The sequence below is a fragment of the Hylemonella sp. W303a genome, from assembly GCF_046452315.1.
GTDB lineage: Bacteria > Pseudomonadota > Gammaproteobacteria > Burkholderiales > Burkholderiaceae_C > Hylemonella.
In genome coordinates this window covers 57,672-113,946 of sequence record NZ_JBKFDG010000003.1, presented here as the reverse complement: position 1 = coordinate 113,946, position 56,275 = coordinate 57,672, and the positions used below count along the sequence as shown (strand labels likewise).

Genomic DNA, 56,275 nt, shown 5'->3' with positions numbered 1-56,275 from the left:
TCTGCAAGGTCTTGCGCTCGGCTTCGAGGGCGCGGAACTGGGCGGCGTCCAGGTAGGGCTGCGGCTTCTTGCGGGTTTCCAGACGGGCCAGCACGCCGTCGAGGTCTTTGCGGAGCAGGTTGAGGTCTAGCATGATGGGGGTGGATTGTAGGGGGGCGCGTTCACTCACGATCAGATTGCTGGGATGCGCTTTTGGCGACCGCAGGCGCACGGGCAGGGGGCGACCACGCCTCATGTGATTTTGCTGAACGCAAAATCGAAATCGGCGGGTTCGCCCCCTGCCCGCACGCCTGCTCGATCCCGATGCTTGGCACTCGACGAATAGGCCACCAACCCTGCTGCCCTAGCGAGTTGGGCCTGGGGGCCGGGGCGCGATTTCGGGGGTGGCATCGGCCAGGTCTTGAAGGCCGTTGCGACGCTACACGAAGTGAGCGTCGCTTCGTGATCTGATTTCCGGCATCGTGTCTGAGCGAAGCGCCAACGGCGCGCAGCGAGTTATGCCGGACAGGACTTCAAGGCCTGGCCAATGCGAAGTCGGCGCAGCCGACCACCCCCGCATGAGCGCCCCGGCCCCCAGGCCCAACTCGCGTGCCGCCGCCACCCACGAAGACGGCAACACAAAAAATCAGGCCTTCAACCCCTTAGGCAAAGGAAACTTCACCGTCTCCTCCACCCCCTCCATCTTGCGCACCGACACCGCGCCCAAAGCCTTGATGCGCTCGATCACCTGCTGCACCAGGATTTCCGGCGCAGACGCACCCGCCGTCAGGCCGACACGACTTTTGCCTTCGAACCAAGCGGCCTGCAGTTCATCGGCGTTGTCCACCATGTAGGCGGCCACGCCGCGCTTGTGCGCCACCTCGCGCAGGCGATTGCTGTTGGAACTGGTCGGACTGCCCACCACCACCAGCACGTCCACCTGGCCGCTGAGCACCTTCACCGCATCCTGCCGGTTCTGGGTCGCGTAGCAGATGTCCTGCTGCTTGGGTTCACGCACCTGCGGGAAGCGCGCCTTCACCGCCGCCAGGATGCCCGCCGCATCGTCCACCGACAGCGTGGTCTGCGTCACCACCGCAAGCTTCTCGCTCTGCGCAGGCTGCACGCGTGCCACGTCGGCCTCGTCCTCCACCAAGTGGATGCCACTGTCGAGCTGCCCCATCGTGCCTTCGACCTCGGGGTGCCCCTTGTGGCCGATCATGATGAACTCGTAGCCTTCCTTGTGCAGCTTGGCCACCTCCACATGCACCTTGGTCACCAGCGGACAGGTGGCGTCGAAGATCTGGAAACCCCGCCGCTCGGCCTCACGCTGCACGGCCCGGCTGACCCCGTGAGCGGAAAACACCAGAGTGGCGCCCGGCGGCACATCGTCAAGCTCTTCGATGAAGATCGCGCCCTTGGCCTTGAGGTCGTTCACGACATAGGTGTTGTGCACGATCTCATGCCGCACGTAGATCGGCCGACCGAACTTGGCCAATGCCCGCTCCACGATTTCGATGGCTCGGTCCACGCCGGCGCAGAAACCACGGGGCTCGGCCAAAAGGATTTGCGCATTCGCGTCCATGAAAGTTCCCACGTTCATTGCACCCATCACAACACACCAATCAGTTGCACTTCGAACGTCACCGGCTGGCCCGCCAGCGGATGGTTGAAGTCGAACAGCACAGCCTGCTCACCCGTCTGCACCACCACACCGCCGAACTGCCCCTGCCGATCGGGCGTGGGGAACTGCACCACATCGCCCACGCGGTATTCCTCGTTCGGGTCCCCCAACTCGCGCAACTCCTTGCGTGACAGCCATTGCTGCATGTCTGGGTTCTTCTCGCCATACACACCGGCTGGAAGATTCAACTGCGTGTGCACGCCCTCCTCCAGCCCCATCAGCGCTTCCTCAATGGCAGGCGCAAGCTCACCGGAGCCAATGGTCAGCGTGGCGGGCTTGCCGCCGAAGGTGTTGACGACATCACCCGCCGGACCCGCCAGACGGTAATGCAACGTCAAAAAGGAGCCGGGGACAACCCGCGCGGGCGTGGCGCTCATGAAAAAACCTGCCGGTTGAAAAGTGGAAGACTGAAAAGGCGGGGACGCAAAAGGTCAAGCCCCTGGCCGCGCCCAACCCGACATTGTAGAAAGCGAACGCCCTCACAGCCTCACCCGCCCCCGAATACCCACCCCATGGTCAAAGACTTGCCGACCGAATCCCGCCCACGCGAAAAACTCCTGGCGCGCGGGCCTGGCGCTCTCTCCGACACCGAATTGCTGGCCCTGCTGCTGCGCACCGGCATCGCGGGCAAGGGCGTTCTGCAACTCGCGCAGGATTTGCTGGACGCTTTTGACGGCGTCGCCGGTCTGCTGCAAAGCGGGGGGGAGTCCTTGCAGCAGGTCAAGGGCCTGGGGCCGGCCAAGCGCGCCGAGCTGCAAGCGGTGCTGGAGCTGGCCCGCCGCGCGCTGGCGCAGCAACTGCGGGCCCGCTCGACGCTGGACACGCCCGAGGCCGTCAAGCATTACCTGCAACTGCACCTCGCGGCCAAGCCCCACGAATGCTTCGCCGTGCTCATGCTGGACAGCCAGCACCGCCTGCTCGCGTTGGAAGAGCTGTTTCGCGGCACCCTGGCGCAAACCAGCGTCTACCCCCGCGAGGTGGTGCTGCGCGCCCTGCACCACCATGCCGCGGCCGTGGTGCTGGCGCACAACCACCCCAGCGGCAGCGTGTTGCCCTCGCGCGCGGACGAACTGCTGACGCGCAGCTTGCAAAACGCCCTGGCCCTGGTGGATGTGCGCGTGCTGGACCACGTGATCGTCGCGCCCGGGCAGGCGCTGTCGATGGCGGAGCGAGGGCTGCTGTAACACCAGCGGCCTGGGTGTACCTGCAATCACGCCAGCGGCGCTGGTGTACAACCAGGGCCATGAAGGCGAAGTTCAATACCCTGGCCGACCTCAAGCAGGTCAAGAAAGCGCTGGAAACCCAGGCCCGGCAAGAAGCCGAGCGACTGGCCGAGGAAAAAAAGCGCGCGCGCCAGAGCCAAAGCGACGGCGACTTGTTCCGCCGCGCCGCCGGGGCCGTGCAGTCGCTGCCGCCCAAGCTCGCCGCCAAGCATGGCGGCACCCGGCGGGCGGAGCTGCAAACCGACAAACCTGCCCCCATCCCCTTCCAACGTCAACGCGACGAAGCCGCCGTGCTGGGTGAATCCATCAGCGACGAATTCGACGTCTCCACCTTGCTCGACACCGACGAGCACCTGAGCTACCGGGCCAGCGGCATCGGCCCTGACGTGACGCGCAAACTGCGCAAAGGCGACTGGGCCATCCAGGCCCAGGTCGATCTGCATGGCCTGCGCACCGAGGAAGCGCGCGAACAACTCGCCGCCTTCATCCGCGAGGCCCGCAAACAAGGCCTGCGCTGCGTGCGCGTGGTCCATGGCAAGGGCCTGGGCTCACCCGGCAAGACCCCCGTGCTCAAGGGCCGCGTGCAGGGCTGGCTGGCGCAGAAAAAGGACGTGCTGGCCTTCGTTCAAGCGCGACCGGCCGAGGGGGGGGCGGGGGCATTGGTGGTTTTGCTGCAAGCGGGATGATGCGCTTTGACGTTGCCCTAGACACGCACATGAAAAGGCCGCTAGCCCCAACACTTAGGCAGCGGCCTTTTTTTGATCAGCAGCGGTGCTTGCGGCCGATGCCTAGTTTCAGAATCTATAGAAATATCCAACGCCCAGGATATTGAGGGAATCGTCCTCGAGACCTGCAACATTGCCGTAGTGCGTGAACGATAGGCGCAACGCGTGGTGTGCACGGCTTTCGCCAAAGAACCAGTCGTAGCCCAGGCCAAAGAGTGCGCCAGATTTGGTTTCCGAATTGTTCTCCCTGCCTCCCAATGAACTCTTGAATTCATAAGTGGATTTCGTGGAATGCCCACCGATCCGGGCAAAAAGTCCATGCAATTGGGAATCGGCAGCCGGGCGAAGCAGCGCGGAAAAATCGACGGTTCGCCATGCCCTTTCCCAAGACTCCTTGTAAAAGCCACCAGAGTAAGAGCCCTCTACCGAGGTGTCCTGCGAGAAGCTCATCAAACCGAACTCCAACGCGATGTTCTCTGTGAACTCGACACCAACAAATGGCCGCAACGCCACGGTCCCGGCATCCTGCTCGACACTGGCACTGTAGGCGTTGTAATCATTGACATATGTATTAGCTATGTCGTCGGTTTCATCTTTAAAAGCAACTGCCCCCCCTTCAACGCCAACATAGACGGCTTGGGCAAATGCAGAGCAGGTCAGCGTCATGCTGATCATGACCCCAGTAAAAATCTTCTTCATTCTGTTCTCTATACCTGAATTAAAAGGACGGTCTGGCTCAAAGACCCAAAACGAGAGCCGGATTGCCTAACGAGCCCAACACAGCAATTTCTTCTTGACTAACGCAACGAAAAGCGCCAAGTCCTAAGGACCGAGCGCAAATATTCTATCGATCGACTATCGCTGAGACGCTGCCACGTGTGGTCTGACCGGGAAACTTCAGCCCCCATGGGACAATCCCCCCATGTTTGCATTGTTCGACGAAGCCGGAAAGTTCCTCGCCGGTCGCATCCTCTCCGAAGCCGACGCCTCGCTCCAGGTGGAACTGGACTCCGGCAAGCGGGTCAAGGTCAAGGCGGCCAATGTGCTGCTGAAGTTCGAGAAACCTGCCCCGGCCGCGTTGCTGGCCGAGGCCCAACCCCTGGCCGAGGGCATTGAACTGGACCTGGCTTGGGAATTCGCACCCGAAGACGATTTCGGTTTTGCTGAACTGGCCGCCCTCTACTTTCAAGACCCGCCCACGTTGACGCAGCAAACTGCTGCGCTGCTGCGGCTGCACGAGGCACCGCATTACTTCCGCCGCGCGGGCAAGGGACGCTACAAGAAGGCCCCGGCAGAGATCATCCAACAGGCCCTGGCCGCCATCGAAAAGAAGCGCCTGCTCTTGATCCAGATCGGCGAGTGGGCGCAGCAGCTCGCCCAGGGCTGTTGCCCCGATCCGATCCGCGAACAGCTCTACAAGATCCTCTTCAAGCCAGACAAGAACGCGCCGGAGTACAAGGCCGTGGTCGAGGCGGCGCGCGCCACGCAGAAGGCGCCGCTGGACCTGCTGCAAGCGGCGGGCGCCATCGATTCGCCCTACCAGTTCCACTGGCGGCGCTTCTTGTTCGACAACTTCCCCAAGGGCTACGGCTTCCCCGCGAACCTCGTCGCGCCCGAGATCAAGGACGAACTGCCCACGGCCAGCGTCCAGGCCTATTCCATTGACGACTCGCAAACCACTGAAATCGACGACGCGCTGTCGGTGCAAGGCCTGGGCTCGGGCACGGTGACGGTGGGCGTGCACATCGCCGCGCCAGGCTTGGCTGTGCAACGCGGCGACGCCATCGACAAGCTGGGCCGCGACCGCTTGTCCACCGTCTACATGCCGGGCTACAAGATCACCATGCTGCCCGACGAGGTGGTGCAGCGCTACACCTTGCAGGAAGGCCAAGCCTGCCCGGCCGTGTCGCTCTATGCGCGCTTCAAGGAAGACTCGCTGGAATTCGTCGACAGCGAAACCAAGCTGGAGCGCGTGCCCATCGTCCACAACCTGCGCCATGACCAACTGGATGGCGTGGTGACCGAGCAATGGCTGAGCGACCCCAGCCACACGCCCGCGACAGTCCCCGAGGCCAACTCGCATGCAGCCCTCTTGACGCCTGCATTGCGCGCGGAATTGGGCTTTTTGCACCGTTTGGCCAAGCACTTGAAGGCCGGACGCGAAGTCGTCCGTGGCAAACCTGAGACCTTCAACCGGCCGGACTACAACTTCCGGCTGCTGGGCAACACGGGCGAACCGCAAGGTCAGGAGCAAGTGCAGATCAGCGTGCGCCAGCGCGGCGCGGCACTCGACCTGATCGTCGCGGAAGCGATGATCCTGGCCAACAGCAGCTGGGGCCAGTGGCTGGCCGAGCTGGGTGTGCCCGCCATCTACCGCAGCCAGGCCAGCCTGGCGCCAGGAGTCAAGGTGCGCATGGGCGTAAAGGCCCTGCCGCACGCGGGCATCGGCGTGCCCAGCTATGCCTGGAGTACCTCGCCGCTGCGCCGCTACACGGACCTGGTGAACCAGTGGCAAATCATCGCTTGCGCCCGTCACGGCCGCACAGCCGCGCTGGCCGCGCCCTTCAAGCCCAAGGACGCGGAGCTGTTCGCCATCATCAGCGCCTTTGACGCGGCCTACACCGCCTACAACGGCTACCAGGCCACCATCGAGCGCTACTGGACGCTGAAGTACCTCGCGCAACAAGGCATCACCGAATTGGACGCCACGGTGTTCAAGGACAACCTGGCGCGCGCAGACACCCTGCCCCTGGTGCTGCCCGTGCTGGGCACGCAAGGCCTGCCCCGCGGCGCGCGGGTGCGGGTGAAACTCGGCGCGATCGACGAGGTGGCGCTAGACGTCAGCGGCACCGTGATCGCGCGGCTGGATTCCGATGCCACCGGCAGCGCCGACGACTCCACCGATGCGGTGGAAGGCGAGGACGACGACACCCTGGCCGCGGGCCCCATCGCCATCGCGGTGGACGTCAACGAGGCGCCCGCCGCGGAGGATGCGACTCCCCAGGCTGGCGGGGGCTAACACCGCCTGCCGCCAAGCCACTGCAGCGATAATCCGGCCCCGTGAATTTGCGCCTGACCTAACCCATGCGGCTGCCGACCTTTCAGCTCAATACCCTGCAATGGGCGCTGGGTGTGTCCCTGGGCCTGCACGCGGTCCTGCTGACCGTGCGTTTTGTCGCGCCCGACGCGTTTGATCGCGCCTTCCGCGACACGCCGCTGGAAGTGATTTTGGTCAACGCCCGCAGTGAAGAAGAGGACACCCGCGACGAAGACGCCAAGGCGATCGCCCAAAGCAAGCTCGCGGGCGGTGGCGAACTCGAAGCCGGGCGCGCGACCAGCCCCCTGCCTGCGACGCAAATTGATCTGCAAGGCGACACCCTGGACCAGGAAACCAACGAGCAACTCCAGCGCCTGCAGGCGCAGCAGAACCTGCTGCTGGCCCAGGTGCGGGAGCAGCTCGCGAGCCTGCCCGCGCCATCGCCCCAGAGCGAGGCGGCAGGCAGCGCCAACACCGCCCAGGAAGAAAAGCGCCGCTTGCTGCTCAAGCAGTTGGCGGAGATTGAGCGCCGCATCCAACAAGACAGCGCCCGGCCACGCAAGCATTACATCGGCCCCGCCACGCGCGAGGCGGCCTACGCCCAGTACTACGACCGCCTGCGCCGCGCCATCGAAGCCAAGGGCACGGCCAACTTCCCGAACGTGGCAGGGCGCAAGCTGTACGGCGAGCTGACCATGGCGCTCACCGTGGATGCCCAAGGTCGCATCGTCACGGCCGAGGTGGCGCAAAGTTCAGGCAACCGTGAACTGGACCGGCGCGCCCAGGCCATTGCCCAAGCGGCGTCACCGTTTGGCGCGTTCACGCCAGCCATGCGCAAGCAGGCCGACCAAATCGTGGTCGTGTCGCGCTTCCGTTTTGAGCACGATGCCACGCTGCAAACTCAGGTGAGCAACGCCCCCACGCGTTGATGGCCTCGGCGCCCAGCAGGACCCCAAGGATGCTGAAACGACTGTCGCGATGGCTGTTTCCTGGTCGCAAGCGCATGGACACGCGCGGCAACGAAGCAGATTTCGACGACAGCCGCTATGACCTGCATCCAGAAGCCAGTCCGTCCCTGCTGCACGCCCTGGACGAATTGCCCGAGGATCAGGCCGCGATGCCCGCGCCAGCGCTCGGCGCTTATGACAAGCGGACCGGCCACTCTGCTTACCGCCAACACGCCATTCATCGTCCGCCCGTTTCTGCTTCTTCTCACCGGTCACGTTCCATGCGCGGTCCCCTGTCCTCGCCCTTGCGGGCTCTCTGGCGCTGGTTGCTCCTGCTGCTGATCGCGGGGCTAGCGCTGCAGCTGTTTTTTCTTGCGCGCGTCGCTTTGATGACGCGCGTCGATCCGCAATCCACTGCGTTTGAGCGTTCCGAGCTGTTTCGCCTCTGGCAAGAAAGCCGCGTGGACCCGCCTGCGCCCGTGACAGCGAGTGGAAAGAAAGCCGTGGTGCGCAAGCCCAAGCCGCTGCGCTGGCGCCAGCAATGGGTGAACTACGAGCGGATTTCATCGCACCTCAAGCGCGCGGTGATCGCCTCCGAAGACGACGGTTTCGTGAACCACCCTGGCGTGGACTGGGTGGCCTTGCAAGAGGCCTGGACGCGCAACGCGGCGGCCCAGGCCCGCGCCGAGATGCAGGCCCAACGCTCCGCCGCACAGCGCACCACCCAGCAAGCGGTGCGGCAACCCAAGGTGGTGGGGGGCTCCACCATCACCCAGCAACTGGCGAAAAACCTGTTTCTGTCAGGCGAGCGCACCTTGCTGCGCAAGGGGCAGGAACTGGTGCTGACGCTGATGCTCGAAACCGTGCTGGACAAGCGCCGCATCTTGGAGATCTACCTGAACCATGTCGAATGGGGCGAAGGGGTGTTCGGCGCGCAAGCCGCTGCCCAGCGCTACTACGGCAAGAATGCCTGGCAGCTGGGGCCGGATGAAGCCGCCCGCTTGGCGGTGATGCTGCCGCGCCCGCGCTTCTTTGAGAAGCTGCCCAACTCCAGCTACCTCGCCGACCGCGCAGGTGTCATCGAGTCGCGGCTGTGGTTCGCGCAACTGCCGCCCTGACCCCCCGCTGCCCGCAGTTCACATGAGCACCCTCACACCCACGCCAACACCGCTGCGCATCTTGGGCATCGACCCGGGGCTGCGCACCACGGGTTTCGGCGTGATTGAGGCGCGCGGTCATCGCTTGCACTATGTCGCCAGCGGCACGATCAGCACGGCCAAGGAAGAACAGGGCAATCTGCCCGCTCGCTTGAAGGTGCTGTTCGATGGCATCCACGAGGTGGTGGCGCGCTACCAACCCGCGCAGGCGGCGGTGGAAATCGTCTTCGTGAACGTCAACCCGCAGTCCACCCTGCTGCTGGGCCAGGCGCGGGGCGCCTGCCTCACGGCCCTGGTCGCCTGCAATCTGCCGGTGGCCGAGTACACCGCGCTGCAAATGAAGCAGGCCGTGGCCGGACATGGCCGTGCCGCCAAGGCGGAGGTCCAAGCGATGGTGCAGCGCCTGCTCCAACTGCCGGGTCTTCCCGGGCCAGACGCGGCGGATGCCTTGGGGTTGGCGATCACGCAAGCCCATGCGGGGTTGACGTTGGCGCGGCTGGGCGAGGCGTCACCGCTGTTGCGCAAGACGAGTGGGCGCTATCGGGAAGGGCGAGGGCACTAGAAGCCCAAACTTCACGAGCCTGCACGCGCATTGAAGGCGGCCCAGCCGTCCGCCTCATAGAGCGCTGCGCGCTCCGAAATCGGCGGCGCGACTGGCCCACCTACAACGCGCTAGTCGCTGATGCGCGGGTGTTTGCTGGGACGCACAGCACCCGAGCAAGCCCACACGCCCCGCGCTTGAGGCGAGATCAACTCAGGCTCGCCACCATCCGACGGTCCTCCTGGGTTCGAGCAGGCCCACGGGCTGGGGTGAACCCGACGATTTCGGAGACGCGCAGCGTCTCATGAGGAGCGGTCACCCCAGCCCGTGGGCCTGCGGAGCGCAAACCAAGAAGAGCAAGAAAAGGGTGAAACATCAAGCGCGACGCGCTACGAAATCGGCGGCTCGGCTTGCCCACACACCCTGCGCTTGAGCTGAGGCACACTGAGGTTTGACACCGCCCCACGATCACCCAAGGTTCGAGCAGGCCCGCAGGCTGGGGTGAACCCGACGATTTCAGAGACGCGCAGCGTCTCATGAGGAGCGGTCGCCCCAGCCTGCGGGCCTGCGGAGCGACAGCAACGCGCCGAGAGTTCAGGCTTCCTTCAATTCGAAGCTGGTCGTGACTTCCGCCGTCTTGGCCAGCATGATGGTGGCCGAGCAGTACTTGTCGTGACTGAGCGCGATCGCGCGTTCCACCGCCGTTTCGGGTATGCCTTTGCCCGTCACCGTGAAATGCAGGTGGATCTTGGTGAACACCTTCGGGTCCGTCTCGGCGCGCTCGCTGGTCAGCTTGACCGTGCAGCCGCGCACATCGTGGCGGCCCCGCTTCAAGATCAGCACCACGTCGTAAGCCGTGCAGCCGCCCGCGCCTGCCAGCACCGTTTCCATGGGGCGCGGCGCCAGGTTCTGGCCGCCGTTTTCGGGCTTGGCCGCGTCTGGCGCGCCGTCCATCATCAACACGTGGCCACTGCCCGTTTCCGCCACAAAACCCATGCCCGAACGCGTGCCGCTCGCGCCCGTCCAGCTCACCGTGCATTCCATCGCTTGTTTCCTTGTCAAAATGGGGGTTTGACATGGGGTTCACGCCCCCTGCCTTGCGTTGACGCGAATTATCCCTGCGCCACCGCCCTGCCCGCACACCCCCCAGCGGACAGCCCTGGTACCACCGACGTCTCTTTGAGCAGAAATCGCCCCACGCATGAAAACCGGAAAAGCCACCGCCCGCGCGCCACGCCCCCTGACCCCCGCCGACTACCTGCAGAAAATCCTGAACGCCCGCGTCTACGACGTTGCGGTGGAAACGTCGCTGGACAAGGCCAAGACCCTCAGCCGCCGACTGCACAACACGGTGCTGCTCAAGCGCGAGGACCAGCAGCCCGTGTTCAGCTTCAAGCTGCGTGGGGCTTACAACAAGCTGGCCAATCTGACGCCGGAGCAGTTGAAAAAGGGCGTGATCTGCGCCTCCGCCGGCAACCACGCGCAGGGCGTGGCGTTGGGGGCGAGCAAGCTGGGGGTCCGTGCCGTGATCGTGATGCCCACGACCACGCCGCAAGTCAAGATCGAGGCCGTGCGCGCGCTCGGCGGTGAAGTGGTGCTACAGGGTGACAGCTACTCCGACGCCTACGCCCACGCGATGACGTTGCAGAAGAAGAATGGCCTGACCTTCGTCCATCCCTTCGACGACCCGGACGTGATCGCGGGCCAAGGCACGGTGGCGATGGAAATGCTGCGCCAACACCAGGGGCCGCTGGACGCGGTCTTCGTCGCCATCGGCGGCGGCGGCTTGATCGCGGGCGTGGCCGCCTACATCAAGACCGTGCGCCCCGAGGTGAAGGTGATCGGTGTGCAGACGCAGGACTCCTGCGCGATGACGCAGTCCGTCAAGGCGGGCAAGCGCCTGATGCTGCCCGACGTGGGGCTGTTCTCCGATGGCACGGCCGTCAAGCAAGTGGGCGAGGAAACCTTCCGCCTCGCCAGGAAGCTGGTGGACGGCTACATCACCGTGGACACCGACGCCGTGTGTGCCGCCATCAAGGATGTCTTCGTCGACACGCGCTCCATCGTCGAACCCGCAGGCGCGCTGGCGGTCGCAGCCATCAAGCAGTACGTGGCCGAACACAAGACCAAGGGGCAAACCTACGCGGCCATCCTCTGTGGCGCGAACATGAACTTTGACCGCTTGCGCTTCGTGGCCGAGCGCGCCGAAGTGGGCGAAGCGCGCGAAGCCCTGTTCGCCGTCACCATGCCCGAGGAACGCGGCAGCTTCCGCCGCTTCTGCGAAGTCGTGGGGCAATTGCCCGGCGGACCGCACAACGTGACCGAGTTCAACTACCGCATCAGCGACGAGAAGAAGGCCCATGTGTTCGTCGGCCTGACCACCAGCGCGCCCGGCGAGAGCAGCAAGATCGCGGCCAATTTCAAGCGCAACGGCTTCACCACCCTGGACATCTCGCACGACGACTTGGCGCAGGAACATATTCGCCACCTTGTCGGTGGCCGCTCGTCTCTGGCCAAGGACGAACGCCTGCTGCGTTTCACCTTCCCCGAACGGCCGGGGGCGCTGCTCAAATTCCTGAGCCTGATGCAACCCAACTGGAACATCAGCCTCTTCCACTACCGCAACCAGGGCGCGGACTACGCCCGCACCCTGGTGGGCCTGCAAGTGCCCAAGTCCGACGACAAGGCTTTCAAGCAGTTTCTCGCGACATTGGGTTACTCCTACATCGACGAGACGCTGAACCCTGCCTATCAAATGTTCCTGCAGGCTTGAATGGAGGACGGAATCAGAGCGCCGCGTCCTTGAGCTTCTTCAAGGCGCGTGCCCTGATGCGCACGGTGGCGGGCTTGGCGGCGAACACCTGTTCCTCCTTCGTGAACGGGTTGATGCCTTTGCGCTTGGGTTTGGCCGGCACCTTCTGCACGCCGATCTTGAGCAGTCCGGGCAATGTGAATTCGCCGGCGCCCTTCTTGTTGACCGCGCCCAAAACAGTGGCCTCCAAAGCAGCCAACACAGCCTTCACAGCCTTGGGCTCGACACCCGATTGCTCAGCCAAGTGGCTGGCCAAGGCGCCCTTGGTGAAGGTGTCCTTGATGGGACGCACCACGGCTGCGACAGGCGCTTTTGCAGTCTTCTTCGCAGCGGAGGGGGAGGATTTTTTCTTTGCAGTTGCCATGTTTCTGGACTCGGTTGTTGTGGATGGAATGTTGCACGCAAGTCAACATTGAGCCGATCTGCGTGGTCTTTGATTCTATCTAGGGCCTGTTCACACTCATTCCTCAAGATGCGTTGCGGATCAAAAAAGTCGTGCGGTCGGCACGCCCCCTGCGTCACACAGGCTCGATCTTGACGGTCCCCAGCATGATGGGGCGCACGAGGATTTTGTAGGTGTCCATGTCAAAACCATGGCGTTCATGCTCCGTGAAGGCGCCCGTCTTGGAACACCAAGTGCCCTGGAATCGCCAATCTTGGATTCGATGCCGCTGAATCCATCCCCCAGACTGTTCCACCAGATCGACAGCGCCCTCATACGGCCACGCCTGCACCTTGAGGTCTTGTAGCGCCGCGATCAAACGTTGGTGGTGGGCCATGCGATCTTCTTTGCCCACGCAGGCGCCAAGACAGGTTTTGAGCTGAAGCCCGAAGCAACCCCGTCGACCGATGGTCTCCAGTCCCAGCAAGCCCATGCACAGACGGTGTTGTGCCGCCAGCTCCCGCAGTTTTTCCTTGGCCGCATGCACGGACCCGAACAAGCCGTAGAGATCCTCTGCGTGAGCGATGTCCGTTTCACTGCCCGAGACGAATTCCGGGGTGAGGGTCCATCCAGATGTTTCCAGGCGGATTGAGCACAGTTTTCTTTGACGCCGCAGGCGAATGTTGTACAGCGGGGCCAGCTTCTTGATGAGATGGGCTTCCAGCAGCAGCGCACCAATCTCACCAGCGGTTTCGATGAAGTCAATGCGCTGGGTCTGGGCCATCATCTCGGCTTCATCTTCGGTTCTGACGTGGGACAGGACGCGGCTGCGGATGTCCACGCTCTTGCCGATGTACAAAGGAAGCGTGCTGCCGCCCCAAAAGAAATACACGCCCGAGGTGCGTGGCAGCGCCTCCAACATGGCGGCATCGATCTTGTGTGAAACAGGCGCTTGCATGACGAGCGAATCCAACTCCGTACAACTCATGGCGGCGGGGTATCACCACGCCCAAGATCACGCACCTCGCAAAGCTTGGCCGCGCTAGGCTCGGTGCGGCCAGCGCGCCGGCGAGGCGCTGCTGTATATTGATTCGCGCAACCGCTTTCACGAGGACGGCATGTCAATCACAACTCTACTGAAATCCACCGTGGTGGCTCTGGCGACCCTCACGGGGGCATCGATTTTCGCCCAGGGCACGCCCATCGACGCGGCCGCGTTCGACGCCTTGATCGCGCAGGGCCCCATCGCCAACGCCGAGACCCTTCGCTCAAGCACCTGGGCCAGCAAGGTCAAGCAGGCTGGCACGCTGCGGCTGGGCGGCTTGCAAACCTCGAATCTTTTCGCGCTGCTCAACGAGAAAGACGGCAAGACCCGCGGCTTCGACGCGGGCCTGGCCCAACTGATTGCGCGCTACATCTTGGGTGACGGGGCCAAGGTCCAGTTCACGCAAGTGACCTCGTCCACGCGCGAGCAGGTGCTCATCAACGATCAGGTGGACTTGGTGCTCGCCACCTACTCCATCACCCCTGCCCGCGCCGAGAAGATTTCCTTCGCGGGGCCTTATTACGCCTCGCAGGCCGGGGTGCTGGTCAAGGCCAACAACAAGACGATCCAGTCGTACAACGATCTGTCTGGCAAGAAGGTGGCCACGCAGGCGGGTTCCACGGGCCCCGCCATCCTGGCGCAGTACGCGCCCAAGGGGGTGGTGCAAGAGTTCCAGACGCACCAGGAAGCGCTCGATGCGCTTCGCCAAGGGAGGGTGGAAGCCTACGTGACCGACTACACGCTGCTGCTCAACGCCCTGAGCCTGGGGACTGGTGATGCCAAACTCGCGGGCGCGCCTTTTGGCGCGCAAGACTTCTATGGCATAGGACTGCCCAAGGGCTCGGACGGCGTGGCTTTCATCAATGCCTTCCTGAAGAAGCTGCAAGCCGATGGCACCTGGGCCAAGCTCTGGACGATTTCCATCGGACAACGCACCGGCAGCACGGCCGTTCCGACGCCGCCCGCCATCCCCTGACCCATGGGCGAGATGTCCAGGCTGCTGGCCGACCACGGGCCTGCCTTCGGGCAGGCCCTTTTGCTGACCTGGAAACTCACGATCCTGTCGTTCGTACCCGGCTTTTTGCTGGGCCTGGTCGTTACGGTGCTGCGGCTCCTGCCCTTGCCAACGCTGCGCTTGGCTTTGACCGTCTACGTCGAGATCTTCCGCAACATCCCCAGCGCGGCACTGCTGATCTTCATCGTGTTCGCGCTGCCCGATCTCGAGATCGTGATCGACTATGAGCCCAGCGTGGTCCTGACCCTAGCGCTGATCTGCTCCGCGTTCACGGCGGACTACCTGCGCGCGGGCATCAACACCATCCCGGGCGGCCAAATCGACGCGGCACTCAGCTTGGGGCTGCGGCCCCTGCAGATCATCCTTGCCGTGGTCTTGCCGCAGGCGCTGCGCGCGGTGGTGCAGCCCATGACCTCATTGCTCATCGCACTGATGTTGTCGACCTCGCTGGCATCGCAGATACCGGTTCCAGGCCGGGAACTCACGGCACTGGTGTCCAAGATCGCGACCGATTCCGCCGCGGGCATGACCGCGTTCGCGTTGGCGGCTGCGATGTACGTGGCGACCGGCTTGCTCATCGCCTGGGCTGGTGCCACCCTGGAAAAGAAAGCGCGGATTCTGCGATGAGCCGCCCGCTGGAAGACAGGCTGTTTGCCGCGACCAGTCCAAGGATTCGGACGGTCACTCGGGCGGCGAGCTTGATCGCGACGATGGCATTGCTCCTGCTGGCTGCGGGCGTGGTGCTCCGATTCCACGCCGCAGGACAACTCGACGACCGATACTGGAGTTTCTTTGCCTTGCCGACAACCTGGGGCTTCCTGGGCAAGGGCCTGCTGGGCACGCTCGCCTCGGCGGCAATGGCCGCCGTCATCGCACTGACCCTTGGGTTGGTGCTTTTGCTGGGGCGGCTGGCCAAACCGCGACTGGTGCGATGGCCAAGCGTCGCGACCATCGAATTGCTGCGAGGCACGCCGACCTTGCTGCTCATCTATGCGTGTTTCCTGGTGCTTCCGCAAGTCGGCATCAAGCTCAGCACTTACTGGATGTTGACTCTGCCTGTGGGTCTCAGCGCCGCGGCCGTGGTGGCCGAGGTCTACCGCGCGGGCGTGCTCGCCGTTCCCCGAGGCCAGAGCCACGCCGCGCGCAGCCTGGGAATGACCGAAGCCAAGGTGTTCTTCCACGTTGTCTTTCCCCAAGCCCTGCGCTACATCGTTCCGGCGCTGGTTGCGCAGTTGGTCATCGTGGTCAAGGACACCACCTTCGGCTACGTCGTCACCTACGGTGAACTCATGCAGAACGCCAAGGTGCTCATCGCCAATTACCAATCGCTGGTGCCCGTCTACCTCGTAGTCGCGGCGCTGTACTGTCTCGTGAATTACGCGGTATCGCGGGTGAGCAAACGGCTGGGGCAGCCGATGCATTGACAGTCGTGCGTAGGACGAATGTAGTATCACGTCGTGCGGGATTGCTTTGGCGCCGATCTTTTCAAAACGAAGACCTATGTTCAGATCTCCGGCGCTGATGCCGAGTTACCTCGGACTCCTGGCTTAAGGTCCGCCATAGCCCAATCTCACAGAGGCAAATTGACTTGAAAGCCTACCCCCCGTCCCTCCAAACCTTCTACCAGGCGAACTTGTCCGCGCATGCGCCGCGCGGCTTGTTGCACGATCGCCAGGCCCAGCCCTGATCCGCGCTCCGCGGTATCAACCCCGCGGTGAAACCGCTCGAAGACCCTGGACTGATCTGCACGCGCGATGCCTGGCCCATCGTCCCGCACAGACAGATGGAGAACGCCGCTTTCGTTGCGCATTACGACGGCAATGGCGGTGCCACGCCTACTGCCAACGACGGCCGAGCCACCCGCGTAGCGCAGTGCGTTGTCAACTAGGTTGTGCACGATGGACTCCAGAGCCAAAAGATCCAACCGAGCAGGAAGGCTTTCCGGCGCATCCAGCGACAGCTCCATGTGCTTTTCCATGGCTTGAGGTACGACATGTGCAAGCACTGAACGCAACCACTGCGCGACATCGACCTCTCTCGGCGCGGGGCGCTGGGCATCATCCAATGCGGCCAAGTCCAACAGTTGGTGAGCCAGGTGCGACGCACGAGAGATTGCTTGCTCCAAGTGGACCTGGGCCTGGGCGCGCTCGTGCTCGCTCCTCGAACGAGCCATCACATGCGCTTGTGCAGTGATCACTGCGAGCGGCGTTCGTATCTCATGCGCGGCATCCTGCACAAAGGCTCGTTCTCGTTCTACCTTCATGCGAAGCAAGCTCAGAAGACGGTCGAGCGCCTGCTCCAATGGCTTGAGTTCGCGGTGTCGGGCACCAAAACCAACAGGGTTCAGGTCATCCGTGCTGCGGTGGGCAATTCGCGCTGCCAACTGCTGCAATGGCCGCAGCCCACTGCGCACGGACAACCAGATGGGCAACAGCACGAAAGGCGTAGCGAGCAAGAGATAAGGCAGGATGTTGCGTGCGCTGCGAGCAAGAAATGCGGCATCCGTCCGTTTTTGCTCAATCACGCGCAAGCGCCAACGTGTACTGTGTCCTGTGTAAATGCGATACACGACGTCACCCGCGTTGGCTTCGGTGATGACGCCAATCGACTCTGGCGCAAAGGTGGGAAAGGCCAGAGCTTGCAGGTCGGTTGAAGTGAAAACGGACTGACCGGTGGCATCTTTAAGTTCGTATAGCAAGGCGCCAGGTAACAAACCGATCTGGCGACGCCGAATATTGGTCCAAGTGTCGGTAGAACTCAAGGCGGAAGCTGCATGCGCAGGTTCAACCATGTCCTGAAGGGATACCAGCAGGGCGTCGCCATACTTTTGAAGGCCTGGCTCATTCGTGATCGTTTGTTTGTAGGTAATGAAGATATAAACCAACAAGACAGCCCACACCAGAAAAAAAGCCAGTAATACTGATATCAAGCAGCGACGCACCAGTGTCGGCTCAGCGATCGAACTCCAGGCAGCGCGCAGACGCGCCGTTCTTCGGGGCGAGAGGGTGTTCATGGCTGCAGCAGGTAACCGACACCGCGCACGGTGCGGATCAAGTCAGCCCCCATCTTGCGGCGGAGGTTGGAGACATGGACTTCGATGGCGGCAAAGTCCACCGGCTCACCCAGAGGGTCCAGGCGCTGTGAAAGAACGCTTTTCGAAACCACGATGCCAGGCTCACGGGCCAACTCCAGTAACAGTTGGAACTCTCTGGGCGAAAGGTCGAGTCTGGAACCTCCGCGCTCTGCCACATGACGGCGTGGCTCGACGATCAGATCCCCCAACACCCAGCGTTCACTGGCTTGGCGCGCGCTGCGACGCAGGACGGCGCGAATGCGCGACATCAACTCGGCCGTGGAAAATGGCTTGATCACAAAATCGTCCGCGCCGCCATCGAGCCCGGCCAGTCTGTCCTCGATCGCCGAACGGGCCGTGATCACGATGATAGGCACTTTTTCACCCTGAGATCGCCAGCGTGTCAGGAGATCGAAACCGCTGCCGTCTGGCAGCGTCAAATCCAAAAGAACGCAGTCCATGGCGTTCTCATCCAAGTTGGACGGTGCGTCCAAGGCACGGCGCAACCATTCGCTGGTCAGTCCCTCCACTTTCAGCGCGGACTGCAGCGCGCGGCCCAGATCCAAGTCGTCTTCAATCAGCAGGATGTGCATGGAGTGATTGTGGTGCTTGCGATGCCGCTTGCCGACGACCATGCACTCAGCCTTTGGCTGATCTTAAGGTAGTGCTTTGCACAATGCCCCAAGACAGTCTTCTAACAACGCGAGAATACCCAATGAAGTCAAAGTGGAACACGCATACCCTGAGACGTTGGTCGCACGGCGCTGCGCTGGTGGTGATGCTGACGGCGATCACTGGCTGCGCCATCGGACCTACGCATCCATCGTTGGCAGGGGCAGATTTGCCAGAGCTGGTACCGGTGCGTGACTTCGTGGCCAGTCTGCAATCCACGGGTGGATATCAGGTGTCACCCGACGGGAAGCGCATCGCGTGGTTCGGCAACGATGGGCTGGCGCCTGCTGTATGGGTTCGATCCATCGACGGCGACGATGCCAAGGCGTTTCGCATCCGCGCGCGCTTTATTCGATTCAGCGCTGACAACCGCTGGCTGGCCATCACGGCAGACCCGATCGGGGACGAGAACTTGCGCATCTACACAGGTCAGGTGGACGGCTCGGACACGAGCCTGCGCGAGCTTATGCACGCTCCGGGCTCTGTGACGAACATATCGGAAGTAGTGGAAGGATCGTCTGACTTCATCATCACGTCCAACCAGCGCGACAGGAAGGTTTTCGATCTCTACCGCTTCAACCCTGAACATGCCACATCGGTGTTGCTGAGCCAAAACCCAGGCAATGTCACATGGTGGGGTGTCGATCGGAACGGACAGTTGCGCGCACGCGCAAAGGTATTAGAAGGCCAGGGTCTGCTGGAACGCCTGGGTTCAGAACCTGAAAGCTGGTTCACAGTGACCCAATGGAGCCGATGGGACAGCTTGAACATCTTCGGCATTCACGATGACGGACGCAAAGCCTGGGCCCTGTCTAACCGAGGCCGCGACAAGCAAGCACTGGTTCGGCTGGACCTGACCAGTGGTGCGGAGGAACTGGTGTACGCGTCACCCGATGTGGACATCGACAACGTGACCCTGAGCCGCCGCACACGAGAGCCCTTGGTGGCTTACTCGATGCCAGGGTATCCCGAGCGCAAGGTATTCGACCCCACATTGGCGGCGCGCCTGTCCAGCATGACCGGTGACCGCCCTGCGGAGGTGCTGGTCACCAGCACAGACCAGACGGACAAGGTACTGACCGTCGCGGTGGCGACCGACCGGGGCACGCGGAGTTACCTGTTGAGGGACGGACACGAACCCCAATTCCTGGGCGAGAACCGATTGAGCCTGATCGCACAGCATCTTGCACCCACGGAACCCATCACTTACAGGGCGCGGGACGGGTTGACCATCCATGGTTATTTGACACTTCCCGTGGGCGTGACTCAGGAAAGGCTCCCCATGGTGCTGTTGGTGCATGGCGGCCCCTGGCGGCGCGACCGCTGGGGCAGTGGCGCTACAAACCGGTCCTTGCAACAGTTCCTGGCCAATCGAGGTTATGCGGTGCTGCAGGTGAATTACCGGGGCTCCAGTGGTTATGGGCGCGCGCACATGGAAAAAGCCATCGGTGAATTCGCAGGCCGCATGCACGATGACTTGGTGGACGGCGTGCGTTGGGCAGTGGAACGCGGCGTGGCAGATCCCGCGCGCGTGGCGATCTACGGAGCCAGTTATGGTGGTTACTCAGCCCTGGTGGGCGCCACTTTCACACCCGATGTCTTTGCCTGTTCGGTGAGCGTGGTGGGCGTGACAGACATCGCACGCTTGTTGGAGACCGTGCCTCCGTACTGGGAACTTGGCCTGCCCTGGTGGCACCGTTTCGTTGGGCATCCCGCCGATCCGGAAGACCGCGCGCGCATGAATGCGAAATCTCCGCTGTACCGTGCCCAACAAGCCAAAAACCCCATCCTCATCATGCATGGCGTGAACGACTCGCGCGTCAAGCTGGAACAAGCTGAGCAGATGGTGGCAGCGTTGCGCAAGGCAAACAAGGAGGTCGAATACGTCACCTTCAAGGGCGATGGTCACGGCAACCTGCGCTGGACCAACAATCTCACGATGTACCGGAAAACTGAAGACTTTCTGGCCACCTGTCTAGGCGGGCGTAGCAGCGGGTTTGACTACTACCAGTTGGGCGCATGGGCGTTTTGATTTGAATTGCTTACGTCCAAGTCCAGCCGGAAACGACTGTGGAATTTGAAACCCTCACACTCCAGAAGATCGTTGGGCACCGACACGCATTCACCAGCCTATTCAGTCGGAGTGTCGCATCGACCGGCTGAACAGGCCTTGCAGAGCTTCGTTACTGTTCTGAGCAATTCACGCCAACCAGTAAACTTCGGCGCAAACTGACTCCTCCCGTCCATCAGCCTTGCACGGAAAGACTTGCGCCATGGAAATCCAGTGTGAATGCGGAAAGTTTCGCGCCGAGCTTCGAGCGTTCCCCGGCAATACACCGGGCCGTCTGGTTTGTTATTGCGACGATTGCCAGATGTATTTGAATCACCTGAGGCGCACCGATTTGCTGGACGCGAATGGCGGAACCGAGGTGGTTCCGGCATACCCCTCGGACGTGAGGATCCTGCAAGGCTTGGAGCATCTGAAGTGCACGCGCCTCACAGCAAACGGAACCTTTCGCTACTCCACATCGTGCTGCAACACGCCCATCGCCAACGCCCGTCCCGGCGAACCTTGGACGGGCTTCCTGAGTGGCGTCTACACGGCACGAGATGCGCGCCTGCTCGAACAGACACTGGGGCCGGTTCGAAGCCGGATCATGGGGCGTTACGCGAAGGGAACGCCGCCGGCCGGAACCCCCAAGACCTTCAATCTGAGAGCCATGATCACGGTCTTGCCTTTTTTATTGAAAGGCAAGATTCTCAGAAAGTCGAAAGGCTCCCCATTTTTCGCGGCCGATGGGGTCACACCTGTGGTCACCCCACACGTCCTCTCTGAAGCAGAGCGGCAGGCGGCGCAGGCTTAAAGGCAGGACTGCGCACGCAGTTAGCGCAGTTGGCGCTTTCATCAAGCACGGCGTGAGCAAGCCGGAGAGTCAGCACGACGCGCCGCGGTCAGGGCAAGCCCAGGCGCTTTTCGAGCAGAGGGACCAAATCCACCGCCCGTTCGATGTGCTCGAAATGCTTCGTCACTTCGCCGGTGCGGATGGTTCCACGGCGAACCATGTCATCCAGCCGGTCGTAGAAACTTTTCCAGTGAACGTCCTTGTTGCCCACCAGATAGATGGGCACCGCTTGCAGTTGCTCGCTCTTGATCATCTCGAGAATCTGGAACAGTTCCCACTCGGTGCCGGTACCGCCAGGGCCGATCACGATGGCGGCGGAATGCAGGAACATGGCGTATTCGCGGATACCCACGCTGGAAAAGATCAGGCCATCGGTGATGAGATCCTGGCCCTTGTACTTCCAGAAAACCTCGTTCGCGTCGCCGCGTGGCGCTGGGTCGTAATAGGTGGTGTAGCCGATGCTCGGCCCCCCGGCCTTGAGAGCACCACGGTTGCCAGCTTCCATCAGCCCCGGCCCGGCTCCGGTCATCACCGGGTATTGCTTGCCATGCTTGCGAGTCCAGGCCTCCGCGAAGGTCATCACGTCGGCATACAGTGCCTCACTCTGTCGGGCCAGCACGGGGTCCGGCAATCGGCTGGCCTCACCGATGCGTGAGCTTCCGTAAATGGCGACAAATCCACCAGGGTATTTGGTGGTCTTGAAGTTCTGGGCGCATTGCAAGTCGCGGTTCAGGTCAGCCACGCTCAACTGGTTGTCCACCCCCTTGTAGGGGCCGGTGTAGCTGGCGTTGGGCACCACGCTGGGACAATCCCGGGTGCTGGCGCACCCGGCAAGAATCATGACGCCAGCCAGGATGAGCAGGCGCGGAAACAGTGGCAACTTCATCAAACACTCCATGCATGGCTGAAGATTCGGGGGGTTCTGGAATCGCCACGCACTGCAAGCAAGCTCCATACCCGTGACGACGAAAGCGGCGCGAATCTGCCCAGACACTGGTTGCCTTGTTCCTTTGTGAATTTAATCGAACGACGTACTGGCAGGCGGGCAAATGTGCATGAGGTTCACTTAAGGGCCTCTTAATCAGGCGCACGCAGACTTTGAGGAACTTGCCCCAGGACATCCCATGCCCCTCTCCTCTTTTTGCCCGTTCCTCACCCGGTCCCTTGTCCTCTTCGCTGGCCGCCTGCGCCGGTCTGTGGTGCCTGCCCTGACCCTGGTGCTGTTTGCAAGCCTAACGCCAAAAGCCCAGGCGGATGGCTGCAAGGGGGACGGAAGCAATGGAGGCATCCTGGGCATGGATCGCTGCGACGAATACGAAGCCGGAGGCATCTTCTCGCGCCGCAATCAGTTGCTGATCGACTCGCTGGTGATCGGCGGCACGGTCAGCTACGCGCTCTGGGAAGGCAACACCTCGCCCAACGGCCGCGTGGCCTGGCAGGCGATGGACAGCATGGTCACCACCGCCATCGTCACGGAAGCGATGAAGCGCACCTTCCAGCGCGCACGTCCCTCCGAGGCCGACAACCCCAATCAATGGCGGCAAGGCTCGAACCATCGAAGCTTCCCCAGTGGAGAAACCGCCTTGATGGCTGCCTTCGTGACCCCCTTGATCATCGCCGGACAAGCCAGGGCCGACACCGATCCAGACGGCGGCGTTTCACCGGCCTGGGGACTGGTGGCCCTGCCCATCTACATGGCGCGGGGTCGGGTCGCCGCCCATGGGCACTGGTTGAGCGATGTGGTGGCAGGCGGCACGATCGGCGCAGGCATGGGCTATCTGTCCACGCAGCGGCAAACCCCGCTCCTCCTTCTGCCCACGAGCGATGGCATTTTCGTCGGCGTGCATTACCGGTTCTGATGACTCGCTACGCCAGGATGAACTGGTAGTCCGCAACGATCACTCCCTGCGCATTCAGCGCCAAAAACTCCAGGCCTGTGGCCATCACTTCGTCCGTCGCCGCGAACACCATCTGCCAATGGAAAGTCACGACGCCCGGCAATTGCTGCGCAACCCCGGAGATACGGAACTTGCAGCCCGCGTCGCGCACATTTTTTTCGTGCGACGCTTGCACGCGACGCTCCAGAGCTTCATGGCCGCACACCTCCTGGGTCTTGACGAAGTGACGGCCATCGGCCGTCCAAAGCTGGGCAATCGCTGCCTTGCGTCGGATGGGGTCGGGCTCGTTCCAGAGGGCGGCATAACGCTCGGCTAACTGCTGGGGATGGCTCATGGATGTTCCTTGGAGTCGGGTTGTAAGGACAGTCTTGGTATGAAGCCGTGTCATGTGCTGGTGATGATCACCTTGCCCACGTGTTTCTGGGCGGCGAAGTGCTCGTAGGCCGAACGGGCCTCTTCGAAGCTGAACGCGCGGTCGATCACCGGCACAAGCCGATGCAGATCGATGGCGCGGTTCATGTTCACGAAACTGGCGCGGCTGCCGACAAAAACGCGGCGGATCGTCACCAATCCTCGAAGTGCCGCTGCATCCAACGATCCTTGCCCCAAGGCCGCCACCAGCGCCACTTCGGCATTCGCCGCGCAGGCGGCCAAAGACTGCGGCAAGGTATCGATGGCTCCTGTCTCCACGACATGGTCCACACCCGCCCCCTGAGTCAATCGACGGACCTCGGGAGCCCATTCGGGATCTTGGGTGCGATCAATGACCTCGTCTGCGCCCAAGCTGCGCAAGACGGCTGCCTTGCGGGAACTCGACGTGATGCCGATCGCCCGCGCTCCCATGGTCTTGGCGAACTGCAATGCGAACAGCGCGACGCCACCGGTGCCCAAGATCAAAACCGTGTCTCCCGGCATCAGGGAGCGGCCACCCGTCAACGCATTCCAGGCAGTGACGGCAGCGCAAGGCAGCGTGCTGCCTTGTTCGTAACTCAGATGGGCCGGCAGTTGGACCAGCTCGCAGGCATCAGCCAACACATAGTCAGCCAACATGCCATCCCGATGGCAACCAAACTGCTCCATCGCCATGGGCATCTCCAAGCGGCCGGATTGCCAGCGCGGGAAGTAGCATGCAGCGACGCGGTCACCCAAGTTCAGAGAGGTCACGCCCGAACCCAGTGCCACGACTTCCCCAGCCCCGTCCGAGAGCGGGACGACGCCGCGCAGTGCAGGGAAGGCGTAACGCTGACTCAAGATCAACAGATCACGGTAATTGAGGGAGCGAGCGTGGATCTTGACGAGCACCTGCCCATGGCCTGGTCGTGGCACGTCCTGCTCGTGCAGGACTAGCCCATCGAGACGGTCAAACTGGTCCATTCGGTAAGCGCGCATCGGTCTGGTGACCTTTCCTTGAATTGGGTTTGAAAGAAGGAGGTGTCCACGGATCGAATTCGATGAAAGACTGTCGACACCCGCACAGTGTGTTTCTTTGACCGCCGCGCGTCGATTACGCCCAGGTAATGGGCCATGCCACCCGCCTCGGTTAGCATGTTGGCGCCATGGACACCCGCACCCACCGAGCCCCTCCGACCATTGGCGAGCACTTGCGGGCCTGGCGGGAAAGGCGCCACATGAGCCAACTGGCGCTGGCCGTGCAGGCGGAGGTCTCCTCACGCCACCTGAGCTTCATCGAGACTGGACGCGCTCAGCCTGGGCGCGAGCTGATCCTGCGGCTGGCCGACGAGTTGGACATCCCGCTGCGAGAGCGCAATGGGCTGTTGATGACGGCTGGTTTTGCCCCGGTCTTCAAGGCCCGGGACTTCGATGACCCGGCCTACGACCCCCTGCGCGCCATCGTGGATCTGACGCTGCAACGCCACAAACCCTTTCCCGCCTACCTGATCGACAGGCACTGGAACATCCTCCGCTCCAACGCCGCAGTGCCCGCGCTTTTCGAAGGTGTTGACGCGGCGCTGTTGCGCCCGCCCGTGAACGTGATCCGCCTGGTCTTGCACCCGCGTGGTATGGCGCCGCGCATCCTCAACTACGCCGCGTGGCGCTCGCACTACTTGACTCTGTTGAGGCGGCAGATCCAGATGACGGCGGACCCGCAGTTGGAAGTCTTGTTGCGCGAAACGCTGGCCTATCCCGGCGGAAATCACGAGTCATGGGACGGTGACGGCGGCCCCAGCGTGCCGCTGATCGTGCGCACGCGCCTGGGTCAACTTTCTTTCATCGGGGCCACGACGGTGTTTGGCAGCCCCGCGGACGTCACGCTGGAGGAAGTCGCGCTGGAAGTCTTGCACCCCGCCGATGCCTACACAGACCAGGCGGTGCAAGCGGCTGCAGTGACAGTGGCACCGACCGAGGGGACAGCGATGCGGGTGTGAAACGCCCGCGGACCGAACAAAAAAGCCAGCCGTCTCACGACGGCTGGCTTAGTGGCTTTCTCTATCTTGGTGGAGGTGGGCGGGGTTGAACCGCCGACCTCAGGGTTATGAATCCTGCGCTCTGACCAAACTGAGCTACACCTCCAAGAGCCGCGCATTATAGCCCAATCACCGGGACGGCCGAGCACGCCGGCCACCGCCCCGGTATCATCGCGGGTTCGCTTTCGTCAATGACCCAGCCTCTGGATACACACCATGAACCGCTCGGACACCCCTGCTCCATCCGCCACCTCGGCGACACCCGCCAAAAAAGTCTTCATCAAGACCTTCGGCTGCCAGATGAACGAGTACGACTCGGACAAGATGGCCGACGTGCTGGGCGCCGCCCAGGGCTATGAAAAAACCGATGACGTGGAGCAGGCCGACCTGATCCTCTTCAACACCTGCTCGGTGCGCGAAAAGGCGCAAGAAAAAGTCTTCTCCGATCTCGGCCGGGTGCAGCACCTCAAAGCCAAGGGTGTGAAGATCGGCGTGGGCGGCTGCGTGGCCAGCCAGGAAGGCGAGGCCATCATCGCGCGCGCGCCCTACGTGGACGTGGTCTTCGGCCCCCAGACCTTGCACCGACTGCCCGAGCTGCTGGCCGCGCGCGAGGCACAAAAACGCCCTCAGGTGGACATCAGCTTTCCCGAGATCGAGAAGTTCGACCATCTGCCACCCGCGCGCACCGAGGGGGCGAGCGCCTTTGTCAGCATCATGGAAGGCTGCTCGAAATACTGCAGCTACTGCGTGGTGCCCTACACGCGCGGCGAAGAAGTGCACCGCCCACTGGACGACGTGCTCACCGAGGTAGCAGGTCTTGCAGCGCAAGGCGTGAAGGAAATCACCCTGCTGGGCCAGAACGTCAACGCCTGGAACAAGGACGGGCTGGATTTCGCCGCGCTGATCGAATTGGTGGCCGAGATGCCCGGCATCGAACGCATCCGCTACACCACCAGCCACCCCAAGGAATTCACGTCGCGCCTGATCGAGGCCTACGCGCACATACCAAAGCTCGTGAGTCATCTGCACCTGCCCGTGCAACATGGCAGCGATCGCATCCTGATGGCGATGAAGCGCGGCTACACGGCGCTCGAATACAAGAGCACGGTGCGCAGGCTGCGCGCCGCGCGGCCTGACTTGGCACTGGCCACCGACCTCATCGTCGGCTTCCCCGGCGAGACGGAAGACGACCACGCCAAGACCCTGAAGCTGATCGAGGACATGGAATTCGACAACAGCTTCAGCTTCATCTACAGCCCGCGCCCCGGTACGCCGGCGGCCAACCTGCAAGACGACACGCCGCACGCCGTCAAGCTGCGCCGCTTGCAGGAAGTGCAGGCCCTGATCGAGGGCAATATGCGTCGCCTGAGCCAGAAGCTGGTGGGCACGACGCAACGCATCCTGGTCGAGGGCCCTTCGCGCAAGAACCCGAGCGAAATGACGGGCAAAACGGTGTGCAACCGCGCAGTGAACTTCGCGGTGGGGCCGGCCATGCAGGCTTCCGCCTCTCGGTTGATCGGCCAGATGGTGGACGTGAACATCACCCTGGCCTACCCGCACTCGCTGCGTGGCGAGGTGCTGACGAAGGAAATGACCACGCCGGCCTGAGCCTCAGAAGTTCAGTGGCATGGTGCAGGGCGTCGGCGCATGCCCTGCCACATCCGTTCGGAACATGAACAGGCCGCCCGCCAAGGGCTGCCGCGCCAAAGCCGCATCGTCGAGGCCCTTGCGGGCGGTGGTCACATAGACCGTGCGCAGGTCGCCGCCGCCAAACGCCAGCTTGGTGATGTTGGAGCAAGAGAAATGAACCGCGCCCAGCAGGCCGCCGTCCGGCGCGTAACGTTCGATGCGCCCGCCACCAAAGAGCGCGACCCACAGGCATCCCTGGCGATCCACCGCCATGCCATCGGGATACCCGGTGCCCGCGATACGGACGAACACACGCTTGCGGCTGAGCAGGCCCTCGGCCCCCAGATCAAAGGCATGCACCACGCGCTGTAGCGTGTCGTTGTGATAGAGGGTGGCGCCGTCAGGACTGCACACCGGGCCATTCGTGATCACATAGCCGCTGTCGCGGACACTCAACTGTCCATCGACACCGACGCGGTACAGCGCCCCACTTGCGTCGGCTTCAGCGTCATCCATCGAACCGAACCAAAGCGCGCCGTCGGCATCCACATAACCGTCGTTGAGCCGATTCCCCGGCCGATCAACCTCGACCGGCAGACAGAGAGTGAAAGTCCCGCTGCGCGCGTCGAAATGATGCAAGCCGCCCTGCACGCCGCAGACCAAGCCGCCGCGCACATGGGGCAATGCAAACCCAATCTGCCCTGGGGCATCCCAGCTGCGCCGCGCGCCAGTCAAGGTGTCGAACCGATGCAGCTGGCGCTGCTTGATGTCGACGAAATAGACGGCGCCTTGCTGGGCATGCCAGACCACCCCTTCCCCCAGGGTGGCGGCGAGGGGCCAAATGCAGTCCGGTCGCGGTGGGTTCAGCGGATTCACGTCAACCGCCGTACCAACCGGCATCGACGAAATACTCCCGGGCCGTGCAGCACTCCGCGTCATCCGACGACAGGAACAACGCCATGCGGGCCACGTGCACTGGGTCCACGCGCTTGTGCAGACACTGCGCGGCGAGCAGCTGCGCCTCGCTTTCCGGGGTTTGCCACAGCTTCATCTGGCGTGGCGTGCGCACCGCACCCGGCACGATGCAGTTGACTCGGATGCCATACCCACCCAGATCGCGTGCCAGACCGCGTGTCATGCCCTCGATGCCCGCCTTGGCCGTCATGTAGATCGACAAATTCGCCTGCGCGAGGTACCAGGAGATCGACCCGAGGTTCAGGATCACCCCGCGCCCCAGCCGTTTCATGCCACCCATCACGGCTTGCGCGCAGAAGTACTGATGTCGCAAGTTGACCTGAATGCGCTGGTCCCAATAGGCGGCGCTGATGTCGCCGGGGCGATGGCGATCGTCGTTGGCCGCGTTGTTGACGAGCACCTCAACCGGTCCGGCCTGCGCCTCGATCTCGGCAAAGGTCGCGTTCAGCGCGTTGATGTCGGTCAGGTCACAGAAGCGGAACACGGGCGCGTTTCTGGAACCAGCCAGCGACGTGGCCAAGGCCTCGGACTCCGAGCGGGCCACGTCCAGGAACGTCACACGCGCACCTTGTTGGGCATAGGCCTCGACGATGGCCGCACCGATGCCGCTGCCACCGCCCGTCACCACCACGTTCTTGTCAAGGAGAGTTGGATAGATTGCGTAAGTCATGAGATGAATCTTCAGTCAGTCAAAAAGCTGAGGCCAAGGAAACAAGCACAAGGCCGTCGCGTCAAAGACGGCTCGAACGGGACAGCACGTCGACCCACACCGCGAGCACCAAGATGGCGCCCTTGACGATCATCTGCCAGTAAGCATCGACGTCGAGCATGGACATGCCGTTATCGAGGCTGGCCATGACCAGCGCGCCGATCAAGGCGCCATAGACCGTGCCGGATCCGCCCCGCATCGAAGTGCCGCCGATGAAACAAGCCGCGATGGCGTCCAGCTCCCCCTGGGACCCCGCCGACGGAGAGCCCGCGGCCAGGCGCGCGGTGTTGATCATCCCGGCGAAGGCGCACATCAAGCCCATCAAGCCGAACACGGCCAGCTTGACCCGATCGGTGTTGATGCCCGACAGACGGGTGGCATCCAGATTGGAGCCCACCGCGTAGATGCGCCGACCAAACACCGTCTGTGAGGCGATCCAAGAAAAAACGCCCAGCATCACGAGCAGCAGCAGCACGGGCACGGGAATGCCGCCGTATTGATCCAGCATGGTCATGAAGCCAGCGATCAGGACGCCGATGACGACCACCTTGGCCACGTCTTGCCAGATCGGCGCCACCGCCAGTTGATAGCGCTGCTGGCTGCGACGGCGTGTGACAGTCAGCGCGACCAACAGCACGAAGAGCGACACCGCCAGGGCGTGACCGAGCAAGCTCGGCAGGTAGCCCTGTCCGATGAAGACGAACGCCTCCGAAACGGGCGCAATGGTTGATCCGCCCGTCGCGCCCAGCAAGATGCCGCGGTAGGCCAGCATGCCGCCAAGGCCGACGATGAAGGACGGAATGCCACCGTAGGTGGAGAGCCAGCCGTTGAACAGGCCTGCCGCCGTTCCCAGCAGCAGCACCGTCGGCATCGTGTACCAGATCGGCCAGCCCAAGCCCACGTCCAGGATGGCGGCCAATCCGCCCAGCAGGCCCAGCAGGGCGCCGACCGACAAATCGATCTCCCCCGCGATGATCACGAACACCATGCCGCAGGCCAGCATGCCGGTGATCGACATCTGACGCAGCAGGTTGGACACATTGCGCGGTGTGATGAAGGCGCCCTCCGTCATCACCGAGAAGAAGATCCAGATCCATGCGACTGCGATCAGCAGGGCCAGGATTTTGTAGCGCATGAACAGTTGTCGGTAGCGCTGTGAGCCGCCAACGGCCTCTTGCGGCGCGGTGGCAGAACGGGTCAGTGTTTCGGAACTCATGCTTCGATCGCTTCTTTGGGGGACGAAGGCCGCGCCGGTTGGATCGCGGCTGTCAGGATGTCTTCCTGCGTCAGGTTCTCGTTGATGAAATCACCGCGCAACTCGCCTTCGCCGATCACCAGCACACGGTCGCTCAGACCGAGCACCTCGGGCATTTCGGACGACACGACGATGATGGCGATGCCGTCGCGCGCGAGGCGGAAGATCAGTTTGTAGATTTCGTACTTCGCGCCCACGTCAACGCCGCGGGTCGGCTCGTCGAGGATGAGCACGCGCGGGTTGGTCAGCAACATGCGCGTCAACACGGCCTTTTGCTGATTGCCGCCCGAGAGACTGGCGATCGGCAGCATCGGATGCGCCGCGCGCACGGAGAGCCGCCGCATTTCGGCGCGGATCGTGTCTCGCTCCGCCGATGCCTCGATGCGACCGCCCTGGGCGAAGCGCTGCAACACGGCCAGGGTGATGTTGTGCCCAACGCTCATCAACGGCACGATGCCGTGATGCTTGCGGTCTTCCGGCACCATCGCGATGCCGGCGCGGATCGCATCCAGGGGTGACCGTATCCGCACCGGCACGCCCTCGAGCAGGACCTCGACGCGACTCGCACCCCGGTACGCGCCAAACACGGCCTGCATCAGCTCGGTTCGTCCAGCGCCGACCAGTCCCGCCACGCCGAGAATTTCACCGCGGCGCAGCGTGAAGGAAACGTCATCAACGCGTTTGCGGCGCGGGTTGTTGACGTCGAGGCAGGTGACGTGACGCGCCTCGAAAATGACTTCGCCGATCACGTGCGGCTCGCGGGGGAACAGGTTGCTGATTTCTCGGCCCACCATCTGCGTGATGATGCGGTCGGTGCTCAGCGCGCTCATGGGCGCTGTGGCCACATGACGACCATCGCGGATCACCGTGATGGTGTCGCACACGGCCTCGACTTCATCGAGCTTGTGGGAAATGTAGACGCAGGCAATGCCACGCTTCTTCAGATCCCGAACGATGTCCAGCAGGATGCGCGTCTCGGTCGCCGTCAAGGAGGAAGAGGGTTCGTCCAGGATCAACAGCCTGGCTTGCTTGTTCAGCGCCTTGGCGATTTCGATCAACTGCTGATGCCCGCCACCGTAGTTCATCACCGGCTGAGCGACATGGATGCCCTGAATGTTCAATCCGCGCAGCAGCTCGTCGGCGCGCTGGTACATCGCGTCGTAATTCATGCGCCCACCCGGCAGGGTGATCTCATTGCCCAGGAAAATGTTCTCGGCGACCGACAGTTCGGGCACCAGCATCAGTTCCTGGTGGATGATGACGATGCCGGCCTGTTCCGTGTCGCGGATGCCGCGCGCCTTCAGCGGCGCGCCGTCCCAGAGGATTTCGCCGTCCCAGCTGCCATGCGGATAGACGCCCGAGAGCACTTTCATCAGCGTGGATTTGCCCGCGCCGTTCTCGCCACACAGGCCGACGCACTCACCCGGCATCACGGTCAGGTCGATGCCATCCAGTGCCCTGACACCCGCGAACGCCTTGACGATGCCGCGCATCGCCAGCAAAGGTTGTGTCATGGTTTTCTCCCCGTGTGAATCCCGGTGGGTGCGTCGGTCGACGCACCCACCCTGCGATCACCCGCGGCCTGTTTACTTGCCGCTGATCTGCGCCTGGGTGTAGAGGCCGTCCTTGACGACCAAATCGATGTTCGCCTTGGTCAGCACGGTCGGCTGCAGGAGCACGGTGTCCACTTTCTTCTTACCGTTGTCGTACTGGGAGTTGTACGTCGGCTTGTTGCCCTTGGCGAGGTCCACCGCCAGCTGCGCGGCCGTGCTCGCGATCTGCTTGAGCGGCTTGTAGACCGTCATGGTCTGCGTGCCCGCGATCAGGCGCTTGACGGCGGCCAGGTCGGCGTCCTGCCCCGAGACCGGCACCTTGCCCGCCAGGCGTTGCGCGGCCAGCGCCTGGATCGCGCCGCCCGCCGTGCCGTCGTTGGAAGCCACCACCGCGTCGATCTTGTTGCCATTGGCCGTCAGCGCGTTTTCCATGATCGAGAGCGCGGTGGAGGGACTCCATTCCGGAACCCACTGCGAACCGACCACCTTGATGTCACCCCGATCGATCGCGGGCTGGAGCACCTTCAGCTGACCTTCGCGCAACATCTTCGCGTTGTTGTCCGTCGGCGCGCCGCCCAGCAGGAAATAGTTGCCCTTGGGACGCGCGCTGAAAACTCCCTGCGCCTGCATTTCACCGACCTTGTGGTTGTCAAAGGAAATGTAGGCGTCAACGTCGGCATCGAGGATCAGACGGTCATAGGACAGCACTTTGATGCCAGCTTTCTTCGCCTCGGCCACGACATTGGTCAGGGCCTTGGAATTGAACGGCACGATCACGATCACGTCCACGCCACGCGAAATCATGTTCTCGATCTGCGCAATCTGGCGCGCCTCATTCGCGTCGGCCGACTGCACCGACACCTTGGCGCCGAGTTGCGTGGCCGCGGCGACGAAGTAATCACGGTCACGCGCCCAGCGTTCAACACGCAGGTCGTCGATGCTGAAGCCAATCTCAGGGCGCTCCTTGCTGGCATGCGCCAGCGAGGCCAGCAATGTGCTGGAGAGGACGGCGCCGCATAACAAGGAACCCACCACGGAACGACGTTTGCTGAAAAACATTTGTCTCACTCCTGTTTTGTATGGATCGATGCACCGAACCACCGTGCCGCGCTTTGAAGCGCGGTCAAGGTATGCGGTCCAACCCGCGCTTCTCGCGAGAATCCGCCGCTTCTTGCGGAAGGTCCTGCGCTGCAAGAATTTCGCAGGGCGTTTTCATCGTAGCCCTCGGTTTGCAGGCGGTCGATTGTGAAATCGGCCAAAGAATCTAATGTTTATTTATGATTCGCCGCGCGACGTTCATCACGCCAAGAGCGTTGGTGGTTACACCTAATGACTAACGATAGGAGCGCGGCGTGATGAGAGCGCTCCAGGCCCACACAGAGGAGACCAAGCGGCGTCACGAGACCGCGACAGCCATCATGCACAGCCCATCGCCTGCGCATCCGCGCATCCACCGGATCGCGCTTCTGTTCAACGCGAACAAGGTCTATGACCGGGACATCATCGTCGGCATCGGCGACTATTTGCGATCGACGCGAGTCACTTGGGAGCTTTTTCTCGAGGACGATTTTCGCTGTCGTCTCGCCGGGATTGAGCATTTCGACGGCGACGGCATCATCGCGGACTTCGACGACCCCGACGTGGCCGAGGCCTTGCGAGCCTGTCCCCTACCCATCGTCGCGATTGGCGCCTCTTACGAGGATGAGACGGCTTATCCAAGCCAGCATCCTTATGTCGCAACCGACAACGCGCAGTTGATTGCCTTGGCGTACAGGCATTTGATCGACGCCGGTCTGGAGAACTTCGCGCTGTACAGCGTTCCAGTCTCGCCAGCCCACCGCTGGGCCCTGGAGCGCGAGCGTGTCTATCTTCGATTGCGACAGGCCGACCAACCCGGCGCCCGCGCGGCCGACGAGATTTACCGCGGCTTGGCCACCAGCGCCATGTCATGGAATCAGGCCAGCGCGCAATTGATCGACTGGCTGCGCGCCTTGCCCAAGCCGGTCGGCATCATCGCCGTGACTGACGCGCGAGCGCGCCATCTCTTGCAGGCCTGCTTGCTGGCCGATCTCGCCGTGCCCGAGCAAGTGGCCATCATCGGCATCGACAACGACCCATTGGCCCGAACGCTGGGCCGCATTCCCCTGTCATCGGTCATCCAAAGCACGGAAGAGATGGGCCGCAAGGCCGCGCAGCTCTTGCACCAGATGCTGGGCGGCGTGCGCCTGCCCGGGCACAGGGTGCTGGTGCCGCCAGTGGGCATCAACGCCCTGGCATCCTCGCGCCATCAACCCTTGTCCAACGCCTACGTGATGCGCGCGCGCCACTTCATCCGGCAATACGCCTGCCAGGGCATCAAGACGGAGCAGGTCGCCGCCTACGTGGGCATCTCGCGCTCGGCGCTGGAAGAACATTTCCGCCGCGACCTGGGCTGCACCGTGCACCAGGCGATCCTGTCCCATAAGCTTGACGTCGCCAAGGAAATGCTCGCGCGGCGCGATGCGTCCAGCGCGGATGTCGCGGTCCGCAGCGGCTTCACCTCGCTGCAATACATGTACACGGTCTTTCGCCGCGAACTGGACTGCACCCCGCGCGAGTACCAAGAGCGCATGACACTCAGCGCGCGTGACTGAGCGCATCGACCGTGCGCACCGCTCGCGGAGTCTTGCTCGCCGCAAATCGCGGGCACGGCAAAAGCCCGAATGAAAAACGCCCGGGCCGCTCGCACCGGGCGTTTCTGAGCAACGAGGCCTTAAGGTTTACTTCTTCGCGCGCAGGCGCTTGAGTTCCGCCTGGGTTTCGTCCCACAGGGCCTGGCCCACGCTGCTGGCGATGCTGGCATTCACTTGGGTCAGGCGCGCGCGCATGCGGTCGGTCTCGGCCGGGGTCAGCTCGTTGATCAGCATGCCCTTGGCGCGCAGCTCGGCCAGGGCCTGGGCGGCCTCGGCGCGGGTGTCCTTGCGCTCGAAGTCACGGCTCTTCTTCGCCGCGTCAAGCAGAATCTTCTGTTCATCCTTGGACAGGGTGTCCCACCACTTCTTGCTGACGGTCACGATCCAGGGGCTGTAGACGTGGTTGGTCACGCTCAGGTACTTCTGGACTTCGTAGAACTTGCTGGACAAGATGGTGTTGTAAGGGTTCTCCTGGCCATCCACCGTCTTGGTCTCCAGCGCGCTGAACAATTCGGAGAACGGCAGCGGCACGGCGTTGGCGCCCAGCATCTTGAAGCTGTCGAGGAAGACGTTGTTCTGCATCACGCGCAGCTTGATGCCGTCCATGTCTTCCACCTTGGTGACCGGGCGCTTGTTGTTGGTCAGGTTGCGGAAGCCGTTTTCCCAGTAGACCAGGCCGACCAGGCCCTTCTCCTGCAGCTTGTCCATCACCTTCTGGCCGACCGGGCCGTCCAGCACGGCGTCGGCTTCCTGGGTGTTGTTGAACAGGAAGGGCGTGTCCCACAGCGCCATTTCCTGGGTGATGCCCACCAGGGTCGCGGTGGAGCCGACCATCATCTCTTGGGCACCGCCGATCAGGGCTTGCTGCATCTGCACGTCAGTGCCCAGGGCGGCCGCGCCGATCGCGCGCAGGCGCAGCTTGCCATTGGAGGCCTTGGCCACCTCATCGGCGAACACCTTGACGGCGCGGCCTTGATTGGATTGCTCGTTCAGGCCGTAGCCGAAGCGGATGATGCGCGACTTCACGTCTTGGGCCAGGCCCGCCAGGGGCGTGGCCAACAACGCGGCCGTGGTGGCCACGAGCAGGGTGCGTCGAATCAGTTTCATGGTGTGTCTCCTTGAAGCGAGTGAAAAGAAAGTGAACGTCGTCAGCGCAACGTCAGCGCAACCAGAGGACCGGCGCGGTGACGATCTGCGGGAACGCGATGAAGAGCAGCAGGATGGCCAGGTAAACGATCAGGTAGGGGTTGACCCCGCGGATGACCTCGTCCAGCCGCATGCGGCCCACGCCCGCCACCACGTTGAGCACGGTCCCGACGGGCGGCGTGATCAGGCCGATGGTGCCGTTGAGCACGAACATCAGCCCGAAGTACACCGGATCGATGCCGGCTTTGACCGCGATGGGCAGCATCACGGGCGCGAAGATCAGGATGGTGGGCGTCAGGTCCAGGGCCGTGCCGATCACGACCAGCACGCCCATCATCACCAGCATCAGCAGCTTGGGGTTCTCCGTCAGGCCACCGAGCCAACCGGTCAACACATTGGGCAAATCCGCCAGCGTGACCATGTAGCTGGCCACCTGCGCACCCGCGCACAGGAACATCACGATGGCCGTGGTCTTGGCCGCGCGGGCCAGCACGCCGTGCAGTTGTGCCAAGGTCATCTCACGGTGCACCAGCAGGGCCACCATGAGGGCGTAGAAGGCCGCGACCACTGCCGCCTCGGTCGGCGTGAAAACACCAGACTTCATGCCACCGATGATGATGACCGGCATCAGCATGGCCCAGAAGGCCTTGGCCGTGACGCGCAGGCGCTCCTTGTAGGGCATGGGCTCGTCCCGCTGCACGCCCGTCATGCGCACGCTTTCGATGCGCCAGGCAATCACCAAGCCCAGGCCCATGATGACGCCGGGCACGATGCCCGCGAGGAAGAGCTGCGAAATCGAGGTGTTGGTCGTCACGCCATAGATGACCATCGGCATGGACGGCGGGATGATCGGCGCGATGATGCCGCCCGCCGCCATCAGACCGGCCGAGCGGCCCATGGGGTAACCATGCGCCTTCATCATCGGCAACAGGATCGTGGCCAAGGCTGCGGTGTCCGCCAGGGCCGAACCGCTCATGCTGGCCATCAACATGGCCGCGCCAATGGTCACGAAACCCAGGCCACCACGGATGTGGCCCACCCACGCACGCGCCATCTCGATGATGCGGCGGCTGATGCCGCCCGCGTTCATCAACTCACCCGCCAGGATGAAGAAAGGCACGGCCAGCAAGGGAAAGCTGTCGATGCCGGCCACGAGGTTTTGCGCCAGCAACTGGGTGTCCCAGAAATCCAGCGTCCAGGCCATGCCAGCGCCGGTCAGCACCAGGGCAAATGCCATGGGCACGCCCAGGCCCATGAAGACCACCATGCCCAGGCAAAAAACAATGAAGGCTTGCGCTTCGAGGCTCATCGCTCACTCCACCTCGACTTCGTGGCCGAAATCCGGCAAGCGCCCGCGCACCAGATCGCGCAAGGCCATCACGCCGATCGCCACGCTGCACAACAGGGCGGGCAAGGGCAGCAGGGCCGCCGGGTAGCGCAACACCACGCTGTGGCTGCTCATGCCCACGACGACCTGTTGCCACGCGCCCCAGGCCAACATGGCGCAAGCCACCACCACCAGCAGATGGATGAGCCGCGCCAGCCAGGGCATGGCCGCACCATGGCGAAAACGCCGGACCAAGGCGGTGAAGGCCATGTGCTCGCCGCGCGGGTAGGCCGCGGTGGCACCGATGCAGACCAGCCAGACGAAGAGCAGTCGCGACAGCTCTTCGCTCGCCGCGACGCCGCTGCCGAAGCCATAGCGCAGCACCACGTTGACGAACACCGCCAACGCCATCACGGCCAGGCACAGGGCCATCAACAAGCCGGTGAATTTCTGAGCAGACGAAAGAGGGAGGGAAGCTTGTGTCATGCCTGGAGCGCCTCAGTCTTTGGGGGTTGACTGGCCCAGCCAGTCGCACACTTGCTGGCACAGCTGGTCCAGCGGCTGCAGCGCGTCGAGCGCCAATACGCCGGGCTCGCCACGGGGGTCTTCCAGGGTCTGGAACTGGCTCGCCACCAGGCTCACCGGGAAAATGTGTCCGGGGCGCGCGGCCACGCGCTGGCGTGCGGCGTCCTGGTCCAGGCCCATGAAGGCGAAGCGCAGGTCGGGAGCCGCCGCGCGCAAGCGATCACGGTAGGCGCGACGCAGGGCAGAACAGGTCAGCACCACGTCCGATTCAGCGGCCAAAAGCTCGCCCAGGCGCGCCAACCAGCCGGCGCGGTCAGCGTCGGTCAATGCGATGCCCGCGCGCATCTTGCGCACGTTCTCGGCCGAGTGGTAGTCGTCGCCCTCGTGAAGACGCCACCCCATGTGACGGGCCACGGCCTGCGCCAGGCTGGATTTGCCGCAGCCGGCCACGCCCATCACCACCAGGTGCTGCGGCGCGGACCCGGCAACGGGTACGGATGAAGGTGTAAGGGACATGATTTGGTAGCGCTGTCCAATGCCCTGCAAAAAACGGCACGCCAGATGCGTGCCGCGCGGATGCATGAGCTATATCGAGAAATCTGAATGAAAACCCTGAGAGACCGGTTTATGCGGCCTCGCTGCCTTGAATTCCCGTAATGGTAGCGCTATCCTAACGCACCGGCTCTTTCCAATTTCGCAGGGATAACCCTTGAGCAAGCACCCGCGCCGCCGCCGTTCCAGCGGTCGCGTCACCCTCAACGACGTGGCCCAGGCCGCCGAAGTCAGTCCCATCACCGCCTCGCGCGCGCTGCGCGGAGAACGCGGCGTGGCCCCCGAACTGGTGGCGCGTGTGCAGGAAGCAGCCCAGCGCCTGGGTTACGTGCCCGATCCCGCGGCCCGCGCCCTGGCGACTCAGCGTGGCACCCAAGTCCCGGTGCTCGTGCCCCTGCTGTCCAACACCCTCTTCGTGGACGTGCTGGAAGCTGTGCACCGCACGCTCTTTCCAGCGGGCTACCAGCCGCTGATCGGCGTAACGCACTACGACGCGCAGGAGGAAGAAGCGCTGCTGCGCAGCTACCTCGCGCTGCGCCCGGCGGGCCTGCTGGTCACCGGCTTCGACCGCACCGAGACCGCGCGCCAGCTGATCGCCGCCAGCGGTGTGCCTTGCGTGCATCTGATGGAAGTGACCGACGCACCCCAGGTCTATTGCGCAGGCTTCTCGCAACAGGACGCGGGCGCGGCCATGACCGAGCACCTGCTGGCGCGCGGGCGCAAACGCATCGCCTTCATCGCCGCCCAGCTCGACCCCCGCACCCTGCAACGCGCCGAGGGCTACCGCCGCTGCCTGCGCGCCGCAGGTCTCTACGACCCCGCACTGGAGCTATTGAGCCCGGCGCGCTCATCGCTGGCGCTGGGAGCCGAGTTGCTCGAACGACTGCTGCGTGAACAAAGGGACGTGGATGCTGTCTTCTTCTGCAATGACGATTTGGCGCAAGGTGGATTGCTGGCCGCGCAGCGCCTGGGTCTGTCCGTGCCCCAAAAGCTCGCCATCGCTGGCTTCAATGACCTGGCGGGCAGCGCCCAGATGCTGCCCCCCTTGACCACGGTGCGCACGCCACGCTGGGCGATTGGCGAAGCCGGCGCACAGATGCTGCTGCAGCTGATGCGCGGCGGGCACCCAAGCCAGCACAGCGTGCACCTGCCTTACGAGGTGGTGGTGCGCGCCAGTTCCTGACCGTGGAGCCCGGCCCATGCCAAGATGCGGTTTGCTCCTGACCTGAACCTCAGCATGAACACCAAGACCGAACCTTCGCTTCCCCTGGACCTCGTCATCTTCGGCGGCGCTGGTGACCTGGCGCTGCGCAAGCTGATTCCCGCGCTGTACATGGCCCACCTGCACGGCCGCCTCCCAGCAGAGGCACGCATCGTGGGCGTGGGGCGTCAGCCCTGGACCACGGCGAACTACGCGACTTTTGTCGCTGAGCGCGCGCTCCCCTTCATTCCCGACAACGCCCACGACCCGGCGGCCTGGAGCGGTTTTCTGGCACGGCTCGATTTCGCCACCGTGGACGCGACCCGCCCCGAGAGTTTTGCCGCGCTCAAGGCCTGCTGCGCGCGCACGGCCCAGCGGGTGTATTACCTCGCGACCGCGCCCGACTTGTTTGCCCCCATTTGCGCCCAATTGGCGGTGCAAGGACTCATCAACGCCGACGCGCGCGTGGTGCTTGAGAAGCCACTGGGCCATGACCTGGAATCGGCGCGCGCCATCAACGACGAAGTGGCCCGCCACTTCGCCGAACGCCAGATCTACCGCATCGACCATTACTTGGGCAAGGAAACGGTGCAGAACCTGATGGTGCTGCGCTTTGGCAACGCCATCTTCGAGCCGCTCTGGCGCGGCCCCAATATCCGCAGCGTGCAAATCACCGTCGCCGAATCGGTGGGCGTGGGCAGCCGAGCGGGGTTCTATGACCAGACCGGCGCGCTGCGCGACATGGTGCAAAACCACCTGCTGCAATTGCTCTGCATCGTCGCGATGGAGCCGCCTCTCTCCCTGGAACCCGATGACGTGCGCGACGAAAAACTCAAGGTGCTGCGCTCGCTGCAGCCCCTGACGCAGGCCGACATCCTGCGCGACACCGTGCGCGGCCAGTACACGGCGGGCCACGCCGAGGGGCAGGCCGCGCCCGGCTACCGCGAAGAAGACGGCGTGCCCGCCGACAGCCAGACCGAAACCTTCGTGGCGCTCAAGGCCCATGTGCGCAACCCCCGCTGGGCCCATGTGCCCTTCTTCCTGCGCACCGGCAAGCGCATGCCACACCGGCGCAGCCAGATCATCATCGAGTTCGCGCAGCCGCCGTTCTCGGTCTTCGCGGAGCAACCCGACGCCCAACCCAACCGCTTGGTCATCACCTTGCAGCCCGAAGAATCCATCCAGCTGCAAATGATGGTCAAGGAACCCGGCAGCGGCATGCGCATGCAGCGCGTGGACCTGGGCCTGGATCTGCAATCCACCTCGCGGCGGCGGCGCGCGGAAGCCTACGAGCGCCTGCTGATGGACGTGGTGCACGGGCGACTGACCCATTTCATGCGGCGTGATGAACTGGAGGCCGCCTGGCGCTGGATCGACCCCATCCAGCGCGGCTGGCAAGCCTCGAACCAACCTGCGCGCCCCTACCCCGCAGGCAGCTGGGGGCCGGCCGCCAGCTCGGCCCTGATGGCGCGCGAAGGCCTCGCCTGGTTCGAGGAAACATGAAGCGGTCTTCCCGCACGACGTGTTGCCTTGTCCTTCTGTATCGCCCTTAAGACGGAAACTTCTGATGCATCTGCCCGTGGAACATCCCCACGCAACCGCCGAAGCGCTCGCGCTCGACATCGCCGCGCGGCTGCGGTCCGCACTGGCCGCGCGCGGCCACGCCCTGCTGCGTGTGTCCGGCGGCCGTTCGCCGGTCGCGTTCTTTGAACAATTGCGCATCCAGCCGCTGGACTGGGCCCAGGTGGCCGTGCAGCTGGTGGACGAGCGGCGGCTGCCGGACGGCCATGCCGAACGCAACGAAACCCTGCTGCGCAGCCACTTGCTGCAAGGCCCCGCCGCGGCCACGCGCCTGCTGCGGCTGGACGAAACCCACGTGGCCGATGCGCAGCGTATGGCCGACGTGACCGTGCTTGGCATGGGCGAAGATGGCCATACGGCCTCGCTGTTCCCCGACGCGCCCGGCGTGGCCGAGGCGCTGCGGCCCGACGCCTCGCCCAGCGTGGTGGCGTTGACGCCCACGCAAGCCCCTCACCCGCGCCTGACTCTGAACCTGGCGGGGCTGCTGAACAGCCGCCACACTGTGCTGTCCATCGCAGGACCGGCCAAGTGGGCGGTGTACCAGCGTGCGCTTGAACACGCACGCGTGGCATCAGCCGGCGCGCCGGACAGCTTGCTGCCCATCGCCCTGGTGCTGCGCCACGCGAGCGCACCGGTCGCGGTCTGGCACGCCGATTGAGCCACACAGACTGAACGTCCAAACAGAACGAGCTATTTCGAAGCCCAGAACAGAGAGACGAACCATGAACGCCCACACCCCCCTGCACCCCACGCTCAAGACCGTCACCGAGCGCATCGTCGAGCGCAGCCGCGAGACCCGCGCTGCCTACCTGGCCATGGTGGCGCGCTCGCGCAAGCCCGGCCCCTACCGCGAAGGCATGGGCTGCGCCAACGCGGCCCATGCATGGGCCGCGATGCCGGTCAACGACAAGCTGACCCTGCGCGCCGCGCGCGCGCCCAACCTGGGCATCGTCACCGCCTACAACGACATGCTGTCGGCCCATCAACCCTATGAGAACTACCCCGAGCAGATCCGCGCCGCCGCGCGCGCCGCAGGCGCCACGGCCCAGGTGGCCGGCGGCGTGCCCGCCATGTGCGACGGCGTGACCCAGGGTTACGAGGGCATGGAGTTGTCGCTGTTCTCGCGGGACGTGATCGCCCTGGCCACGGCGGTGTCGCTCTCGCACAATGTGTTCGACGCGGCGCTGTGCCTGGGCATCTGCGACAAGATCGTGCCCGGTCTGGTGATGGGCGCACTGCAATTCGGACAGTTGCCCGTGGTTTTCATCCCCTCGGGCCCCATGAGCTCGGGCCTGCCCAACGACGAAAAAGCCAAGGTACGCCAGCTCTACGCGCAAGGCAAGGTCAGCCGCGATGAGCTGCTCAAGGCCGAGGAAGCGGCCTACCACGGCCCGGGCACCTGCACGTTCTATGGCACGGCCAACTCCAACCAAATGCTGATGGAGATCATGGGCCTGCATCTGCCGGGGGCGTCTTTCGTGAACCCGCAGACCACGCTGCGCCCGCTGCTCACGCGCGCGGCGGTGCAGCGCGCGGTGGCGCTGGCCCAGGCCGCCGCTTCCGGCGAGGGGGTCAACGGCGGGACCATGGCCGAAGTGGTGAGCGAGAAAACCATCGTCAACGCCATCGTGGGGCTGCTGGCCACCGGCGGTTCGACCAACCACACCCTGCACCTCGTGGCCATGGCGCGAGCGGCGGGCGTGCTGATCGACTGGGACGATTTCGCCGAGCTGTCGGCCAGCGTGCCACTGCTCACGCGCATCTACCCCAATGGCACGGCCGATGTGAACCACTTCCAGGCGGCGGGCGGCATGGGCTTCCTGATCCGCGAGCTGCTGTCCGCGGGCCTGCTGCACCCGGATGTGCGCACCGTGATGGGCTCCGGTCTGCAGGCCTACACCCAGGAGCCCTGGCAGGACGGCAGTGGCCCCTACGCGGCCCTGGCCTGGCGGCCCGTGCCCACCACGTCGGGCAATACCGACGTGCTGCGTGGCGTGGCCGATCCCTTCAGCGCTGACGGTGGCCTCAAGCTGTTGAAAGGCAATCTGGGGCGCGCCGTGGTCAAGACCTCGGCCGTCAAGCCGCAGCACCGCCACGTGCGCGCGCCCGCCGTCGTGGTGGACAGCCAGCAAGAGCTGCAGGAGCTGTTCAAGCAAGGCCAACTGGAACGCGACTTCGTGGCCGTGGTGCGTTACCAAGGCCCGCGCGCCAACGGCATGCCCGAGTTGCACAAACTCACGCCCGCCCTGGGGACGCTGCAGGACAAGGGCTACAAAGTGGCCCTGGTGACGGATGGCCGGATGTCGGGGGCCTCCGGCAAGGTGCCAGCGGCCATCCACCTCAGCCCCGAGGCGCTGGACGGCGGCATGATCGCCCGCGTGCGCAACGGGGACATGATCGACCTCGACTGCGAAGCCGGTCGCCTGCTGCTGGAGGTGCCCGAGCAAGAGCTGGCCGCGCGCCCGGTGCAAACGCCGGATCTGTCCGCGCAGCACAGCGGCGTGGGCCGCGATCTGTTCGCCCTCTTCCGCCAGCACGCGGCACGCGCCGAAGCTGGCGCGTCGCCCTTGCTGGGCTGAGTCCCTGAGTTTTGTTATCGTCTCGCCCCACCATGACCCTGCCTCTGCCCTCCTTCCGCTCCCGCATCGTTCCCGTGGTCGTCATCACCGACCCCAAACAGGCCGCGCCCCTGGCCGACGCCCTGCTGGAGGGCGGCATCGACGTGATCGAGATCACCTTGCGCCATCCGGCCGCGCTGGCCGCCATCGAGGCTGCCGCTCGCCATGCGCCCGGACTCTGCGTGGGCGCGGGCACCTTGACTCGCCCGGAGGAAGCGCAACGGGTCAAGGACGCGGGCGCGCGTTTCGCCCTTTCGCCCGGCATGACGCCCGCCTTGCTGGAGGCCGTGCAGGCCGCGCAACTGCCCTTTGTTCCGGGCGTGATGACACCCGGCGAGGTGATGACGGCGCGCGACGCAGGCTATGGCCTGGTCAAGCTCTTTCCCGCGGCGCAGGCCGGTGGCCTCAGCATGCTCAAGGCCCTGGCGGGCCCGCTGCCCGACATGCGTTTCTGCCCCACCGGCGGCGTCAGCCCGGAGAACCTGCAGGCCTTCTTGCAACAGCCCAACGTGGCTCTGGTCGGCGGGTCCTGGCTCACGCCGGCCGACGTGTTGACACGCGGCGATTGGGCCACCGTCACACGGCTGGCGCGTGAGGCGAGCACGCAGGCTCAGCACCTGGCTATCCAGGCTGGCGCCTGAAACCAAGCCAGCCCTCGCCGCCACGCAGCGCCATGCAGCTCGCCGCTCTTCTGCGCCTGGCCGCCTTCCGCCATTGGCTGCTGGCGGCCTTCATCCTCATCGCCCTGTTGCTGGGCGGCGCGGCGATCAGCGCGGTCTTCACGCTGGGTCGGCTGATGAACGAGCACGGCGAAGGCGCTTCTCGGGCGCTGCGCCTGAACGCCGCCACCCAGACGCTGGCCGCGCACACGACCGCGATGGAGCGCGCGGCGCGGCAATCCCTGATCCTCAATGACGAACCACTGCGCCTGCGCCACGCCGAAGAGTCCCGGGCCGCTTCTGACACCCTGGCGCTGCTGCTGAACGACGCCGCGCAGTCTCGCGCGTCGGACGACGAGACGCAACGTCGCGCGACCGACTCCGCCTTTGAGCAATTGAACGCCGCCGCGGAGCAATGGCGTGCGCAGCACGACCGCATTCGCGCGCTGATGGCACAGGGCGGCTCGGCCAAGGACACACCCGCCGGCCGGGCCCAAGCGCTGCGTCAGGCTTTGACCCGTGAACGCGCGGTGGCGCGTGCTTTCCGTGACATGGATTTGCTGACCCAGCAATTGGGGCAGCGGGTGCAGCAGCTCATCACGAAAAACAGCGAGGCCCTGCGCGAACGGCTGGCGCGCAGCCAGCGCAACTTGGGCGGACTGGTCAGCGTCGCTGTCGGACTCACGCTGGCCTTGGCCGTGGGGCTGGGCCTGTGGCTGGCGCGCCCCTTGCGGCAGATCGAAAAAGCGATCGTCGGGCTGGGGGAGAACCGGCTCGACCATCCGATTGCGATCCGTGGCCCCAGCGACGTGCGCCAGTTGGGCTTGCAACTGGACTGGCTGCGCCTGCGCCTGATGGAACTCGACGCCGACAAGGCGCGCTTCCTGCGCCATGTGTCGCACGAACTCAAGACACCGCTGGCCGCGCTGCGCGAGGGCGTGGCGCTGCTGGAAGACGGTGTGACGGGGCCGCTCAACGAGCGCCAGCAGGAGGTGGCGCGCATCCTGCACCAGAACGCGCAGACGCTGCAGCAACGCATTGAGGCCCTGTTGCGGTTCAACGCAGCGGCTTTTGAGGCCCGGCAGCTCAAGCGCCGTCCGGTGGACCTGCAGGCGCTGGTCAACGCGCAGATCGAAGCCCAGCGCCTGCAATGGCGCGGCCGCAATCTCGCGGTGAAGGTGCGCGTGGGCGAACCTGGAGCGTCTTTGGACTCACCGCGACCCAGTGCGAGCACCTTGCCGAACTTGCCCGCCTTGCCCACCTTGCAACTCGACGAGGAGAAGATGGGCATCGCCCTTGCCAACCTGCTGTCCAACGCCATCCGTTTCTCGCCCCCTGGGGGGGTGATCGAATTCAACTTGCATCTCCAGCCAGGCTGGGTTGTGCTGGACATCGGCGACCAAGGTCCTGGCGTTGCCGAAGCTGATCGGGCGCGCATCTTCGAACCGTTCTACCGGGGTCAGCGTCAACCTGAATTGCAAGCGCCCCATGCCCTGCATGGCAGCGGCATCGGTCTGTCCATCGTGCGGGAATACATCGAAGCCCATGGCGGGCGCATCACCTTGCTGGGTGACGACGAGCCCGACGGGGCGGGTGCTCCTGCGATCGGCGCTCCGCCACGGGGAGCCCACTTCCGCATCGAGTTGCCTTTTGAAAGCTCGGTGTGACATGCCAGCCAAGCGATGGACCGCCTGGGCCTCATCAGACGCCCCGTTCCACGACGCGTTCTCGATGACAACGTCGCACAGCCCGCGTGACGAGGCACGCCGCGACTCAGGGCGCTTGCGAGGTGCCTTGGTTTTACTGGCACGACAGGCCGTGGCGCTGGTCGCCGGTCTGTACCTGCTCCAACTGGCTGGCTGCGCGGCCCAACTATGGCCCCCGACACAATGGTCAGTCACCGTGGATCTGCCCTGGGTGCATACCCCTGAGCCCCCGCCCGCCCCAACTGTCGCCCCTGCGTCATCATCCGCGGCGGTGGTGGCCTCGGCGATAACGACACCGCTCAAAGACCCCGTCAACGTTGCCGATGCCTTGGACTATGCCCATGCCCTGTGCGCGCTGCCACCCGCCGAGCTGGAAGCGGAAATTGAAAGGTTGCGGCGCGTCCCTGTGCAAGACGGGCAGGCCCCGCTTCGAGCACAGCAATTGGCGTTCGCGGAACAACTTGCCCGGCTCTACACTGAGCAGCAACGCCTGCAAGAGGCCAATGAGCGGCAAGCCCAAACACTGCGCGAGCGCCAGCGCCGCATCGAGCAGTTGAACGGGCAGATCGCGGCGATGCGCGCCGTCGAGTACAGCCTGCCCCAGGCGGCGGGCGGTACTGTCCCGCATGCAGCGGCGACGAAACCAGCGGGTGCCGCGACGCCCAGGGGCGGCGCCACGAGTTTCCCCGTTCCCTCCACGCCCACAGTGGCCAAACCTCTCTCGCCCAGTGCCGCTGAACCTTCCACCCGTGGCGAAGGAGCAGAGGCCAAATTGGGCGACGATGGGCGCACGACACCCGAACCCTGATACACGACCCCTGGAGTCCGATCTTTGATTGCACCGTGCGCCACATCGGCTTGAGGTGAATCACCCAGGGCCTGTTCACACTCGTTTCTCAAACGCAAGCAGGGCGTAGGGCGCGAACGGGGTGCCAACGGCGCCAATCTAGGCGCGCGACAAGGGCGAAAGCAAAGATCCGTCGCCACGCGAACGGCACTTGAAATCAAAAACGCCGCGCGGTTGCGCGGCGTGGAAGACTCCTTAGGAGCAGAGTTCGGCTAGACCGGGCGATCGTTGTCGACCAGGCTCAAGAAGTCGTAATCCGTCTGGATGAAGTACTGCAGGTCGAAGTCCTCATGCGTGACCACGATGAGGATAGCCGCCTTTTCCTTCAGGTACTCAGCGATCGCCTTCATGACCAGGGCTCGGGTCTCGAAGTCGATGTGGGCGAAGGGCTCGTCCAGCAAGATCACGTCAGGCTCGGCGGCCAAGGCGCGGACAATGTCCATGCGCTTCATCTCGCCGGAACTGAGCGAGCGAGGCAGGTTGTCCAAGAGCACGCGACGCAACTGGATCTTGTCCATCAGCGCCAGCACCCGATCCTCGGCATACAGGGCCGGATTGCCGTAGACCTTGCCAATCTCCTTGAGGGAGTCCCTCACCTTCAAGTCCGGAAAGAACGAGAAGCGGGAATCCTGCTGAACGATGGCGATCTTGCGCCGATACGGCTTGAAGGCTTCGGGGTCGCCGCCGCGCTCGTGGGGCTTCAAGGCCACCAGATCGTGACCACCGAGGTCGATGGTCCCGCTGGTGCCGTCCAAGAGCCGGAGGATGCCCTTGATCATGCTCGTCTTGCCGCAGCCCGAGGGCCCGGTGACGCCGTAGATGTGGGACCGGCGGAAGGTGACGTTCAGGTGCTTGTAGGCCCAGCTGGGGCGGTCACCGAAGACACCCCGAACCATGTAGTGCTGGCTGACATCCCTCAGGTCGAGGCCCGCGGCGCCAACGCCATCGTCTTTCTCTTTGACGATCACGACATCCTCGGGAAGCTTGTCGAGCGTGATGAGCTTCTGTTTCTCGAGGCGCAGGATCACGTCGAGGCGCAGGGCCCGAACGAAATCGAGGTCGTGGCTGGCCATGAGGATGGTCTTGCCCTTACCCAGAATCTCGTCGTTGAGGAAGGTGATGAAGCGCTTGCGCAGTTGCCGGTCGAGGTTGACGGTGGGCTCATCCAGCAGCACCACGTCGGCCTTGCGCGACAGCAAGATCATCAGGGTAATGCGTTGCAGCTCACCGCCAGAGACTTCGTCGGGATACTGTTTGGCGTAGCGGGTGAAGTCGAGGTTGAAGTACTCCTTCAATCGACGTTCGACCAGTTCTCGCGCCTCAGGGCAGATGATCTTGAGGTTCTGCTCCAGCGACAGAGCCGGGTTCATGGCCTGGGCTGTCTCGGCGGGGACGAAGGTCAGCCCAATGTGGAGGATGCTCCGCCAGGTTTCGAGGGGGGTCTTCTTGCCACCGACGTAGGCGTCGATGCCGTGGAGCTTCATGCCCCCAGCCATGGCAAAAGGCCCGTAGAGCAGCCCCGCCAAAGTCTTGAGGAAGACCGATTTACCTGAGCCAGTGGTGCCTGTGATCACCGTCGAGGTCCCAGGCACGGGCTCGAAACGCTCGATGTCGAACAAGAGCCTGTCCTTCAGGTGGACCTTGAAATTGTTGACGAGGATGGGAGAAGCGCTCATGCGTGGGCCTCCTTTTCCTTGTCCTGTCCCAGCAGGAGCAGGAATGCGAGGCTGACCATGACCAACAGGATGACCGGGATCCAGAAGAGCGCCTGCGATCCGTCGGTGTTGCGCAGCAAGACCATGCGCCAGGCGGCGATGAGGCCTCCTGGACTGGTGTGGGCCGGGGTACCGTTGGCGCCCATGCCCACCTGGATGATGAAGCTGAACGAACAGTCGAGAACCAAGGTCTTGAGCAAAATGCCGGCAGCCGTGCGGCGCAGCACGTCACGCATGTCCTTCGAGTTCAAGAGGACCGCCAAGATTCGCCCCTTGGGAAACCCGTAGGCCCGCAGCGACACGGAGTACTTGCGGTGGTAGAGCTCACCCAGAGGGAGCGCCACACCACGGACCGCCTCAGGGAGGGTCGTCAGAGTGGCGGCGAAGATGAAGACACTCAGCGACAAAATGGTCGAGGTCGACGCCGAATTGCTGGCCAGAGCCACCGCGACGGGCGCGTAGCAGAACAGGGCCACCAAAATGGAGGGGATCGACTCGACGGCGTCGAGCACCGCGGCGGTGGTCTTACCCACCACTGGCCACAGGATGGAGCAATAGCCCAGGGCCACGGTGACGACGCCCGCCACCAGCACGGTGATGGCCAAGGTGATGGACAGCTGTCGGAAACTGGTCACCAAGCTGTGCCAATAGGCCGTCGGCAGACCGACGGTCCACTCTCCCGCCCCGGGAACCCAGGCGAACAGGAAAGGGGTCAGCATCGCCACCACGGCGGCGACGCTCAGAATCTCAAAGAGCTTTTTCATACCACCGCGGATACAGGACGAAGAGGGCAGACTTGACCAAGAAGGTGACCAAGGCGTTGACGGCGAGCAGCACGAAGACCGCGGCGATCAGGGTGTCGGTGTGCATGTTGACCAGCGCGTCCAACAAGGTGCTCCCCAGGCCGGGAAAGTTGAAGACCATCTCGGCGATCGTGACGCCGCCGATGATGGCCGGGACTTTGCCCGCGACGTAGGGGATGAAGCGGGGAGCCGCAGAGTTCAAGAGGTAACCCGTGACCGTTCCAGGCAGCGGCAGCGCTCTACCGACCGCCGGGCCCAGGGTGCTGAACACCAGGGTGTGGGTGGTGTCGATCTGCCGCTTCATGTCGAGGGTCAAGAAGCGGGTGGCGTCCCAGCCCAGACCGCCGAGGGCCACCACCACCAACGCAATCAGCATGGGGGAAGGACTCATGCCGGAAGCGCCGTAGAGCAGCCAGAACCCAACGAAGAGCGGAACTGCCGACAAGATCGACGCCAGCAAGCCCCCCACGGCGCCGAATCCCCCAGACTTGCTGCCGCCCTGGACGGTGCGCAGGTAGGTTGACGAGGCCGATGCGGAGGCGCCCACCAAGGCAATGACCACCAGGAACAGCAGCGAGACCAAGGCCAAGGGGAACGTGATGGCAGCCCCTGAACTGATGATCTCCCCGGCGCTGAACCCCGCCGTTTCGAGAGAGAAATCAGGATTCAGAGTGACCATGGACCAGAAGGCCCCAAGGGTCTTCATGTACTGCTCCGCCGGGGCGCCGATGGACGCGAGGTAGAGACCCACCAAGGCCAGGGTTCCGACCAAGGTGAAGACCACCCCGCGCAGCCCCAGCTCAAGGGCCAGAAAGCGCAGGAACCTCATTGGGCCCAAGCCTCAACCGAGAGGAAGGGATTGTCCGAGGCGATCACGATGTTCTTGATGGCCCGGGAATAGACGTCCTTCTTGAGGCTGACCAGAGGCACCGAGGGTTGCAGCGTTCCGATCTTGGTCTGCAGGTCACGCGTGACCTTGATCCAGTCGGTCGCGACCACGGTGTTGTCCCAGGTCTGGAACAGGGCATCGAGGCTCGGGTCAGCGACACCGGTCACGTTCAAAGGCCCATTGCTCCGGAGCCACTTGCCCATGTCGGAGTAGAGATTGTCGAAGCCCTCGGCGTAGACCAAGGCCAAGTCGTACTTCTTCTCGGCAAAGACCAGGCGATTGAAGACCTGATCGCCGGTGCGCTTGGCCTCGACGGTCAGGCCGATCTTGGCGTACTGAGCCACCAGGCTGTCGGCCATCTTCTGCCCGAGATCCCCCAGAGAGTCGGGGAACAGCAGCACGGCGGTCTTGCCCTTGAGACCCGACTTCTCGGCCAGAGAGGCCGCAGCGGCGGCGTCGTAGGGATGGTTGGCCCCGAAAGGAGGCACGTTGTATTCAGCGAAGTTTCGGCTGAACAGATCGGATGGGAAAGCGCCGTCATTGACGATGGCCAGGTCATCGCGGTCGGTGACCCCGGGAACCAGGGCCTTGCGGTCCACGGCAGACGACAGAGCGTAGCGCGCCGTGGCGGAGGCAAAGGTAGGATTCTTGCTGTTGATCGCGACCTGATAGAAGGCGTAAGGCATGAAGGAGCTGAACTGGACGCCGCCCATCTTCTCGACCATGGGCCGGTCGGCCGGCGAAGTCTCGAGGATCAGGTTGATACGGGCCTCACGGAACTCGTTCAGACGGATCACGGGGTCAAGCACCCTGCGCAGGACCAGGGTCGACGTGGCCGGGGGGTGACGCAGATAGCTCGGGTTGGCCTTGAAGGTCACCCATTTCCCGATTTCCCAGGTTTCGAAGACGAAGGGACCGGTGCCCACGGGCGCGGTCGCGAAGGCCCGCTCCTTCTCACCAGAACGGAGATTGGTCGAGAGTTTGGTGCCCTTGTAATTCTCGGGGATGATCTTGAAGGTCAACACCGGAATGGCCCGGAACTCGGGAATGGGCTTGCGGAACTCGATGATGACGGTCTTGGGGTCCTGCGCCTTCACCGACGAAATGAAGGAGTTCAGGTAGTCCCGCTTGGGCGACTTGTTCTCGGGCGCCATGTAAGCGGCAAAGGAGTACGCAACGTCGGCGGCGGTGACGGGAGTACCGTCGTGCCACTTCACGTCCTTGAGCACCGCCGTGTACGTGGTCTTGGTGACCGGATCCTGGCTGATCGAGTCGGCCAGCGCCAGCTCGGCATTGAGCTTGCCCGAGGCGGCGTCGACCTCGAAATTGGCCAAGCCATCGAACACCAGTTCATTGGCGTTCATGCCCTGCAGGTTCTGCTCCAGCACAGGGTTCAGGGAGTCAGGAAGGTTCGAGATGCCGACCACGAGACCCTCGGGCTCCCGTTGCCAGAACATGAACACGGCGGCGGTAGCCGCCAAAACCAGGGCTGCGATGGCCCCGACGATGATCGCATTCTTTTTCTGAGCCATTTCAGCGCATCCTCACCACAAAGGAACTGTAGACGACTGCGTCGCCGGAATACTTGCCGTCATCGTTGGCCTTGCCCAACTCGAAGAAGTATTTCCCCGAGGTCAGCTGGGTTCCGGCATTGATGACCGGCCAGGAATTGCCCACCTTGTACTGGCGGTTCACCAGATCCTTGAGCTTCTTGGAGTCGATCTCTTTACCCGACTTGGTGTTCTCGTTGAACACACGGACAGGGCGGCTGTCGTCGACGGTGATGACCAGGTCGTTCAGGACGCCCTTGGGAATCTCCACCATGCCCCACCAGTACTCGGGCGAATTCTTGACCACTCCACGGAACTTGGCGGGGCGGCTCTTCTGGTCCGGGCCCTTGGCACCAGGAACGGGGTTGAACATGCCGATGAGCATGGGTTGCACGGCCTTGCCGCGGCTAGCGATCTCGGCGGCGATGGCCGCGTCCTTCTTGGCCTTCTCGATTTCGGCGGTGACCACGGCAATGCGAGCCAGCAGCTCCTGCTTCTGGGTCTCGACGTCCTTGAGCATGTCCTTGTCGATCACCCTGGGGTACTTGGCGGCGAAGGCCACGACATCGGCCTGCAGGCTGTCGATGTTGGCCTTGGTCTGCTGGTTGAACGCCAGCATGTCGTCGAGGGTCATGTTGCCGACCTTATCCGGGTCGGGCTGGCGGGCGAACTCCTCGCCGATTCGATCTTTGAACGAGTAGGCGTGGTTGCGCAGGGTCCGCTCCATCTCGTTGCGGGCGTCGACCTTTTTGCGGCGTGTGCGGTCCGACGCCAAAGCGATGATGGACCCTGCAGGATAGTTGCCGACTTTCTGAATGTCTGCCATGTCGGCCTCGACCTTGCCGTACTCGGCGATGGCTGCTTCGTAGCCAGCGATCTTGTCGTCGAGGGCGTCTTTGCCACGGGCAGCAGTCAAGAGATCATCAGGACCTTTTTCCCTGGCCCGGAAGTCCGCGATGGCAGCCAACTCCTTGTTCTCGGGGGCGTAATCGACGGCGTCGCCCAAGAAGTCGCTGGAACTCTTCATGAACTCCCTGGCGTTCGCGATCCGATTGGCGTTGAGCCGCAAGCGGACCACGGCCTTGGCCACGGGGGCGAGCTGGGTCTTGATGTCGGCGGGCAACTTGAGTTCAGAGGGGAAGCCGCTGGCAACCTTGACGGCGTTATTCCAGCCAGCCACCAGAGGGGGCTCCGCGGTCACCGGCAAGGCGGCGGCGGCGTCGACGGTCTTATCGAGCTCGGTCTTTTGGTCCAGGTAGCCCATCCATTGGCTCTTGACATTGGCCGCCTGGATGTTGGACCAGTAGCCCCGGGCAGCTTCAAAGTTGCCGGCATTCCACTCCTTCACGCCGCCAGCTATCAGCTCGTCGTCCTTCATCATCGAAAACTTGATGCCTGCGCACGAGGCCAGGGCGAGGGCCAGAACGGCCAGGATCACGACTTTCAGTTTTTTCATTGGGCCTCCCGGACCACGCGGAATCCGATGTCGCTAGCGCCCTGACTCGGGTCGACAGCACGGCGGTTGGAAATACGGAGATCATTGGGGCCGTCCATCCAGGATCCGCCCTTGACGATTTTGTAGGAAGGATCGGCGCTCATGTTGGCGTCGGGGGACGTTGAAGTCCACTGCCACACGTTGCCGACCATGTCGTTCAGACCCAGGGGATTCTTGCCATTGGGGAAGGAACCCGCCGGCGAGGGGTGGCTGAACTTCTTGTTGTTCGAGTAGTTGGCCCGGACTCCATCGGTGGGCGCCTGATCGCCCCAAGGGAAGATCGAACTTTGACCGGCCCGAGCGGCGATTTCGTACTCGTCTTCGGTCGGCAGACGGAACTTCTGGCCGGTGGCGGTCGACAACCAAGCGGTGTAGCGAACCGCCTGCTCGTAACTGACACCCACGACGGGCTGGTCGGCGCCGTTGAAGTTGTCCGAGTCGAGGTACTCGGGCCACTCACTTTGGGGCACGTTGGCGGCGTCGAGGTAGGAGCGGAACTGGCTGTTGGTCACTGGACTCTTGGCGATGGCGAAGGCGGCGACGGTGACGGTCCGTGGCTTCTCGTTGCCACTGGCGCGGCGATCATGATCGACCTTGCCGACCGTGTAGGTGCCTGCGGCCACGCTGGCCAGACTGTCGGCAACTTGGGCCAGTTCCTCGGCGTTGCGGTAGGACGCCTCGGTTTTCAAGCCAGCGTCGAGGGACGCCAGGAACGCCACTTCTGGCGCCTTGCGGGAAAAGTCGCCGGTGATCGTTAGCACGGCCCGCGTGTTCTTAAAGGCGTCGCCGCTGGGATAAGCAAAGGCCGCCGTTCCCTTGGCATCGGTGACGACGCTCTGGGCGGGAGCCTTGGCGTCGGCCGCGGACCAGACCACACTCAAAGGCAATCCGACCACGGGAACGCCATCCTTGGCGGTGACGGTAACGACGAAGGGAGCCCCACCTTGAACCAAGCCATCCTTGGGGTTCAGACTGACCTTGGAGCCTGCCAGTTGCGCGGCAGCCCAGGTCTCGATGGTTTGCGAGAGGAGCGGGGACGAGGCGTCGCCAGTGCGCAGCGTCAAGGCGACGCCCGCGCGATAAAGGCCAGCGTCGATCTGGACGACTTGAGAGAGACGGTCTCCCAAGGCACCCTTGCCCTTAACGACTGCGTCGAACTTGGGACCCAGGTCGGCAGCCAGCTTGGACGTCCGAGCGGCTTCGGCCTTGGCCCAGTCGGCGCTCGACACACGGTAGGAGGCCTGGAAGAGGTTGCCCTTCTTGTCCGCGGTGTAAGGACGGGTCGCCACCGCGGCCACCGCAGCCTTCATCTCAGCGGTCAGAACGACCTTGTTCTTCTTCTCTCTTTTGATGGCGCCGCTTTCGGTGAGCAAGTTGTAAACCAGATCATCGAAGGCCGTCGCCTGAGCCTCGGCCTCGGAGGCACCCGAGCCGAACCCGTAGTAGTAACCGGCCTCCCTATGGGTGGCGACAAAGTCGGTACTGGCTGCGTGCGACACCGTCGAAAACGCCACTATCCAACAGGTCGCCAGCGTGTATATGTGCTTCTTCATTCGTCCTTTCCGGGTCTCCGTCGGCCGGATTCCCCCAATTGGCAATATCCTAGGGCAGACCGTCCTGCTTTCAGGCCGGTCAGCCGCGTTTTTGCGCTTTGTTTCAAACTTTGCGGACTTTGAATCCGAAATCCCGGCTTGACGGGCACCGTGGCGCAGTCCGGAGTGTGACATCGAACGCTGCCCCAGCCCCTATTGGTAACCATTGGTGACATTGCGCACCCGCATACCCCCGCATACCCATTGGGGTGGACGATGACCACAGAGGCCGCATCTTCAACCACGTGACAGCGCAAGGAAAGCGATATGTACCTGAAACGCCAATCGCCGTCGTGGCCGTGACTGCAGCTCTTCCTCTCGCTGTTCGCGCAAGCCGCGATGGACTAAGCATCGACCTTGATTGGCGTGTGAACGCATTTTCAGATGAAGCTCCGCCGAAACTGGGCGAGTTCGCCTCATGCACTGCCGCATTGAACAGATCGAAGGGAGATTCACCGGCCCCCGCTGATGTCGCGGTAAGAACGAGTGGACAATTCCAAAAGTTTGCAGCGGGCGCTGCCCAAGTCGGTCTCCACCAACGTCGCAAGGAACCCCACCGAGCGGGAACGGTTCCCTCGCTAGGCTACGTGCAGCGGTTGCCCTAATGCGCAGGCCCTCTTTTCCATGACTTTCGCTCACCTTCCGTCTCGACCGTTTCACTCACTGCGCCCGAACTTGCGGATGCGTCAGTGCGCGCGTCTGCTGACAGTTGGCGTCATCGCAGTCGGGCTAAGTCAATTGGCCGGTTGCGCGGCCCAGCTCTGGCCGCCATCGAGCTGGTCGCTGTCGGTGGATTTGCCTTTTCTGGATCGGCAGCCGGTCACGGACACGGCTCCCATCCCAAACGCCACGCCTGTGCCAACACGCCCAAAAGATCTGGGCACCGCCGCCGAGGCGCTCGCCTACGCCGAGGCGCTGTGCGCCTTGTCGCCCGACGCGCTGGACGCTGAAATCGAACGCCTCCAAGCCATGGCAAGCCAAGACGGCCACAGCGCGCTGCACGAGCAACAACTTGCGTTTGCTCAGCGGCTTGCGCTGCGGCTCGCGTCACTGCGCGCAGAGCAACAACGCCTGCAAGAATTCAACGATCAACAGGCACAACTTCTGCGTGAACGGCAGCAACGCATCGAGCAGTTGAACGGCCAGATCGCCGCGATGCGCGCCGTTGAGGACAGCCTGCCTCAGGCGACGCCCCTGCCTTCCTCCAAGGCTCCGATCGGGCCCGGGCCTGCGAACCCGCCCTCCCCCCACACCGACCCGGACAAAGCGGGTTCCACGCCATGAGCGCCAGTCCAGTCTCCACCACCTTGCTCGTCGTCGACGACGATGCGGACATGTTGCGCCTGCTCACCTTGCGGCTGGAGGCCGCGGGCTACCGCGTGCTCACGGCCGCCTCGGCGGAAACTGCGCTGACCCAGCTCGCGCTGGAACGTCCTCAACTGGTGCTGTCGGACGTGCGACTGCCAGGCAAGGACGGACTGGCCTTGTTCGATGAAATCCACGGTCAACACCCCATGCTGCCGGTCATTCTGCTCACCGCGCATGGCTCCATTCCAGACGCGGTGGAAGCCACGTCGCGCGGTGTCTACACCTACCTGACCAAGCCCTTCGATGGCAAGGAGCTGCTCGACAAGATCGCACAGGCCCTCGCGCTGCACAGCGCCCACGCCTCGGACACCGCCGCCGCGGCCAGCACAGCCGCGAACGAACCTTGGCGCGCCGACATCGTCAGCCGCTCCGCCCGCATGGCCGAACTGCTG

The 56,275-nt window shown here is 63.6% G+C and carries 52 protein-coding genes and 1 tRNA gene (2 of these 53 only partly in view); 25 read left to right on the top strand and 28 right to left on the bottom strand.

All coding sequences use genetic code 11. From position 1 onward, the window contains the following. From serS to ACLBKS_RS06735, 3 genes are all read right to left on the bottom strand, one after another. Positions 1-133, bottom strand: partial view of a serine--tRNA ligase gene (serS, locus tag ACLBKS_RS06745; RefSeq protein WP_410192031.1) — the beginning only. It extends 1,187 nt beyond the left edge of the window; 133 of the gene's 1,320 nt are visible here — the first part of the coding sequence; the start codon lies at positions 131-133; its stop codon lies off the left edge, out of view. 492 nt (positions 134-625) lie between these two features. After that, complete coding sequence (gene ispH / locus ACLBKS_RS06740) at positions 626-1,588, bottom strand: 4-hydroxy-3-methylbut-2-enyl diphosphate reductase (RefSeq protein WP_410192030.1); 963 nt, start codon at positions 1,586-1,588, stop codon at positions 626-628. Then, positions 1,588-2,037, bottom strand: a complete 450-nt coding sequence (locus tag ACLBKS_RS06735; protein WP_410192029.1) for a peptidylprolyl isomerase — start codon at positions 2,035-2,037, stop codon at positions 1,588-1,590. Before ACLBKS_RS06735 ends, ispH begins: the two co-directional genes overlap by 1 nt. Positions 2,038-2,172: 135 nt before the next feature. On the opposite strand from ACLBKS_RS06735, the gene radC reads away from it, so the two are divergent. Both radC and ACLBKS_RS06725 read left to right on the top strand, forming a co-directional pair. Beyond that, positions 2,173-2,844, top strand: a complete 672-nt coding sequence (gene radC, locus ACLBKS_RS06730; RefSeq protein WP_410192028.1) for a RadC family protein — start codon at positions 2,173-2,175, stop codon at positions 2,842-2,844. A 59-nt stretch (positions 2,845-2,903) separates the two neighbouring features. After that, positions 2,904-3,569 carry a Smr/MutS family protein gene (locus tag ACLBKS_RS06725; RefSeq protein WP_410192027.1) on the top strand — a complete coding sequence of 222 codons (666 nt, stop codon included), beginning with the start codon at positions 2,904-2,906 and terminating at the stop codon, positions 3,567-3,569. Between the two features lie 108 nt (positions 3,570-3,677). On the opposite strand, the gene ACLBKS_RS06720 is transcribed toward ACLBKS_RS06725, so the two are convergent. Then, complete coding sequence (locus ACLBKS_RS06720; RefSeq protein ID WP_410192026.1) at positions 3,678-4,307, bottom strand: hypothetical protein; 630 nt, start codon at positions 4,305-4,307, stop codon at positions 3,678-3,680. 223 nt (positions 4,308-4,530) lie between these two features. Between ACLBKS_RS06720 and ACLBKS_RS06715 the strand changes: the two genes are divergently transcribed. The 4 genes from ACLBKS_RS06715 to ruvC all read left to right on the top strand — a co-directional run bounded on the left by ACLBKS_RS06715 (position 4,531) and on the right by ruvC (position 9,311). Continuing rightward, positions 4,531-6,627, top strand: coding sequence for a ribonuclease catalytic domain-containing protein (locus ACLBKS_RS06715; protein WP_410192025.1), 2,097 nt, complete (start codon positions 4,531-4,533; stop codon positions 6,625-6,627). A 65-nt stretch (positions 6,628-6,692) separates the two neighbouring features. Then, entirely contained in the window at positions 6,693-7,574 is an 882-nt protein-coding gene (locus ACLBKS_RS06710; protein WP_410192024.1) for a TonB family protein, read from the top strand. Positions 7,575-7,897: 323 nt separating this feature from the next. Then, complete coding sequence (locus tag ACLBKS_RS06705; RefSeq protein WP_410192351.1) at positions 7,898-8,710, top strand: transglycosylase domain-containing protein; 813 nt, start codon at positions 7,898-7,900, stop codon at positions 8,708-8,710. A gap of 52 nt (positions 8,711-8,762) precedes the next feature. Next, a complete protein-coding gene (ruvC, locus tag ACLBKS_RS06700) occupies positions 8,763-9,311 on the top strand; it encodes a crossover junction endodeoxyribonuclease RuvC (RefSeq protein WP_410192350.1) in 549 nt (182 codons plus the stop codon). A gap of 573 nt (positions 9,312-9,884) precedes the next feature. Here ruvC and ACLBKS_RS06695 read toward each other — a convergent pair. After that, positions 9,885-10,334, bottom strand: coding sequence for an OsmC family protein (locus tag ACLBKS_RS06695; RefSeq protein ID WP_410192023.1), 450 nt, complete (start codon positions 10,332-10,334; stop codon positions 9,885-9,887). Between the two features lie 157 nt (positions 10,335-10,491). On the opposite strand from ACLBKS_RS06695, the gene ilvA reads away from it, so the two are divergent. Further along, positions 10,492-12,063 (top strand): threonine ammonia-lyase, biosynthetic, encoded by a 1,572-nt coding sequence (gene ilvA / locus ACLBKS_RS06690; protein WP_410192022.1) that lies wholly within the window; start codon positions 10,492-10,494, stop codon positions 12,061-12,063. A 13-nt stretch (positions 12,064-12,076) separates the two neighbouring features. Here ilvA and ACLBKS_RS06685 read toward each other — a convergent pair whose 3' ends face one another. After that, positions 12,077-12,466, bottom strand: a complete 390-nt coding sequence (locus ACLBKS_RS06685) for an HU family DNA-binding protein (RefSeq protein ID WP_410192021.1) — start codon at positions 12,464-12,466, stop codon at positions 12,077-12,079. Between the two features lie 154 nt (positions 12,467-12,620). Continuing rightward, positions 12,621-13,442, bottom strand: coding sequence for an endonuclease (locus ACLBKS_RS06680; RefSeq protein ID WP_410192020.1), 822 nt, complete (start codon positions 13,440-13,442; stop codon positions 12,621-12,623). Positions 13,443-13,602: 160 nt separating this feature from the next. Here ACLBKS_RS06680 and ACLBKS_RS06675 point away from each other — a divergent pair, with 160 nt between their 5' ends. From ACLBKS_RS06675 to ACLBKS_RS06665, 3 genes are read left to right on the top strand one after another with little or no spacing between them, the layout of a single operon-like run. Next, positions 13,603-14,505, top strand: coding sequence for a glutamate ABC transporter substrate-binding protein (locus ACLBKS_RS06675; RefSeq protein ID WP_410192019.1), 903 nt, complete (start codon positions 13,603-13,605; stop codon positions 14,503-14,505). Positions 14,506-14,508: 3 nt separating this feature from the next. Beyond that, positions 14,509-15,171 (top strand): amino acid ABC transporter permease, encoded by a 663-nt coding sequence (locus tag ACLBKS_RS06670; RefSeq protein WP_410192018.1) that lies wholly within the window; start codon positions 14,509-14,511, stop codon positions 15,169-15,171. Further along, a complete protein-coding gene (locus tag ACLBKS_RS06665; protein ID WP_410192017.1) occupies positions 15,168-15,968 on the top strand; it encodes an amino acid ABC transporter permease in 801 nt (266 codons plus the stop codon). Before ACLBKS_RS06670 ends, ACLBKS_RS06665 begins: the two co-directional genes overlap by 4 nt. A gap of 146 nt (positions 15,969-16,114) precedes the next feature. On the opposite strand, the gene ACLBKS_RS06660 is transcribed toward ACLBKS_RS06665, so the two are convergent. Both ACLBKS_RS06660 and ACLBKS_RS06655 read right to left on the bottom strand, forming a co-directional pair. Next, entirely contained in the window at positions 16,115-17,557 is a 1,443-nt protein-coding gene (locus ACLBKS_RS06660; RefSeq protein WP_410192016.1) for a sensor histidine kinase, read from the bottom strand. Next, entirely contained in the window at positions 17,554-18,210 is a 657-nt protein-coding gene (locus tag ACLBKS_RS06655; RefSeq protein WP_410192015.1) for a response regulator transcription factor, read from the bottom strand. Before ACLBKS_RS06655 ends, ACLBKS_RS06660 begins: the two co-directional genes overlap by 4 nt. Positions 18,211-18,332: 122 nt before the next feature. Here ACLBKS_RS06655 and ACLBKS_RS06650 point away from each other — a divergent pair, with 122 nt between their 5' ends. Beyond that, the gene (locus ACLBKS_RS06650; RefSeq protein WP_410192014.1) at positions 18,333-20,321 is read left to right on the top strand and encodes a S9 family peptidase; all 1,989 of its coding nucleotides are present in this window, start codon (positions 18,333-18,335) and stop codon (positions 20,319-20,321) included. A 241-nt stretch (positions 20,322-20,562) separates the two neighbouring features. Continuing rightward, positions 20,563-21,153 (top strand): DUF6151 family protein, encoded by a 591-nt coding sequence (locus ACLBKS_RS06645; protein WP_410192013.1) that lies wholly within the window; start codon positions 20,563-20,565, stop codon positions 21,151-21,153. Positions 21,154-21,241: 88 nt separating this feature from the next. Here ACLBKS_RS06645 and ACLBKS_RS06640 read toward each other — a convergent pair whose 3' ends face one another. After that, positions 21,242-22,078, bottom strand: coding sequence for an LOG family protein (locus tag ACLBKS_RS06640; protein ID WP_410192012.1), 837 nt, complete (start codon positions 22,076-22,078; stop codon positions 21,242-21,244). A gap of 238 nt (positions 22,079-22,316) precedes the next feature. On the opposite strand from ACLBKS_RS06640, the gene ACLBKS_RS06635 reads away from it, so the two are divergent. Beyond that, entirely contained in the window at positions 22,317-23,051 is a 735-nt protein-coding gene (locus ACLBKS_RS06635; RefSeq protein WP_410192011.1) for a phosphatase PAP2 family protein, read from the top strand. 7 nt (positions 23,052-23,058) lie between these two features. On the opposite strand, the gene ACLBKS_RS06630 is transcribed toward ACLBKS_RS06635, so the two are convergent. Continuing rightward, a complete protein-coding gene (locus ACLBKS_RS06630) occupies positions 23,059-23,424 on the bottom strand; it encodes a hypothetical protein (protein WP_410192010.1) in 366 nt (121 codons plus the stop codon). A 50-nt stretch (positions 23,425-23,474) separates the two neighbouring features. Beyond that, positions 23,475-24,479 carry a zinc-dependent alcohol dehydrogenase family protein gene (locus ACLBKS_RS06625; protein ID WP_410192009.1) on the bottom strand — a complete coding sequence of 335 codons (1,005 nt, stop codon included), beginning with the start codon at positions 24,477-24,479 and terminating at the stop codon, positions 23,475-23,477. Positions 24,480-24,646: 167 nt separating this feature from the next. On the opposite strand from ACLBKS_RS06625, the gene ACLBKS_RS06620 reads away from it, so the two are divergent. Continuing rightward, positions 24,647-25,477, top strand: a complete 831-nt coding sequence (locus tag ACLBKS_RS06620; RefSeq protein ID WP_410192008.1) for a helix-turn-helix domain-containing protein — start codon at positions 24,647-24,649, stop codon at positions 25,475-25,477. Between the two features lie 67 nt (positions 25,478-25,544). On the opposite strand, the gene ACLBKS_RS06615 is transcribed toward ACLBKS_RS06620, so the two are convergent. Further along, a tRNA-Met gene (locus ACLBKS_RS06615) sits at positions 25,545-25,622 on the bottom strand. Positions 25,623-25,732: 110 nt separating this feature from the next. Here ACLBKS_RS06615 and miaB point away from each other — a divergent pair. Beyond that, positions 25,733-27,124 (top strand): tRNA (N6-isopentenyl adenosine(37)-C2)-methylthiotransferase MiaB, encoded by a 1,392-nt coding sequence (gene miaB, locus ACLBKS_RS06610; RefSeq protein ID WP_410192007.1) that lies wholly within the window; start codon positions 25,733-25,735, stop codon positions 27,122-27,124. A gap of 3 nt (positions 27,125-27,127) precedes the next feature. On the opposite strand, the gene ACLBKS_RS06605 is transcribed toward miaB, so the two are convergent. From ACLBKS_RS06605 to xylF, 5 genes are all read right to left on the bottom strand, one after another. Beyond that, positions 27,128-28,045, bottom strand: coding sequence for an SMP-30/gluconolactonase/LRE family protein (locus ACLBKS_RS06605; RefSeq protein ID WP_410192006.1), 918 nt, complete (start codon positions 28,043-28,045; stop codon positions 27,128-27,130). After that, entirely contained in the window at positions 28,023-28,790 is a 768-nt protein-coding gene (locus ACLBKS_RS06600) for an SDR family NAD(P)-dependent oxidoreductase (RefSeq protein ID WP_410192005.1), read from the bottom strand. Before ACLBKS_RS06600 ends, ACLBKS_RS06605 begins: the two co-directional genes overlap by 23 nt. Positions 28,791-28,851: 61 nt before the next feature. Beyond that, entirely contained in the window at positions 28,852-30,045 is a 1,194-nt protein-coding gene (locus ACLBKS_RS06595; RefSeq protein ID WP_410192004.1) for a sugar ABC transporter permease, read from the bottom strand. Then, positions 30,042-31,586, bottom strand: coding sequence for a D-xylose ABC transporter ATP-binding protein (gene xylG / locus ACLBKS_RS06590; protein WP_410192349.1), 1,545 nt, complete (start codon positions 31,584-31,586; stop codon positions 30,042-30,044). The genes ACLBKS_RS06595 and xylG overlap by 4 nt, the downstream gene beginning before the upstream one ends. An 84-nt stretch (positions 31,587-31,670) precedes the next feature. Continuing rightward, entirely contained in the window at positions 31,671-32,696 is a 1,026-nt protein-coding gene (gene xylF, locus ACLBKS_RS06585) for a D-xylose ABC transporter substrate-binding protein (protein WP_410192003.1), read from the bottom strand. A gap of 359 nt (positions 32,697-33,055) precedes the next feature. Between xylF and ACLBKS_RS06580 the strand changes: the two genes are divergently transcribed. After that, entirely contained in the window at positions 33,056-34,270 is a 1,215-nt protein-coding gene (locus tag ACLBKS_RS06580; RefSeq protein WP_410192348.1) for a XylR family transcriptional regulator, read from the top strand. Positions 34,271-34,396: 126 nt separating this feature from the next. Here the strand turns inward: ACLBKS_RS06580 and ACLBKS_RS06575 are convergent, their stop codons facing one another. From ACLBKS_RS06575 to ACLBKS_RS06560, 4 genes are read right to left on the bottom strand one after another with little or no spacing between them, the layout of a single operon-like run. Next, positions 34,397-35,416 (bottom strand): TRAP transporter substrate-binding protein, encoded by a 1,020-nt coding sequence (locus ACLBKS_RS06575; RefSeq protein WP_410192002.1) that lies wholly within the window; start codon positions 35,414-35,416, stop codon positions 34,397-34,399. 52 nt (positions 35,417-35,468) lie between these two features. Then, positions 35,469-36,764, bottom strand: a complete 1,296-nt coding sequence (locus ACLBKS_RS06570; protein WP_410192001.1) for a TRAP transporter large permease — start codon at positions 36,762-36,764, stop codon at positions 35,469-35,471. Between the two features lie 3 nt (positions 36,765-36,767). After that, positions 36,768-37,268 carry a TRAP transporter small permease subunit gene (locus ACLBKS_RS06565; protein ID WP_410192000.1) on the bottom strand — a complete coding sequence of 167 codons (501 nt, stop codon included), beginning with the start codon at positions 37,266-37,268 and terminating at the stop codon, positions 36,768-36,770. Positions 37,269-37,280: 12 nt separating this feature from the next. Further along, the gene (locus tag ACLBKS_RS06560) at positions 37,281-37,823 is read right to left on the bottom strand and encodes a gluconokinase (RefSeq protein ID WP_410191999.1); all 543 of its coding nucleotides are present in this window, start codon (positions 37,821-37,823) and stop codon (positions 37,281-37,283) included. 193 nt (positions 37,824-38,016) lie between these two features. Here ACLBKS_RS06560 and ACLBKS_RS06555 point away from each other — a divergent pair, with 193 nt between their 5' ends. From ACLBKS_RS06555 to ACLBKS_RS06525, 7 genes are all read left to right on the top strand, one after another. Next, the gene (locus tag ACLBKS_RS06555; protein ID WP_410191998.1) at positions 38,017-39,042 is read left to right on the top strand and encodes a LacI family DNA-binding transcriptional regulator; all 1,026 of its coding nucleotides are present in this window, start codon (positions 38,017-38,019) and stop codon (positions 39,040-39,042) included. 54 nt (positions 39,043-39,096) lie between these two features. Further along, a complete protein-coding gene (gene zwf / locus ACLBKS_RS06550) occupies positions 39,097-40,563 on the top strand; it encodes a glucose-6-phosphate dehydrogenase (protein ID WP_410191997.1) in 1,467 nt (488 codons plus the stop codon). 64 nt (positions 40,564-40,627) lie between these two features. After that, positions 40,628-41,299: a 6-phosphogluconolactonase gene (pgl, locus tag ACLBKS_RS06545; protein ID WP_410191996.1), complete on the top strand. Its 672-nt coding sequence runs from the start codon at positions 40,628-40,630 to the stop codon at positions 41,297-41,299. A 64-nt stretch (positions 41,300-41,363) separates the two neighbouring features. Continuing rightward, a complete protein-coding gene (edd, locus tag ACLBKS_RS06540; RefSeq protein WP_410191995.1) occupies positions 41,364-43,220 on the top strand; it encodes a phosphogluconate dehydratase in 1,857 nt (618 codons plus the stop codon). 32 nt (positions 43,221-43,252) lie between these two features. Further along, positions 43,253-43,900 (top strand): bifunctional 4-hydroxy-2-oxoglutarate aldolase/2-dehydro-3-deoxy-phosphogluconate aldolase, encoded by a 648-nt coding sequence (locus ACLBKS_RS06535; protein WP_410191994.1) that lies wholly within the window; start codon positions 43,253-43,255, stop codon positions 43,898-43,900. A gap of 32 nt (positions 43,901-43,932) precedes the next feature. Beyond that, positions 43,933-45,585, top strand: a complete 1,653-nt coding sequence (locus ACLBKS_RS06530) for an ATP-binding protein (protein WP_410191993.1) — start codon at positions 43,933-43,935, stop codon at positions 45,583-45,585. Between the two features lie 64 nt (positions 45,586-45,649). Further along, positions 45,650-46,432, top strand: a complete 783-nt coding sequence (locus tag ACLBKS_RS06525; protein ID WP_410191992.1) for a hypothetical protein — start codon at positions 45,650-45,652, stop codon at positions 46,430-46,432. Positions 46,433-46,683: 251 nt separating this feature from the next. On the opposite strand, the gene ACLBKS_RS06520 is transcribed toward ACLBKS_RS06525, so the two are convergent. Genes ACLBKS_RS06520 through ACLBKS_RS06495 form a run of 6 tightly spaced genes read right to left on the bottom strand, consistent with a single transcriptional unit; the run spans position 46,684 to position 54,476 of the window. Further along, positions 46,684-48,147 (bottom strand): ATP-binding cassette domain-containing protein, encoded by a 1,464-nt coding sequence (locus ACLBKS_RS06520; protein WP_410191991.1) that lies wholly within the window; start codon positions 48,145-48,147, stop codon positions 46,684-46,686. Then, on the bottom strand, positions 48,144-48,950 hold the full coding sequence (locus ACLBKS_RS06515; RefSeq protein WP_410191990.1) for a hypothetical protein: 807 nt from the start codon (positions 48,948-48,950) through the stop codon (positions 48,144-48,146). The genes ACLBKS_RS06520 and ACLBKS_RS06515 overlap by 4 nt, the downstream gene beginning before the upstream one ends. Continuing rightward, entirely contained in the window at positions 48,934-49,818 is an 885-nt protein-coding gene (locus ACLBKS_RS06510) for an ABC transporter permease subunit (protein ID WP_410191989.1), read from the bottom strand. Before ACLBKS_RS06510 ends, ACLBKS_RS06515 begins: the two co-directional genes overlap by 17 nt. Then, positions 49,815-51,410, bottom strand: coding sequence for an ABC transporter substrate-binding protein (locus tag ACLBKS_RS06505; protein ID WP_410191988.1), 1,596 nt, complete (start codon positions 51,408-51,410; stop codon positions 49,815-49,817). Before ACLBKS_RS06505 ends, ACLBKS_RS06510 begins: the two co-directional genes overlap by 4 nt. Before the next feature lies 1 nt (position 51,411). Further along, positions 51,412-52,884: a hypothetical protein gene (locus ACLBKS_RS06500; RefSeq protein ID WP_410191987.1), complete on the bottom strand. Its 1,473-nt coding sequence runs from the start codon at positions 52,882-52,884 to the stop codon at positions 51,412-51,414. After that, positions 52,881-54,476, bottom strand: a complete 1,596-nt coding sequence (locus ACLBKS_RS06495) for an SUMF1/EgtB/PvdO family nonheme iron enzyme (RefSeq protein ID WP_410191986.1) — start codon at positions 54,474-54,476, stop codon at positions 52,881-52,883. Before ACLBKS_RS06495 ends, ACLBKS_RS06500 begins: the two co-directional genes overlap by 4 nt. A 663-nt stretch (positions 54,477-55,139) precedes the next feature. Here ACLBKS_RS06495 and ACLBKS_RS06490 point away from each other — a divergent pair. Beyond that, positions 55,140-55,799, top strand: a complete 660-nt coding sequence (locus tag ACLBKS_RS06490; protein ID WP_410191985.1) for a hypothetical protein — start codon at positions 55,140-55,142, stop codon at positions 55,797-55,799. Further along, positions 55,796-56,275, top strand: the 5' portion of a protein-coding gene (locus ACLBKS_RS06485; protein WP_410191984.1) for a sigma 54-interacting transcriptional regulator. 999 nt of this gene lie beyond the right edge of the window; only the first 480 of its 1,479 coding nucleotides appear in the window; it begins with the start codon at positions 55,796-55,798; its stop codon lies beyond the right edge, outside the window. Before ACLBKS_RS06490 ends, ACLBKS_RS06485 begins: the two co-directional genes overlap by 4 nt.

Bases quoted from the DNA above. Each gene is read 5' to 3' on its own strand.
- ACLBKS_RS06695 (WP_410192023.1), bottom strand. From the start codon at position 10,334: ATGGAATGCACGGTGAGCTGGACGGGCGCGAGCGGCACGCGTTCGGGC.
- ACLBKS_RS06670 (WP_410192018.1), top strand. From the start codon at position 14,509: ATGGGCGAGATGTCCAGGCTGCTGGCCGACCACGGGCCTGCCTTCGGG.
- ACLBKS_RS06580 (WP_410192348.1), top strand. From the start codon at position 33,056: ATGCACAGCCCATCGCCTGCGCATCCGCGCATCCACCGGATCGCGCTT.
- ACLBKS_RS06535 (WP_410191994.1), top strand. From the start codon at position 43,253: ATGACCCTGCCTCTGCCCTCCTTCCGCTCCCGCATCGTTCCCGTGGTC.
- ACLBKS_RS06655 (WP_410192015.1), bottom strand. From the start codon at position 18,210: ATGCACATCCTGCTGATTGAAGACGACTTGGATCTGGGCCGCGCGCTG.
- zwf (WP_410191997.1), top strand. From the start codon at position 39,097: ATGAACACCAAGACCGAACCTTCGCTTCCCCTGGACCTCGTCATCTTC.
- ACLBKS_RS06645 (WP_410192013.1), top strand. From the start codon at position 20,563: ATGGAAATCCAGTGTGAATGCGGAAAGTTTCGCGCCGAGCTTCGAGCG.
- ACLBKS_RS06490 (WP_410191985.1), top strand. From the start codon at position 55,140: ATGACTTTCGCTCACCTTCCGTCTCGACCGTTTCACTCACTGCGCCCG.
- ACLBKS_RS06710 (WP_410192024.1), top strand. From the start codon at position 6,693: ATGCGGCTGCCGACCTTTCAGCTCAATACCCTGCAATGGGCGCTGGGT.
- pgl (WP_410191996.1), top strand. From the start codon at position 40,628: ATGCATCTGCCCGTGGAACATCCCCACGCAACCGCCGAAGCGCTCGCG.
- ACLBKS_RS06640 (WP_410192012.1), bottom strand. From the start codon at position 22,078: ATGAAGTTGCCACTGTTTCCGCGCCTGCTCATCCTGGCTGGCGTCATG.
- ACLBKS_RS06650 (WP_410192014.1), top strand. From the start codon at position 18,333: ATGAAGTCAAAGTGGAACACGCATACCCTGAGACGTTGGTCGCACGGC.
- ACLBKS_RS06720 (WP_410192026.1), bottom strand. From the start codon at position 4,307: ATGAAGAAGATTTTTACTGGGGTCATGATCAGCATGACGCTGACCTGC.
- ACLBKS_RS06495 (WP_410191986.1), bottom strand. From the start codon at position 54,476: ATGAAGAAGCACATATACACGCTGGCGACCTGTTGGATAGTGGCGTTT.
- xylF (WP_410192003.1), bottom strand. From the start codon at position 32,696: ATGTTTTTCAGCAAACGTCGTTCCGTGGTGGGTTCCTTGTTATGCGGC.
- ACLBKS_RS06570 (WP_410192001.1), bottom strand. From the start codon at position 36,764: ATGAGCCTCGAAGCGCAAGCCTTCATTGTTTTTTGCCTGGGCATGGTG.
- ACLBKS_RS06605 (WP_410192006.1), bottom strand. From the start codon at position 28,045: ATGCCGGTTGGTACGGCGGTTGACGTGAATCCGCTGAACCCACCGCGA.
- ACLBKS_RS06600 (WP_410192005.1), bottom strand. From the start codon at position 28,790: ATGACTTACGCAATCTATCCAACTCTCCTTGACAAGAACGTGGTGGTG.
- ACLBKS_RS06680 (WP_410192020.1), bottom strand. From the start codon at position 13,442: ATGCAAGCGCCTGTTTCACACAAGATCGATGCCGCCATGTTGGAGGCG.
- ACLBKS_RS06635 (WP_410192011.1), top strand. From the start codon at position 22,317: ATGCCCCTCTCCTCTTTTTGCCCGTTCCTCACCCGGTCCCTTGTCCTC.
- ACLBKS_RS06625 (WP_410192009.1), bottom strand. From the start codon at position 24,479: ATGCGCGCTTACCGAATGGACCAGTTTGACCGTCTCGATGGGCTAGTC.
- ACLBKS_RS06520 (WP_410191991.1), bottom strand. From the start codon at position 48,147: ATGAGCGCTTCTCCCATCCTCGTCAACAATTTCAAGGTCCACCTGAAG.
- ACLBKS_RS06510 (WP_410191989.1), bottom strand. From the start codon at position 49,818: ATGAGGTTCCTGCGCTTTCTGGCCCTTGAGCTGGGGCTGCGCGGGGTG.
- ACLBKS_RS06595 (WP_410192004.1), bottom strand. From the start codon at position 30,045: ATGAGTTCCGAAACACTGACCCGTTCTGCCACCGCGCCGCAAGAGGCC.
- ACLBKS_RS06560 (WP_410191999.1), bottom strand. From the start codon at position 37,823: ATGTCCCTTACACCTTCATCCGTACCCGTTGCCGGGTCCGCGCCGCAG.
- ACLBKS_RS06565 (WP_410192000.1), bottom strand. From the start codon at position 37,268: ATGACACAAGCTTCCCTCCCTCTTTCGTCTGCTCAGAAATTCACCGGC.
- miaB (WP_410192007.1), top strand. From the start codon at position 25,733: ATGAACCGCTCGGACACCCCTGCTCCATCCGCCACCTCGGCGACACCC.
- ilvA (WP_410192022.1), top strand. From the start codon at position 10,492: ATGAAAACCGGAAAAGCCACCGCCCGCGCGCCACGCCCCCTGACCCCC.
- ACLBKS_RS06665 (WP_410192017.1), top strand. From the start codon at position 15,168: ATGAGCCGCCCGCTGGAAGACAGGCTGTTTGCCGCGACCAGTCCAAGG.
- radC (WP_410192028.1), top strand. From the start codon at position 2,173: ATGGTCAAAGACTTGCCGACCGAATCCCGCCCACGCGAAAAACTCCTG.
- ACLBKS_RS06515 (WP_410191990.1), bottom strand. From the start codon at position 48,950: ATGAAAAAGCTCTTTGAGATTCTGAGCGTCGCCGCCGTGGTGGCGATG.
- ACLBKS_RS06620 (WP_410192008.1), top strand. From the start codon at position 24,647: ATGGACACCCGCACCCACCGAGCCCCTCCGACCATTGGCGAGCACTTG.
- ACLBKS_RS06715 (WP_410192025.1), top strand. From the start codon at position 4,531: ATGTTTGCATTGTTCGACGAAGCCGGAAAGTTCCTCGCCGGTCGCATC.
- ACLBKS_RS06500 (WP_410191987.1), bottom strand. From the start codon at position 52,884: ATGAAAAAACTGAAAGTCGTGATCCTGGCCGTTCTGGCCCTCGCCCTG.
- ACLBKS_RS06660 (WP_410192016.1), bottom strand. From the start codon at position 17,557: ATGAACACCCTCTCGCCCCGAAGAACGGCGCGTCTGCGCGCTGCCTGG.
- ACLBKS_RS06575 (WP_410192002.1), bottom strand. From the start codon at position 35,416: ATGAAACTGATTCGACGCACCCTGCTCGTGGCCACCACGGCCGCGTTG.
- ACLBKS_RS06505 (WP_410191988.1), bottom strand. From the start codon at position 51,410: ATGGCTCAGAAAAAGAATGCGATCATCGTCGGGGCCATCGCAGCCCTG.
- ACLBKS_RS06725 (WP_410192027.1), top strand. From the start codon at position 2,904: ATGAAGGCGAAGTTCAATACCCTGGCCGACCTCAAGCAGGTCAAGAAA.
- ACLBKS_RS06675 (WP_410192019.1), top strand. From the start codon at position 13,603: ATGTCAATCACAACTCTACTGAAATCCACCGTGGTGGCTCTGGCGACC.
- ACLBKS_RS06685 (WP_410192021.1), bottom strand. From the start codon at position 12,466: ATGGCAACTGCAAAGAAAAAATCCTCCCCCTCCGCTGCGAAGAAGACT.
- ACLBKS_RS06525 (WP_410191992.1), top strand. From the start codon at position 45,650: ATGACAACGTCGCACAGCCCGCGTGACGAGGCACGCCGCGACTCAGGG.
- edd (WP_410191995.1), top strand. From the start codon at position 41,364: ATGAACGCCCACACCCCCCTGCACCCCACGCTCAAGACCGTCACCGAG.
- ACLBKS_RS06735 (WP_410192029.1), bottom strand. From the start codon at position 2,037: ATGAGCGCCACGCCCGCGCGGGTTGTCCCCGGCTCCTTTTTGACGTTG.
- ACLBKS_RS06630 (WP_410192010.1), bottom strand. From the start codon at position 23,424: ATGAGCCATCCCCAGCAGTTAGCCGAGCGTTATGCCGCCCTCTGGAAC.
- ACLBKS_RS06530 (WP_410191993.1), top strand. From the start codon at position 43,933: ATGCAGCTCGCCGCTCTTCTGCGCCTGGCCGCCTTCCGCCATTGGCTG.
- ispH (WP_410192030.1), bottom strand. From the start codon at position 1,588: ATGGGTGCAATGAACGTGGGAACTTTCATGGACGCGAATGCGCAAATC.